This is a genomic window from Shewanella sp. 125m-1, from assembly GCF_052977065.1.
The window spans coordinates 1-57,671 of record NZ_JBRILT010000031.1 but is presented as its reverse complement, the minus strand read 5'-3'; the positions used below and the strand labels follow the sequence as shown (position 1 = coordinate 57,671).

The following is a 57,671-nucleotide window of genomic DNA, read 5'->3' as shown; positions in this document are numbered from 1 at the left end:
ATTTCGGTGAGCGTCTGTAAGTAACGCAAAAGAATCGCATTAGGTTGTGTTGATAATTTTTCTGCGGCTTCAACTAATTTTGCCGAGGCTTCCATCTCACCCGAGGCGTGGATCACCTTGGCTCGACGAGTACGCTCAGCTTCCGCTTGCTTGGCGATTGCTCGGATCATTGTTTCATTAAGATCGACATGCTTAATTTCGACATTTGATACTTTGATCCCCCAGCCGTCGGTTCGGTTATCGAGTATGGATTGAATATCCGTATTGAGCATATCTCTATTTGCCAGCATCTCATCGAGTTCATGTTGGCCTAACACCGAACGTAGGGTGGTTTGTGCCAGTTGCGACGTGGCCTGCAAAAAATCCTCAACGTTGATAATCGCTTTTTGAGCATCGATCACCCTAAAATAGATCACCGCATTGACTTGCACCGAAACATTATCGCGACTGATCACGTCCTGAGTGGGCACATCCATTACAACAGTACGTAAGTCGACCCTCACCATTTGTTGAATGATAGGGATCACTATGATCAACCCTGGCCCTTTTACTTGATAAAAACGACCTAATAGGAAGATCACGCCGCGCTCATACTCCCTTAAAATTTTAAACATGCTGACGAGTAAGGCGACAACAAGAAAGGTCAATACGCCTAAAAAGACACTGCCATTAGCGAAGATAGGGCCCATATTCAACTCCTTAGCTATTTAGCACTTGTTGATTAGTACTTGTTAACTATAACTTGTTAATTAGAGGTTGGAGGCAGTTCGACCTCCAGCGAAAGATCGTGACGCACGATGACAGTAACCTGTTGTGCTTTTTTAAGATTAGCGTGTGAACTTGCTGCCCAGACTTCACCTTGCAGCTGAACAAAGCCTTTATATTCAAGCTGACCATTGCCAACCGCGCTTGCATCAGGTGCGTTTATGTTGAATATACTTGGCGTAAAGTCATTAACCACTAGCGCAGTTTGGCCAACAATTTGGCCATCACCACTGACGATGGGGGATTTTCTGTTGCGCCAAAGTGTGCCTAACACCAACAGCGAGAGTAAGGTGACCGTTACCGAAACCGCCGCAATGAGTGGCAAGGAAAGAGCGTAGTGATCGGCCTCGGTATCGATTAGGAAGAGTGAGCCAACCGCAAAGGCGATGATGCCACCAATGCCAAACAAGCCAAAGCTTGGGGCAAATGACTCTATGGTGATAAGGGCTAACCCGAGTAATAACAGACCTAACCCGGCGTAGCTAACGGGCAGCATTTGAAAGGCATACATGGCAATCAGCAGACTAATGGCGCCCGTGATCCCGGCTATTCCAATCCCAGGGCTGTAGAACTCCAGCAAAATACCGTAAATACCAATCAGCATCAGAATATAAGCGACGTTGGGGTTGGTGATAGTGGCGATGATTTGATTACGCCAATCAGGGCGCTGCTCGTGTAGTTCGGCATTATCTAACGCTAACGTGAGCTGTTGATTGTCTATCTCAACTTGCCAGCCATCGAGCTGTGCAACCAAAGTCTGGGCGTCAGGACTGATGATGTTGATGACATTCATGTCTAGGGCTTCGTTGGCAGTGAGCGTCGCGGCTTCTTTTACGGCGAGCTCGGCCCACTCTTGATTTCGGCCTCGAAGCTGCGCCAATGCGCGGATATAGGCTATTGAATCATTGAGGACTTTCTTTTCCATGGCGCTAGGGCTTGGTGTGCTGTTGTTCGTTTCCTCGCCGGACTTAGCGTCTGAGCCTGAGCTAGAGTTGGGATCAGAGCCTGAATCTTTATTGGGGCTAGGTGCCGGAGTCGATCCCGGTCCAATACTGACTGGTGTCGCCGCACCTAAGGTTGTGGCCTCTGCCATTGCGGCGACGTGGCAGGCATAAAGCATATAGGTACCAGCACTTGCCGCCCTTGCACCTGGCGGTGCGACCAAACAAGCCACAGGTACTTTGGAGTTTAAAATACTTTGATTAATATCTCTTAGGCTAGAAACAAGGCCACCTGGGGTATCCATGACAATGACAACTAAATCAGCTTTGCGATCGGACGTCAGAGGCGGCCTACCGCCAGAGTTGGCAAGCTTAATTCCATGAGTTAAGTACTCACTTGTTGCTGGCCCTATCGGGCCTTCGAAGCGCAAAACTAATACTTGAGGCGTTAGGTTTGCGCTTTCTGCGGCTTCTGCTGTAGTAGGAGTGATAAGGGATGTGGTTGAGTCTTGTATGGGGCTTGCGTAGCAGAGACCGTAAAATAGCGATAACTGCAGTAGAGCTGCAATTAGTAGCAGTAAAAATAAATCGGCCAGTTTGTTTAAACTCAAGTTGACTGTCCATATTAAGCTTTACTATTAAGTTTAGTGTAGCAATGCCAAATTGGTGCTTAATTAGATCATTTATAGCGCAATTTTTTGCCTTTGCACTATGTCACATATGTCATCGCAAGGGGTTATATGCTGATGATTGTCAGTGAATCTGGGGGAGTACGGATTTGATGAGAATATATTGAGGTGCGCCAGTATTTTGAGCACTTTTGTCGCAGTGTGTTTTTTATTGTGTAATGTTACTAATTTTTGGTCGGTTAGCGATCGATGCGAGTCTTTTTTATTTTAATATTTTGCACCCAAGTTTGCTTTCAAGCTGTTGTTTTTAAATTGAATTTATTTTTATTGTTGGTTGTGTTCATGTTGTTGCTAGATTTGTGAGCTATTTTGTTTTTTTACGTATTAAAACAACATAAACACTTATTTCTAAAAATGTTTTTGAACCTGCGTCACGAAAAGCGCCTTCTTTGCGCTATTTTTTGTTGGTAACTTACAAGTTTGGCCGCAAAGTGTGAGCTCTAGCGCGGAATATTAGTTAACAAAGATTTACTATTGTGCATCCAAAATTTTAACGGTTGATTTTAGTGATGGCAGGTTACTCAAACCAAGTTATAACAGTCAAAAAGGGCTTAGATGTCCCGATAGCCGGTGAGCCTAAGCAAGTGATCCATGATGGTAAGCCATCATCGCATGTCGCTTTGCTTGGTGAAGAATACATAGGCTTGAAACCAACGATGTTGGTTGAAGTGGGGGACAGTGTTCAAAAAGGCCAAGCCCTTTTTGAAGATAAAAAAACCACTGGCGTCATTTATACCGCACCCGCCAGCGGTAAAGTCGTTGCGATTAACCGCGGCGAACGTCGACTTTTTCAATCAATCGTTATTGAATGCGATGGTAGCGAAGCTAAAACGTTCGCTCCATGTACCGATCTTAACTCGCTTAGCCGTGAAGAGGTTCAAGCTAAGCTAGTAGAAAGTGGCTTGTGGACAGCATTACGTACCCGCCCGTTTTCAAAAGTTCCTCAATTAGATAGCCGTCCTGCTGGCATTTTTGTAAGCGCAATGGATAGCAATCCATTGGCCGCTGAGCCTAGACTGGTTATCGCTGAACAAACAGAAGCCTTCGCTGCGGGTCTGCAGGTATTAAGTCATCTGACTGACGGCAAGGTACACCTATGCCAAGAGCAAGGTGACGCATTGCCTGGTCATGATCTACCAAAGGTCAGCAACCATTATTTTGCCGGCGTTCATCCAGCAGGCATTGTAGGCACCCATATTCATTTCGTCTTACCTGCAAGCCTTGACCGTCCTGTATGGCACCTTGGTTATCAAGACGTTATTGTCTACGGTAAGTTATTCCTAACCGGTGAAATTTATACAGATCGTATTGTGGCGCTGGCTGGCCCTGATGTGATTAATCCACGCCTTATTCGTATGCAAGCGGGTGGACAGCTGTCTGAAGTCATTGCTGGCGAACTTAAAAACGGTTTGTCTCGAGTCGTATCTGGCTCAGTATTGTCGGGCCACACTGCAAAAGGGCCGCATGACTTCCTTGGTCGTTTCCATAACCAAATCAGTGTACTGCAAGAAGATGGTAAGCGTCAGGTTATGCCTTGGGTACGTGGCGGCTCTAAAAAGTTTTCAATTACCCGCGCGGTCACCTCGCGTTTAAAAGATGCAAAACAGCTGTTTGACTTTACCACTCACACTGGTGGCTCTGCTCGCGCCATGATGGCATTTGGCCAGTTAGACCGCGTGATGCCACTGGATATCTTACCGACATTATTGGTCAGAGATCTGGTCGTGCGCGATACCGATGAGGCGCAGGCGCTGGGTGCATTAGAGCTCGATGAAGAAGATTTAGCATTATGTACATTTGTTTGCCCTGGCAAGTACGACTTTGGTAAAGAGCTTCGTGCTTGTTTAGAGATTATTGAGAGGGAAGGGTAATGAGTCAACAAGATAAAAAGCCTGATATCCAAGAAGATTACTACGCACCGGGTAACTCGGTTAAGGGTTACTTAAGCTCTTTACTGATTGCTCACGGTCGCAGTACTCAGGGCAAGGTGCATATTCGTGATGCCATTGATGTAAAACGTACCATGACGATTGTTGGCTTATGTTTACTACCTGCCATTTTGTTTGGTATGTACAACATAGGTTTGCAAGCGCAAATTGCGGTGGCGTCGGGTCTAGCGACTGCTGATGTTTGGCAGCTAGCGATTTTTAACTTTGTCTTTGGTGGCTTGAGTGAACAAACTGGTATTGCTGGCTTATTCGCTTATGGTTTGAGTTTTTATGCTCCTATCTATTTAACAGCATTAGCTGTGAGCCTATTTTGGGAGATGGTGTTTGCCAAAGTACGTGGTCAAGAGCTGCATGAAGGCTTCTTTGTTACCGCATTATTGTTCACCCTGATTTTACCTGTATCAACGCCGCTTTGGTTAGTGGCGATGGGTATTACTTTTGGCGTGATCATGGCCAAAGAAGTATTTGGTGGCATGGGCTACAACTTCTTAAACCCTGCACTTGCGGGCCTAGCCTTTATCTACTTTGCCTACCCATCACAAGTTACGGCGGTGAGCCAACTGGTTGCGGTTGACGGTTTCTCTGGCGCAACGACCTTAATGCAAACGGCTGCAGGCAAAATAAGCTTCGCCGATTACTCATGGTTTAATGCCTTTAGCGATCCGAACTGGTGGAATGCCTTCTTTGGCTTTACCGTTGGCGCAATTGGTGAAACGAGCACGCTAGCATTATTGATTGGTGGTGGTTTCCTTATCCTGACGCGTTTAGCTGATTGGCGTATTGTTGCCGGCGTACTGTTTGGCATGATCTTAACCGCCACGATGTTCAACTTGATTGGCTCAAGCAAAAACGAGCTATTTGCAATGCCGTGGACATGGCACTTGGTTACCGGTGGTTTTGCACTGGGTATGATGTTTATGGCCACTGATCCTGTAACGACCTCTTATACCCGTAAAGGTAAAGTGGCTTACGGTCTGCTTATCGGCTTTATGACTGTGCTTATTCGTGTGGTGAATCCAAAAATGCCTGAGGGCATTATGCTAGCCATCTTATTTGCCAACCTTTGGGCACCGATTTTCGATTACTTGGTGGCTAAAGCAAACATCAAGCGGAGGCTCAAGCGTCATGGTCTTTAAACGAAATACGATGCAACAAGGCGCGTCACCTGCTGCGGCGATGCCTATGATGTTAATTGCCAATATTTGGGAAGCGATATTTGAGTACATCATCTATCGGATGCCAAAGAGTGCGACTCGTAAAGTCAATACGGAGAATAAAGCGTAATGGCATTTAAGAAAGATTCTTTTGTGGGCACCATGATTTTCACCGTGACCCTCTGTTTACTGTGTTCATTTATGATCACCGGAACATCAGAACTGCTAAAAGAGCGCAAGTTAGTTAAGAAGCGCACTGAGCTGATGCGAAACGTATTGATTGCTGCAGATGTTGATATCAGTAGCGATACCGACGTGAAAGCGCTATTTGATAAAGACGTTAAGCCTTTATTGGTATCGCTCGATACGGGAGTAATCGATAGCGAGTCAAATGTAATGGACTTTGACGAGCGTATGGCGTCAATCAACCCCGAAACCTCAAGTAAGCCAAAGAAAGACACGGCTAAGATTAAAACCCGGGCTGACCAAGTTCGTGTATTTAAAGTGTTTGACGCTAATGGCAAGCTAAGCAGCATAGTCGTACCGATTTACGGTAAAGGCTTATGGTCGATGATTTACGGTTATGTGGCGCTAAAACCTGATCTAAATACCATCGAAAATATCGTGGTTTATGAGCATGGCGAAACACCGGGTATTGGTGATTTCCTTAACGATACAGCCTGGACATCGCAGTGGCATAACAAGCAGATCTTTGACGAGAAAGGCAACGTGGCTTTTAAAGTTGTTAAAGGTGGAGCTAAGGACGGCGACGTTCACGGTGTCGATGCCGTCAGTGGTGCAACGATGACAGGCCGCGGACTACAGCGAGCGGTACAGTTCTGGTTTGGTAGCGAAGGTTTCGAAACCTTCTTCCAAAAACTAAAAGCGTCGGAGGTATAAAAGGATGAGTACTCAATCTATTTCGACTCGTGACATTTTAACGGGGCCTATTTTCAGTAATAACCCGGTTGCGATGCAGGTCTTGGGTGTTTGTTCAGCGCTAGCGGTCAGTAACTCAATGCAAACCGCATTGGTGATGACGCTCGCTGTAACCTTCGTACTAGTGTTCTCAAACTTGATTATTTCAAGCATACGTTCACTTATTCCAAATAGCGTGCGTATCATTGCGCAAATGACCGTGATTGCCTCATTGGTCATTGTGGTTGATATGGTGCTGCAAGACGTGGCTTATGAGCTATCGCGTCAGCTATCAGTATTTGTTGGTTTGATTATCACTAACTGTATCATCATGGGCCGTGCTGAAGCGTTTGCCATGAAAAATCCACCGCATTTGGCGGTTGTCGATGCCGTGGGTAATGCCATGGGTTATGGCGTGATCTTGCTTGGCGTTGCCTTTGTACGTGAACTGTTAGGTAGTGGCACCTTGTTTGGCCATGAGATCTTAAAAACCGTTGAGAATGGTGGTTGGTATCTTGCTAACGAAATGTTCAAGTTACCTCCAAGTGCATTCTTCCTTATTGGCCTGATGATCTGGTCAATTAACGTCATTCAACGTAAGCGAGGTTAAGAGGTCAATATGGAACATTATATTAATCTGTTTATTCAAGCCGCGTTTATCGACAACATGGCGCTATCGTTCTTCATGGGTATGTGTACCTTCTTGGCAGTATCAAAAAAGGTTTCGACCTCTTTTGGCCTAGGTATCGCGGTTATTGTAGTGATGACCTTAGCTGTACCGCTTAACCAGATCATCTACGCTAACGTGCTTGCTCCAGGTGCCCTCGCTTGGGCTGGCTATCCAGCACTGGATTTAAGCTACTTACAGCTGATCACCTTTATTGGTGTGATTGCCGCATTGGTGCAGATCCTGGAGATGTTTTTAGATAAATACATTCCTGCGCTTTATGACTCGTTAGGTATTTTCCTACCGTTATTGACCGTGAACTGTGCCATTTTTGCTGGCGTTATCTTTATGGCAAACCGTGATTACAACCTAGCGGAGTCTGCCGTATTTGCGATGGGCTCAGGTTTTGGTTGGGCGATGGCGATTGTGATGTTGGCAGGTCTACGAGAGCGTATGAAATTCCATGCGATCCCAGAAGGTTTACAGGGCATTGGTATTGTCTTTATTACAACAGGCTTGATGGCGTTAGGCTTTATGGCTTTCTCCGGTATTTCTATTTAAGGGCGTTAAACGCGTTATTCCCCTTAATGAAAACGAATTAAACAAAAGGTAGATTCGATGGAAATGGCAATTGGTATCGGTATGTTCACCTTTGTGGTGAGTATATTGGTTATGGTGATTTTATTCGCCAAGAGCAAACTGGTCTCCACTGGTGACGTCAACATTCGTATTAACGATGATCCAACTAAAAGCATTTCGACCCAGGCGGGTGACAAGCTTTTAGGTGCATTAGCCAGTAAAAATATTTTTATCCCGTCAGCTTGTGGTGGCGGTGGTACATGTGGTCAGTGTCGCGTTACCGTTAAGTCTGGTGGCGGAGAAATTTTAGCAACTGAGCGTGACCACATTAATAAGAAAGAAGCGAAAGAAGGCTGCCGTCTGGCTTGTCAGGTATCGGTGAAAACCGATATGGAGCTTGAAGTTGAAGAAGAGATCTTCGGCGTTAAAAAGTGGCAGTGTGAGGTTATTTCTAACAATAACCAAGCGACCTTTATTAAAGAGTTATTGCTTAAACTGCCTGAAGGCGAAGACGTACTGTTTAAAGCGGGTGGTTATATTCAGATTGAAGCGCCTGCTCACGAAGTTAAGTATGCGGATTTTGATATCCCTGCTGAGTACCGTGATGACTGGGAAAAGTACGACCTATTCAAACTGGTTTCAAAAGTTGATGAGGATGTACTGCGTGCCTACTCGATGGCCAATTATCCAGATGAGAAAGGTCGTATTATGCTGAACGTGCGTATTGCGACGCCGCCAAGTGACAATGTACCGCCAGGTAAAATGTCTTCGTACATTTTTAACCTAAAAGCGGGTGACAAAGTCACTATCTCTGGCCCATTTGGTGAGTTCTTTGTGAAGGAAACTGACGCTGAAATGGTGTTTATTGGTGGTGGTGCGGGTATGGCGCCAATGCGTTCACATATCTTTAATCAGCTTAAGGGTGTAAAAACCAAGCGTAAGATGAGTTTCTGGTACGGCGCACGTTCAACACGTGAAGTGTTCTATCAAGAAGACTTTGATACGCTGGCTGCTGAAAATGACAACTTTGTTTGGCATGTGGCACTGTCTGATCCACTACCAGAAGATAACTGGACCGGTTACACAGGCTTTATTCATAACGTATTGTTTGAGAACTATCTACGCGATCATAAAGCACCTGAAGATTGTGAGTTCTACATGTGTGGACCTCCGATCATGAACTCTTCCGTTATCGCGATGCTTGAAAGCCTTGGTGTAGAGCCAGAGAACATCTTACTGGATGACTTTGGTGACTAGGGCTAAAGCTTAGTTAGCGAGTTGTTGAAAGTGTTCAATAAAGACGAGTAAAGAATAAACGCAGCCTAATCGCTGCGTTTTTTATGCCTAAATATCGAGAATACTAGCTACTCTGCGCCCGAGGCGGATAAATGTCACCCTCTGGAGGCTGTTGTCCACTTGCTTAATGATCGTTTTAGCTTCTCCAATGTACTTTGTTGGTTATCGTGTTTTATTTTGTGATTATTTGAGTTACTGTTTGCTCCGCTAGGAGAGCAACAGTGTTTATAGTGATTTAATCACTGAATTATATCAAGGACGCATAATACTCAAGTATGCCTGTCAATATATCAGCATGAAGCTGGATTGAGTTATAAAACGAATTCAGAAGAAATAAGTGATGGTATTTGGGATGTAAACTACCGTTACTATTTCAAGGGTGTCGATCAGAGTAAGGGCCCATATGCGTTAAATGGTTTTTTGGCACAAGAGTCAAATATTGGAGCCAGCTACACGAACTTTAATTCAATTGATCTTGATAGCACCGTCGTAGACGGTACATTTGTTTTTGATTCAAATTGGTTTATTGCAGCCAACTATCAAAGAGTCGACTATACATCCTCTGATTATAATGCCTATGGAGCGGAGGTAGGCTACTACTTCAATGAAACGTCTTCCGTTTCAGCATTTTATAATGATGGAAGTGATAACGTTGTTTCTACTTATGGTTTGAAAGCACGTAGCTATTATGCTTTACAATCTACAGCGGGTATCGATTTCAATGCAAGTTGGCTACATCACGACTTAGATGATGTGCTAAATGTCAGCGCAGACTGGTACGTTAACAACTCTTGGTCTGTAGGTGCGGGTTATACCAATAGCGACCTCGATGATGCATTTGATGTGCGGACTGCTTATTGGTTGCGCATTTCAGACAATTTTTCGGCAAACTTTCAAGTTTCAAAAGTCTTGGATTCTGACTACGATGGGGTTGGTCTAGGTCTAGGTCTAGGCTTGGTAGGACGTTTCTAAGCTATTTGCTTTTAGCGCCTCCAACAGAATCAAACGCAGCCTCATGGCTGCTTTTTTATTTTCAGCACGTAAGACTATTATCGTTAAATTGAGGAGGAGCGATATAAACGTTTTGATGGCAATCCTTGAAGGACCGATTATCGCGCTTATTGCCATCGTTATCGCGATGAGTTATCTGTCTATCTACCCCAAAGTGGCGGGAAGTCATATCAATCGATTGTTTTGGTGTGACATTGGGGTTTCAGCATTTGTGCTACTGCTGGTAGGACTCAAATATTGGGGCTCAGGCCATGAATTTAGCTTGCTAATGTTTGATACAAATTGGTTTTGGTTCACCTTGATACTGTACCTGGCAATCGAGGTGCCTGCCGCAATGTGGTATGGAAAAAAGCACAATATTTCAATGAATAATCATGATAACTAAAGCGTGATTTCTATAAGCTACGACTGACAGCTTAATCGATTGAAAGTTTCTCTATTTATTTACTAATTTTGAAACCGTGATCCTGCCATCAAAGTCGAAATATACTCGCTATAGTGTTAATTAGCTGACATTTTTTATTGTATTTGCTGATTATAATCCGCCTCAGTTTCCGATTCGCTGAGTATGATCTTTAAATGTCTAAACCCTCTTTACTTCTGTCGGCGTTAGCCTTGTCTCTTAGTCTTTGTAGCACACAGGCTTTTGCTTCAATTGATGGCATGAAGCCCATTCCTGTTGAAGGGGCTCCTCTTGGTTATATCATTCATAATCCTTATGAAAATGCGCCTCTCACCGCCTTGGTGACATTGGCGGGTCACGCTATTTCAGCCGTAGAGGTGACGGTTCATGCTAACGATGAAGATGGTGTGAGTCTAACTTATCAAGTCGATGATATGCGCGTGATGGATGAAGGCGGTGTGCCGATTTTTGGTCTTTACCCTGCATTTATGAATCGCTTTACCGTTAAGTGGTTGGAGAATGGTGAGCGTAAATCTCATGAGTATCAGATGCTGACGCCGGATATTGATATGGGCTTTTCAGAAAGTCAGTGGGCTAAAGCGCCAATTGTTGAAGTTGAGCATGTGGACGCTGACTTTAAGGACCGATTGTACTTTGTTAATTGGAGTAATCCAGACGGTAAATCCTCGCCGCTGATGCATAACAATGTTGAGGCGCCCGGGGCCTTTTCGTGGGATGGCAAACCTGGCTTCTTTATCATAGATACCGCAGGTGATATCCGTTGGTATATGAACCCTTATACTACTCATGATGCGAAAACCTACGATAACGCAGGTTACGCCATGGGGATGAACGTCACTAAAGATGGCAATATGGTGTGGGTGCAGGGCCGGGGCTGGAAGAAAATGTCGATTATGGGGCGGATGATTTCAGAGCATAATCTGCCGGGTAATTTTATTGATGCCTCCCATGAGGGGATTGAAGGCGCGAACGGTAACGTGTTTATCCGTGCTGCCGCGAAAGATTATCGCACTAGCGACGGCCGCTTAGTCAATACTATTCGCGATCAAATCGTAGAAGTGGATAACACGGGCAAGCTGGTCGATTATTGGGACCTCAATACGATTTTAGATCCAATGCGAGACGCGGCGCTGTTGTCACTCGATGCGGGCGCGGTGTGTCTTAATATCAATATTAAAGATGCGGGTCACCAAACCACTGAAGAAGACTTAGCCAATGCGCCTTATGGCGATATTCACGGTGTGGCAACCGGTCGCAATTGGATCCACGTTAACTCTATCGAGTACGATCCAACCGATGACAGCATTATTATCAGCTCACGTCATCAATCGGCGGTGATTAAAATTGGCCGCGATAAGCAAGTAAAGTGGATTTTAAGTGCCAGTAAGGGCTGGAGTGAAAAATACCAAGATAAGCTATTAAAGCCAATCACTGCAGAAGGTGAGCCTATTTGGTGCAACGAGAAGGGCGCTTGTCAGGACAAGGATTTTGACTTTAGCTGGACATCGCACACGGCTTATTTAGTCCCTGAAAAGGGTACCTTAACCGTATTTGACAACGGTGACGGCCGCGATTTAGGTCAGCCAATGTTTGCCAATGAAAAGTACTCTCGCTCTGTGGAGTATAAAATCGATGAGCAAAACATGACGGTGCAACAAGTTTGGCAGTATGGCAAGGATGAACTTGGCTACGCGGGATACTCGCCAATTACCTCTATCGTTAAATACCAAGCCGATAAAGACAGCATGATGAGTTACTTTGCTTCTGCGGGCTTATTCGGTTTAGGTGGCGGTTACGGTAACATGAAGATGGATGACACCACGGGTAAGGTAAAATCCATTTTGGTCGAACACCGTTATGGTGAAACAAAGCCTGCAGTGCGCATCAATATCGACAGCCACGATATGTTTGCCACTGGCTATCGCGCTCAAGTTATTCGTATTAACGAGATGCTAAAATAAGCTTATTGCTTGAGTTGCTTGAGTTGCTTGAGTTGCTTGAGTTGCTTGAGTTGCTTGAGTTGCTTGAGTTGCTTATTTAAGCTTATAGGCAAAGAGTCTACTAATAAAAATAGCGCCATTAAGGCGCTATTTTTTTGTTTGTAGTAATAGCAAATTAGCGAGCGGTTGCGGCTTTCATATTGCGAGTAAATTCAGCAAGGGCGCTAAGGAGCGCTGCCTCGTTGTCTTTATTCGCGTCAATGATTTTCACCACGGCAGAGCCTGAAATTGCGCCCGCTGCGCCAGCATCAATAGCTGCTTTTACCTGGCTCGGCTCGGCAATACCAAAGCCTAGCAAAGGCGGCGCGCCATTAAACTCTTTTAAACGGTTGAGGATATCGGTAATTGGCATACCGGCTTTGGATTCTGTTCCAGTGACACCTGCGCGCGAGAGTAGGTAGGTATAGCCTTGGCCTTTTTCACTCACAAGCTTGAGAGTGTCACTATCCGCATTGGGCGGCGCGATAAAAATTGGTGCAATACCGTGAGCTTTTGCAGACTCGATAAACGGGGGCGCTTCTTCAACTGGCACATCGGCAATCAATACTGAATCTACACCCGCGGCTTGGCATTTTGCGTAGAAGGTGTCGACACCGTTGGCAAAGACCAGGTTGGCATATAGAAGCAGGCCAATCGGCAGTTCAGGGTATTTAGCTCGAATACTGCTTAGCATCTCAAAGCACTGTGTTGGCGTAGTGCCTGCCGCTAATGAGCGTAGGTTGGCTCCTTGTATTACCGGACCGTCGGCTAATGGATCAGAAAATGGAAAGCCAAGTTCTAGTGCATCGGCACCATTTTTAACTAGGGTGTCGATAATTTTTAGTGATATCTCAGGTGACGGATCACCTAAGGTCACGAATGGCACAAATGCGCCTTGTTTTTTTTCATTTAGGGCGGCAAAGGCTGCCTGATAACGTTGACTCATTGCCACTCTCCTAGCTGTTTTGTGCTGCAGTTGTTTGGTTTTGTTCTGAGCGTTGCTGTTCAACTTTTTGTTGCTCAGCTTTTTTCTCTTCAACTTCCTGTTTCTCAAGAATGTCCGCAACGGTGAAGATATCTTTATCGCCGCGACCTGATAGGTTAACCACAAGCAGGGTTTCTTTGGTGGCTTCTTTTGCCAGTTTTACCGCATAAGCAATCGCGTGAGCAGACTCCAGTGCCGGAATAATGCCCTCTGAACGAGCGAGTAGCTGAAAGGCTTCAAGCGCTTCATCATCGGTCGCAGACTCATACGTAGCGCGCCCCGTGGCTGCAAGGTGCGCATGCTGTGGGCCAACCGATGGGAAATCAAGTCCTGCAGAAACAGAGTAAGACTCCTCAATTTGGCCTTCGCTGTCTTGCATTAATGGCGCTTTCATACCGAAGAAAATACCGGTTTTACCGTGCTTAAGTGGCGCGCCGTGCATTGGGGTATCGATGCCTTTTCCTGCTGGCTCTACACCAATCAGTGCCACTTCTTTCTCGTCGATAAAATCTGCAAACATACCAATCGCGTTTGAGCCACCGCCGACACAGGCGATAACGGCATCAGGCAAACGACCTTCACGTTCAAGGATCTGCGCTTTGGTTTCTTCGCCAATCATGCGTTGGAACTCACGTACAATTGTTGGGAATGGGTGTGGGCCCGCTGCTGTGCCAAGTAGATAGTGGGCTTTGTCATAGCTGCCAGACCAGTCACGCATCGCCTCGTTGCAAGCATCTTTCAACGTGGCAGAACCAGAGGTGACAGGAATAACTTCAGCGCCCATTAACTTCATTCTAAATACGTTAGGTGACTGACGCTCAACATCTTTAGCGCCCATATACACTTTACACTTAAGACCGAGTAAGGCGCAGGCAAGGGCGGTAGCAACGCCATGTTGGCCAGCGCCGGTTTCGGCGATGATCTCTTTCTTACCCATACGTTTAGCCAGTAGCGCCTGACCTAAAACCTGGTTGGTTTTATGGGCACCGCCATGCAGTAGATCTTCACGCTTTAGGTAAATTTTGGCTAACGGGTTAGGGCTTAAGTTACGGGTCAGTGTTAACGCTGTTGGGCGGCCCGCATAATTTTTCAATAATTCAGTGAACTCTTGTTGAAACGCCTCATCTTCTTGCGCTTCGATAAAGGCGGTTTCTAACTGCTTAAGGGCTGGCATTAAAATCTGTGGTACGTACATACCGCCGTATTCCCCAAAGTAGGGATTTAACTTGCTCATAATCTTGTCCTTTATCTTTTCAATTTGTTGCCACTGGCTGGTTGAGCCAATGGCATAATCTTGTTTAGGCTGTTGCTTTGAATCTATTTGGTACTTATTTTCAATTTAATTAGTACTGGCGCAGTCGCGCAAATGTTTCAGTAATTTTGTTGGCATCTTTAATTCCAGGGCTTTGCTCAAGACCAGAGTTAAAATCTAAGCCATAAAATCCTTGGTTTGCCGCTTGCACTGCGTTATCAGGGCTTAAACCGCCAGCCAGTAGCGCGAGCTCTTTACTCGGAAGAACCTTTTGCCAGTCAAAGCATTGACCGGTACCGCCAAATTGGCCGTCTGATTTACTATCAAATACTACGCGGTCGATACCTTCTGGAATTACAAGCTCATCACCGTTATTACCTTCAACATCAGTATTTACCGCAATGGCTTTCCAAATTTGTGTTTGGCAGTTCTGCTTGGCAAATATTGCTGTTAACTCAGCGATTTCAAGCTCGGTTTCTTTACCGTGTAACTGCACTGCAAATAGGCCTAAATCGATAGCCAGCTTAGCGATAACATCGACCGCTTCGTTCACAAATACCCCAACCAGGCTCAGCTTGATGTTAGTTTGCTTGAGCTGCTCGACTAAATCCTGTGCTTGCTGTGCAGTCACGGCACGCGGTGACTTTTTAGCAAAGATCAGGCCGCCATAGACTGCGCCAGCTTTAGCCACGGCAAGTATGTCTTCGATACGGGTTAACCCACATACTTTGTTGTGGCCAAGCGTGAGTTTTCGGCAGGCAAGGTCCAGATCGTCTTCTGCCATCAATGAGCTGCCAACCAAAAAGCCATCAACTAATGGGGCTAAACGGCGAACTTGTGCTTGGTTATAAATACCTGATTCACTGATCACTACTCTGTCTGCCGGAATATGCGGTGCAAGCTCTTCTGTGGTAGCAAGGTCGGTCGATAAGTCGCGAAGATTACGATTATTAATACCGATAATCGCAGCATTAAGATCAATGGCGCGAGTTAATTCAACCTGGTTGCTGACTTCAGTTAAAATATCGAGTTGGTATTTTTTCGCTTCTGCAGCAAGCGCTTGATAACGTTCGTCATCGAGCACCGACAACATGAGCAAGATGGCATCAGCGCCTTGGTGAGCGGCAAGTTTGACTTGATATTCGTCTACGAAAAAGTCTTTGCATAAAATGGGCTGACTAACGCGCGCGCGTACACGCGGGATATAGTCCATATCGCCTTGAAAGAACTGCTCATCCGTTAATACAGAAATACCAGCAGCGTAGTGGCTATAGACGTCGCTAATCGCATCGACATCGAATACATCACGAATCAAGCCTTTTGATGGACTGGCCTTTTTACACTCTAAAATAAAGCCAGCATTGGGGGCGTTTAACGCATCAAATAAGCTTCTATCAGAGGTTTTAGGCGTTAAGCTTGCTTCAGGAAAGCGTTGCTTTAATTCGATAATATGCGCCGCTTTTGTATCAACAATCTTAGTTAATACGTTGCTTTCTTTAGCTGCTGTTGGCTTTGTTAGATCCATGCTCACATTAGGCTCCTTTCGCAGCTTGGCTAGCGTTAGCCAGCTGGGTCAATAACTCGTAGGCTTTACCGCTTTTAATTGTCTCTAACGCTAAGGCAGTACCAGCTCTTACATCATCACACACACCTGCAACATACAGCGCGCAGCCAGCATTGATAGCAACGGCATTCATGTGGGCGCTTTGGCCTGCGCCTTGTAAAATAGCACGGGTGTGCTCTGCATTTTCTTCAGGCGCGCCGCCTTCTAAATCTGTTAGTTCAGCGTTTGGTACGCCTAACATGGCAGGCGTAATGCGGTACTCGCTGATCTCGCCATCTTTTAACTCATGTACTAAGGTATCGCCGTGTAGTGCCACTTCATCAAGGCCGCTACCATGAACCACCATAGCGCGCTTGATCCCAAGGGCTTTAACGACCTGGGCAATAGGCGCTACCAGTTCAGGGCTATACACGCCAAGCAGCATAAAGTTTGGGTGGGACGGGTTAATCAAAGGCCCCAATACGTTAAATAAAGTGCGGGTTTTTAGTGCTTGGCGCACAGGTACTGCGTGGGCGACACCGCCATGATAGTGTGGGGCAAACAAGAAGCATAAACCTAGCTCGTCTAAACAATCACGCGCAGTTTCTGGTGCCATGGTCAAATCGATGCCAAATTGCGCCAGTAAGTCTGAAGAGCCTGATTTACTCGACACACTACGGTTACCGTGTTTAGCTACATTGGCGCCCGCCGCTGCAGCGACAAAGGCGGCAGTGGTTGAGATATTGATAGTGTTATGGCCGTCGCCACCAGTGCCGACGATATCAAGGATACCTTTATTAACGGTTGTTTCACTTGGGGTCGGAAAGGCTTTCGCTGCCGCGCGCAGTGCATCTGCTGCACCGGATATTTCATCTATGGTTTCGCCGCGCATTTTCATAGCAACCAGCATACCACCCATGCTGACGGGGTCCATTTTGCCTTGAATGATTTGGCTAAAGAGCACCTTAGCTTCTTGTCGAGTTAGGCTCTCACCGCGATAAAGGGCTTCGATAAGAGCTTCAGTAGGCTTGATTTCAATTGGTTTAACTTGAGTTTGGCTCATAATCTTATCCTTTTACTTCTGTTGGGCTTAGGCTAGTTAGGTTCTGGTTTCCATCAGCTAAAGAGCGGGCAAGATAATCTAAGCTTTGCACTAATAATTGGCTGCCTAAGGTGGTTAAAATCGATTCAGGGTGAAACTGAAAACCCACCGCCTTGTCTTGTCTATGAATAATCGCCATTGGCATCTCTTCTGTGGTGGCGATAACCTCTAAGCAATCTGGCACTTGCGTTGCCACTAAGCTGTGATAACGAGCCACAGGAAGCGGTGATGGCAAACCTACAAAGATCCCTTGGCCGTTATGAAAGGTTGGGCTCGCTTTACCATGAACGACTTGTTTGGCGCGCTCAACTTTACCGCCGTAATGCTCAACTAATGCTTGGTGGCCAAGACAAATGCCCAGCATTGGGACTTTTCCCGCTACACTTTCAATTAATGCCATCAGCGAGCCAGCTTCATGGGGCGCGCCAGGCCCAGGTGATAATACTAGGGCCGCTGGCACGGTTTCGTTTAACAGTTTGTTGGCGATAAAGTTAGCGTCAACATCGTTACGGTAGATCACGACTTCATAACCAAGGCTTCTAAACTGATCCACTAGGTTGTAAGTGAACGAGTCGAAATTATCGAGTAGATAGATTTTCATCGTCCACCTCCCATCTTTATGGCTGAAATTACTGCTTGTGCTTTTTGGCGAGTCTCATCGGCTTCGGCTTGCGGATCGGAGTCAAACACTACGCCTGCACCTGCTTGAATATAGGCGGTGCCATCTTTTACAAAGGCTGAGCGGATCACAATACAGGTATCCATATCACCAAGGCCATTTAAGTAACCTACGGCGCCGCCGTAGCTGCCACGGCGTGTTTTTTCAGCGCCGCGAATAAGTTGGGCCGCGCTGACCTTCGGGGCACCTGTTAATGTACCCATGTTCATGCAAGCTTGATAAGCATGAAGGGCATCTAAGTCAGTTCTTAACTGACCTGTTACTCGGCTGACTAAATGCATCACGTGGGAGTATCTGTCTACCTTTAGTAGTTCAGGTACTTTACGGGTACCGCTTTGGCTAATACGGGCAATATCGTTGCGGGCTAAATCAACTAACATAATGTGTTCAGACAGCTCTTTTTTATCTAAGCGCAGTTCAAGCTCGTTGCGGCTATCTAGATCAAAGTCGATTTCGCCACTGGCGGTTTTACCCCGTTTACGAGTACCAGCAATCGGGTAGATCTCAACTTGATTGCTCTTAGCTTCATATTTGAGTGCACTTTCAGGTGATGCACCAAACAAAGTAAAGTCGTCACCGCGAAAATAAAACATGTAAGGGCTTGGATTCGTCAGCCTTAACGCGCGGTATGCACCTAATGTATTTGGGCAAGGTAAGCTAAAACTACGAGATGGCACCACTTGGAAAATATCGCCGGCAATAATGTGCTCTTTGAGAGCATTGACGGTACCTTTGAAGTCTTCATCACAAATATTGACTTGGGTTTGGGCGTCAACTGTTTGCAATTTTGCAATGGGAGCGAGTGAGTGACAGGCTTGCTGTAATTGGGCCATACGCTCATTGAGCTGTTGGCTTACGTGGCTTGAGGTAACGTGTGTGGGCTCAATAAATTGATGAGTAACAATTTCAGCGCTTTGCTGCTGATGATCCACAAGAATTAACGTTTCGGCGAGGTAAAACAGGTAGTCTGGGCAGGTGTTATCCCCCTCTGGCACACTTGGTAGCGGCTCTACGGTATCAATTAAGTCATAAGAGAGTACGCCGCCCAGAAACAGATCTTCAAACTCAGGGCTTTCATCACAGCGAATGTGTTTAACCAGCATTCTGAGACCATCGAGCGGGGAGGTCGACTTTAAGCGGGCATCTTCATCGAGTTGATTACGCTCTTTTTGTAGGGTAACAATGAGGCTCGATTCGGAAGTTACTTGGCATTGGCTACTTGGAAAAGCTTGCTGAAAGAATGTGCGGATAGGGGCTAGCAATGCCTTACCATTGTCAGTTAACGCTTGAAATTGTAGCTGGTAACCGTCGCAGCGGATCTTCATGGCTGAGTGTGTCAGGACGATACTCTTTAAGTGATCTTTGCTGTCAATTTCAGCCGATTCAAGCAACATGGTATGAGGGGCATCTTGAGTCACATGCTGGTATAAGCGAAGCGGGTCATCGTGATATGCCAACGCCTCTTTTTGAGTGACAACTTTAGCGATAGTATGCTGTGTCATGCTCCTGCTCCTGCCTTGTAGGGTAATGCATTATTCATTGTTTTATCTCACTTTATCTTATATCAATCACGATGCTTATTACACGTCATTGCTCATTGCCCGCTGCCTTGGCTTTCTTGTTTCTCGCTGTTTTATTATCGCTTAAATACAAGAAAGCCCGCAGAGTGTGCGGGCTTTCTTGTTGAATCTTGGCTCAGTTCTATGAGCACACAGTTTCACACCACCCGCTAAGTTGGGAAGTGCCACCACCAATTAATGTTTTGGAAAGTATTAAACTGTGTCATGTAAAATTCATCTTGTTTGTTTCAGTGACTATATAAAAACATTTGCGGGTGAAAGCTGTCAATTGAATATTTCTATTTTTGACTGATTTTCACTAATTAAGTGTATAAATTTGTCTAATTTTATTTTTATAGGGTGATTTTGGTGTTTTTTGAGTGGATTTTGCTAAAAACTGTCATTGTCGAATTTGATTGTTTGTAGCTTGTAAGCCGTTAAATGAACATTGCGCACAATAATGCATCAACAAAGAGACCTACAACCAGTATGTAAAAGCGCGGGCAATGATTTCTTGCTGGATCTCTTGATTTTTTTTGCTGCCTAACAGCTTAATTTTTGTTTCGATAGCCTCGATATTTGATCTAGCGCAAACTTGGTGTAACACCTGTTAAGTTTTTGTTGTGATCCGCGCTCGTTTTGGCACACTGAAAATGTGGCCCCAAAGGAGTGAATATGGCTTCAATCAATCAGCTGTTAAAGGCGTTGTTTAATAGTTTCAAAGATTTGATCCCTATTATTTTGGTGGTCTGCTTCTTTGAGATATTTGTCTTACAACAAGCACCCGATAACCTTTTTTCGATTTTAATCGGTCTTGTTTTCATTATCGTCGGGTTAACTTTCTTTGTATTTGGTCTAGAAATGGGACTGTTTCCCATCGGTGAATCGCTTGCGCAGGCACTGGCTCGCAAGGGCAGCGTGTTTTGGTTAGTGGTATTTTCTTTTTCGCTCGGCTTTGGCACCACATTGGCAGAGCCTGCGTTAACCGCTGTGGCTAATGAAGCGGCGGAGGTAGCAGCTGAGGTCGGGGCGATAAAGTCGAGTGAAGCGTCAATGGATAGCTACGCTATGGGGCTGAGATTAACCGTGGCCTTATCAGTGGGCCTGGCAATTTTGCTTGGTGTGGTCAGAATTTTAAAAGGCTGGCCTATCCATTACCTGATTATTTCAGGCTACATCATAGTGATGATTTTGACCTCATTTGCGCCTGAGAACATTATTGGGATCGCCTATGATTCTGGCGGGGTGACAACATCAACAATTACCGTGCCTTTAGTGACAGCTCTAGGTGTGGGGCTTGCCACAGTGATTAAGGGCCGAAACCCGATGTTAGATGGCTTTGGCCTGATTGCTTTTGCCAGTTTAATGCCAATGATCTTTGTGCTTATTTACGGAATGGTGGTGCTTTAATAGTGGTGCTTTAATGGGAGTGCTTTAATGGATATGTTGCACCAAGTGCTTGATACCTTACTGGTCACCATACGCGATGTGGTGCCGATAGCGATTATTCTTTTTGGTTTTCAGCTCGGCGTATTAAAAAGGCCTGTTGCCAATTGGCGACGAGTGGTTGCGGGGTTTGTGTATGTCATTTTAGGGCTAAGCTTTTTTTTAGTCGGTCTAGAGATGGCGCTGTTCCCCATTGGCGAGAGTATGGCCGAACAGCTTACCTCCCATGAGTTTATCCATGAAGGCGATTTACAAAATACAGTTAATGCTTGGCAGGACTATTATTGGGTTTACATTTTTGCCGCAGCAATTGGTTTTAGTACGACTATTGCTGAGCCTTCTTTGATTGCGGTGGCGATTAAAGCCAATCAGGTTTCCGGTGGCACTATCGGTATTCAAGGCTTACGTATTTCAGTGGCTATCGGCGTAGCCTTTGGTATTGCATTAGGGTGCTTTCGAATTGTCGTTGGGGATCCTATTCACTACTACATTATGGCGGGTTATGTGCTGGTGGTTATTCAAACCTTTTATGCACCTAAAATGATAGTACCACTGGCTTATGATTCTGGTGGTGTGACGACCTCTACGGTCACCGTTCCGTTAGTTGCTGCTTTAGGTTTAGGCTTAGCGACCAATGTTGAGGGACGTAATCCCCTTATTGATGGCTTTGGCCTTATTGCCTTTGCCAGCTTGTTTCCCATGATCACTGTGATGGGCTATGCCCAATTGGTGGAATTTAAGAATAGAACCCAAAAGGAGCGAGATAATGCGCTTTAAACTTATTCTGGTGTTTATTGATGATGCCTGTACAGACTCGGTTTTAGATGCGGCTCGTAGTAAAGGTGCGACAGGCGCTACAGTCATTAATCACGCTCGCGGTGAAGGTCTTAAGAAACAGAAAACCTTTATGGGCTTAACGTTAGATGTTCAGCGAGATGTGGTGTTGTTATTAGTTGAAGAGCATTTATGTCGAACCATTTTAGAAACCGTAAGTGAAGTGGGTGAGTTTGATAGCGATTCCGGTAAAGGTATCGCTATTCAAATCGATGTGGAAGATGCGGTAGGTGTTGCGCACCAAGTACAAAAATTAAGTCGTGATATTGAGGACCAAATATGAAGACCGAAAACCCTGTAAGAAATCATGATGTGATGAGTCAAGACTACGCCATGATTGATGGACTGCAAACCGTAGCAGAAGCTATTGAACATGCAGTTAACAATAAGGTGAACGTATTGTTTGTTAATAAACGTCACGATGATGATGAGTTTGGTATGGTGTTGATGAGTGACATCGCTAAAAAGGTTTTAGCACAAGATAGATCGCCAGAGCGAGTGAATGTGTATGAGATTATGGTTAAACCTGTGCTGACGGTACCTGGGCGGATGGATGTTCGCTATAGCGCACGTTTGTTTGACCGTTTCGGTATTACCAAGGCGCCAGTGATTGAGGATAACAAAATAGCAGGACTTGTGAGTTACCACGATATTGTGCTTAAAGGCATGATTAATCGTGGCTAATATGCGGCTGTTATCGTGGCTAATACAGTCTCACAGTCGCTAATACTGTCACTAAGATTAGCCGCGATTTATATATGAATTAAACAAACCTCACCACGAAGTGCTTCTCTTTAATGAAGGACTGTTATTGTCCAATAAATACCGGAGTGCTGCGGCCACATCATTATGTTAAGCATAGTTTTAAAGTTTATGAGGACATAGTGGCTGCTTGTTCGGTAGCGTGGGATCCGGTCACAGGGCTATTCCTCATCAATACTGGGATCTGCTACACTGGCTTTGGTTACTTTTTAATTTAAGTTCAATTTGTTATGCAGCGCCCACCATTACGTCAAGCCAAAACCATCGATAATGTTTTTAATAGTGCCTATTGGCATCTTAGTCAGCAGGATTTCACCATTAATGAAATTCGTACCAAGCTTGAGCGTAAAACCGAAAATCAAGAATGGATTGATACCGTACTCGCTAGGCTCATCGAGGGTGGGTATCTAAAAAGCGATTTTGACTTTGCACTGCGTTATTGCGAGCTAGCCTTTAGTCATGAACTCGGTGCTGGCGCGATTAGGCGTAAGTTACAGCTGCGCGGTGTATCAGTGGCTGACGTTGATAGTGCAATAGAACAAGTGATGCAAGAGCAAACAGTCGATAGCTATGCGATGGCAACCTCTAGGCTACTCAATAGGTATGATAATTTTTATGGTACTAATAAAGAGAAAGTCTATGCCATGATGACCACAAAAGGTTTTTCTCGGGTAGAAACTGATCACGCATTATCACAACACCCGATGCGTGAAACCCTACGCAGCAAATTGGCCGTAAAAGCGGACAAAGCCGACTTAACGACCGAAATAGTTAAGTTATATCACAAAGGTAAAGGTCAAATTCTTATTGAGCAGGAGCTTAAGCAGCGACTGTTAGATTTAAGTGATTTTGAAGACACCCTGTATCAATTAACGCTTATTGGTGATGTGGACTTTTATCAAAGCTGCAAAAATGAGCTGGCTAAAAAGCGCTATGATTTATCTGACTATAAAGAGAAGTCGAAAGCTTATGCGTATCTATCCCGTAAAGGTTTTAGCAGTGACGAAATAAAAGAAGCCATGAGCCCTGATGATGAGCTTTGAAGGCATCAGTATTACTGATTAACCAAGCAGCTATCGAATTTTAATTATATCTGTTGGCCCCCCGAAACTTAGATTAAAGGCAAGTCGACTTTTTTCGACTATGCTTATTTGATTGTGACGTAGAGATAAATCAAATCAAATCAAATCAAATCAATATAGGTAGGATATATGAGATTCAATAAAGTCTTGTTATTAGCTGCATGTAGTTTATTTGCACTTTCTAGTCAGGCGATAGAGTTAAAGAGTACAAATGTCACTGAAGGTCAGAGCCTTAAAAATGCCCAGCTATTTAATCAATGGGGCTGCAGTGGAGAAAATATCTCTCCAGAGCTCAGTTGGAGCGATGTTCCAGAAGGCACTAAAAGTTTTGCTGTGACAATGTACGACCCTGATGCACCTACTGGGAGCGGCTGGTGGCATTGGATGGTTGTTAATTTACCAGCAAGTACTCAGAGTTTGCCGGCTAACTCGGGTCTAAAGGGAGGGGCTAATCTCCCTAAAGGGGCAAGTATGGTTTCTAATGATTTTGGCTTCAAAGGATTTGGCGGTGGCTGTCCTCCTGAAGGTGCTGCGCCACATAATTACCAAATCACTGTTTATGCGCTAGATGTTGCTCATCTTGAATTACCAGAGAGTGGCACAGCTGCGCTGGCTGGGTATAATATTTATCAACATCTTCTGGGCAAGGCGGTGCTGACTGCACCGACAAATGCAAGGTAGTAGACTTAAGTAGTTGGTATTAGCAGGTATTAGTTACGGATAAATAATAGTAACCGGTACGTATTAGTAACTTGGGTTAAATTATCGTTTGAGTAACCGCTATGAAAAAGGCAGCATTGATATGCTGCCTTTTGTTTTATCTGGTTGCTTTTACTTATTTACAGCTCCTCCCGAAATACATCGACTTGAGTTAAGTTGACACTTTTAGGGCGAGAAAGCAGGCCTGCGGGTTAAGCAAATTTTTTATCGAGAAAGCCAATGATCTCTGAAGACTCATACATCCAAGTTGATTGACCATTTTCTACAATTTTCATGCAAGGAACCTGTAGCTTTCCACCTTCGTTTAGCAATGTGCTCTTATGTGGTTCTTGCTTGGCATCGAGAGTGACGATATTTAAGCCTTGGCGACGCAAAGAACGACGAACTTTAACGCAAAATGGGCACGCCTTATATTCGTAAATAGTCATATTGCTGGTTGCGTTGTCGATTTGTTGTTGTTCTTCTTGTGGACGCTTTAGTTTTTTAGGTGAAAAAACAAAGTTTAAAAACAGGATGATACGTCCTAATACCCAACGAATGATAAACATTAACTACCTCTGATGTATTGTTATTCGCGCAGATTTTAACTCAAGCGTTACAGGGTTGAAAGTAATGATTAAAGATCTGCTTTCATCTTTATGACTTTGACCAATGACAATGGCCTATCTCTTCTATCGCTCCAGAAATCATTACTAGGCTGGCATTGTCCGGACATAAACAGATCTGCTGACTAAATGCTGAAAGCTGTTGTTTAAATGACTTGCTTTCAAGCTGCACAGGGCTGATGTGGGGCGCAAACATAAAGTCCACTAAGTTGAGCGCTGTAAAATCTGTAAGCTGACAATGATTGATGTCGCCGCAAAGTGCAGCGCTTTCAATACTTGAGGTTATGAGCATCGCACCTGCGCTAACGCCAATGAGTGCACCACCATTGACTGCATATTGGCGCAAAATGGGTAATAGTTTTTGCTGTTGCATTGCTTTTAAGAAACGATAGGTATCACCGCCAGAGAGATGAATGGCATCGCAGTTTAACAGCGCCTCGAGACTGCTCGGTGAAAAGCCTGATTCTAACTCAAGATAAACAGATAGCGTTGCATCGAGTGTTTGATACATCTGCTGAGTTTGCAAAAAGTACTCTCTTTGAGGGTCGGGCTCAGAGGCGATATAGCCAATTGTTAGCTGGGGATGTTTGTTGGTTGTTGCTATGGATGTAAGCACTGCTTTAATTGCGGCTTGGCCATTTTCAGTATTAGGATCACTCAGTAGGGCGAGTTTCATCGGTTCTGTCCTTAGATGATGCCAGTGTATCAGCATTGCTATGATGTGGATTATGACTCGACTTTAGCCGATCTTACATTGAGTTTAAAGCCTACTAGCCAAGCACAAGCCAGCTAAATACAAGCGAGCTCAGCAGGAGACAGCCAAGCACAAGGCTGTCAAACAAAAGGTAGTCTAGTACAAGCCTGCTAAGTACAAGGCAGTTAATCACAAGGTTGATAAGTAATAGCTCTTTTCAATAGCTCTTTGATGGCGATGAATGATTTGCGATCAGCTGCCCAATAAAAAGCACGCAAAGATGCGTGCTTTTTATTGGGCAGGAGGTAATTGAATTGACGTTAATTCGCACCCAAGGTCAGTAAGGCCTGGCTTGAACCTGTATTGAGCTCCACTTGGCTATCGAGTAGGAATATTCTTTGTGGTTCAATTTTCTCTTGTTCAATTAAATAGGTTTTAACCGCAGTCGCACGTTGTTGTGCTAGATGCCCAAGTGCAGCCTCTGGGAGTCGTTGTGCACGCAGCAGAAAGTTATACAGTGCGATATGCCAGCGCTGTGTAAGCTGGAGAACGGTAAGTTTGTTCTCTCCTTGATGTTCTGCTTCGATTTTCTCTTTCACCTTTTTAGCTGGGCTAGCAAGCTCTGTTTCATAGAGCGTTATTAGCGCATCAGACAATGCACCAGTTGTTGGGTAACTGCTAGGTGATAAATCAACAGGCAGTGATGTGATATCCAGTTTGGCTGTTTGAGCGAGCTTAGCGTTAAGCTGTTGCTCTCTGAGCGCTTTGCTATCTTCTTGCATGTTAACACTGCCTTTAACGCTGAGGGTTAGCATGGGTCTATCAACTAAGCCCGTGGCCAGCTTGTTAAGTTTAGTTTGTTGGCTGTCATCGAGGCTCGCGATACCGGCTGCGAAACTGACTTTATCGAGTTGTTCTTCATCAGAACCAAGTAGCCCCGCAAGCAAAGTAAAGGGAGCGGTTACTGCTTTGGTGATCACATTAGTAAAGGCGGTCATGACGATGCTGCCAATACTAAAGCTTGGGTCGTCTACATCACCAGATACTTTAAGGCCTAAATCAATCACGCCGTGTCTATTTTGCAAGAGTGCAATGGCTAAAGTCACAGGCAAGGTGGTAGCAAGACTACTATCGCTAGGTTGTCCCAGCTTTAATTGGTCGATGACTAAATGGTTCTCCCCAATTAATTGGCTATTATCGAGTCGGTAGTTAAGCGCTAATGACAATAGCCCTTTATCAATGTAATAACCAGCGTAGGTACCAGCGTAGGGGCTTATCGAGGTAAGCTCGACATGTTTGAAGCTAAGGGCAAGATCTAAATAAGGCTGCTTAAGCAGTGGGTTGATATCTCCCTTTAAGCTAACGGGGGCGTAGCGATCAATCTTACCTTTAATATCTACGGTGGCTGTTTGCTCACTGTTTGAAGACAATTTGCTTATATTGCCATCTAAATATTCGATACTGGCAGCAAAATTAGGTGTCAACGAGTTATCGGCGAAAAAGGTAGAACCCTCTTTAAAGCTGATTTTGTTGATGGTCAAGGCCAGTGGCTTGCTAGCTGTTTCCTGTTGATGCTCTTGCTTAGTTACAACATTGGCTGTGACGGCTTTATGCTGAGTTGTGGTTTCAGTTGTGGTTTCAGTTGTGGTTTTAGGAGCTGCAGCCGTTGGTACTATAAACAGATCACCTATGTTGGTGCTCTTATCTTTAGCGATCATTATCCGGCCATAAGGCTGATTTAGCGCGACATGATCGATATTGATACTGTTGGCATTTTTATCGAATGCTAAGCGATTGACCTCTAAGTTTTTCCATTTTATTAAGTCTTTTTTCTGTAGCGTATCTTTAATCAGTAAGTCATTGACGCCTAAGCTGCCGGTATAGCTTAACTGTTGAGTTTGGGCATTAAAGGCAAAGTCTCCCTCAGTGCTAAAATCACCTTGCTTGAGCTCAATATTGACATAAGGTTTCAGGTAGTTTTGTATTTGTGGCAGTGCAAACTTGGTGACTGACACTTTGGCGTTCACTAATTGTTTTAATGCGTCGATATGACCGTTTGATGCCAATAGACCCTGTTGATTCACGTTGAGTGATAATTGGTAGTCAATTGGCGAGGCGAGATCGGCGTTTATGGCTCCAGTCGTCAGTTCAATATCCTCTATTTGCCATAAGGTATTTTGAGTGACTAATTGCTCGCTTAGATTCACTTGGTAATCTTTAAGGTTGATGCCTTTGAGTATTGCAGTCCAACTGCTCTTAGCGGTTTGAGCCTGATTGGCAGATATGACAGCCTTATCATTATTGGTTTTTACTGCTGAAGAGTCGTTTGGCGTTGTATTGATAGGGGTAAAGATTGTCGCCAGATTAATGCCATCTTTGTTCAATTTAGCATTGAGCACAAGCCCCTCGGTATCGAGCGTTTCTGCCGTTACCGATCTCTGCTTAAGGTTAAACTCGATACCTTTAAGAGCGATGATGGGGAGCTTTATAATTGATTGCTTTTGATAATCAAAGTTGATGTCAGCTAATTCTAGCATGCCCTGGTCGGTGGTAAACTGAAGTTTATTCTCTTGCATTTGCAGCTGATAATGACTCGATAAACTAAATTGTCCAGAGGTTAGTTGAGGGGCAAACTGCGCCGAGATAAAAGACCAAAATTGTGGCAGTTGGATATTGGTCAGTTGCACATCTCCAACAATATTCAAGGGTGATAATTGTACTAGCCCTTGAGTGGTAATTTCACCGCCGTTACGGCCGACAACATGAATTGCATAGTGGTTGGTTTTTTGTTCAAGTTCAAGATTGTTAAGTGACGATGTAATCGCATGATTAGAGTCAAAATACTTGATATTGAGGTTTAATGCTGGGTAGTGCAATTGGCTATGGGTAAGCTTATCTGTAAAGTTCAGATCAGCATTCACAATCGCTAAGTTTGTGACGATAAAGTGCGGGATCCCAGCTGACTTTGTCGGCTCCTCGTCGCTTTTATCTTTAGGGCGATTTGCTAATGTCTCAATAATATCTGAAAAATTAAAGCGTAATGTTTGCGGCGTATTGAGTCGCTCAACGTTGATTACTGGCGCTGTTAACGTGACATTAGCGATGCTGAAGGCGGTATTAACAACCGAGTCCCAAAATTGGTACTCAAAGTTTAATTGTGAAAAGCCAACAAAGGGTTTGCTATCTGTCTCTTGTAATTCGAATTTATCGATGGCGACTTCAAGAGTGAACGGGTTGACCTTGACGTTTTCAAGAGTAACCGGGCGCTGTAGCAACGAAGATAACTGCTCGGGTACTTGCTTAACCACAATATAGGGTACCAATAAGCCTAGTATTGCAGTAAAAGTAAAATAAATGGCGGTCACTATGATGAGTAAACGCTGATACTTTGGACGCTGACGGTAGCCATTCAGCACAGCTTGAAATGATGTTTTGATAAAAGACATACAGACCTTTGTCGATTTAATTTTGTGGCAGAGTGTTTATTTCACTAACAAAAATCATACGTAGCATAAGTTGTTAATGGTCGATACTCACACTACTAATTTTAGCTTCATTATCGTGTAAATGATTCTGGTATCATAATGTTTTTTTTAAAATGTAACGTTTTTATTAACGTACGAATAAATATGTTACAGGAGCCAGTTTCTGCGCTTTAGCTAGCAGTGCAACTTATGTTCATTGATGTTGCATGAGTCTTGACTATGGGCACGTGTATGGGAAGCAGATCAAATAAGCGTGATTAAACCTATTGCTTCAGGTCTTTCTTGGTTGATACCATAGCGCGTTTTTTATCTTGCTTTGGGGAATTAGCTTGAATAAGAGTGTTATCACCAATTTGATTGCAGCTATCTTTGTTGCTGTCGGCTATCTGTTTGCTTTACCGATTGTGTTAACAGTTGGCTTGTTTGCACTATCTGGTGCTGTGACCAATTGGTTAGCTATCCATATGTTGTTTGAGAAGGTACCTGGGTTATACGGCTCAGGGGTTATACCCTCGCGTTTTGAAGAATTTAAAGCTGCAATTGCACACTTAATGATGAATCAGTTTTTTACGATCGAAAATATCGATCGTTTTCTATCAGGTGAGGGCGGGATTGAAAAGCAACTAAATCTGCAACCTGTTATTGATAAAATTGATCTGTCTCCGGCATTTGATGCGTTGGTGAGTACTGTGGCGCAATCGTCTTTAGGCGGTATGCTAGCCATGTTTGGTGGTACAGATGCGATAACGCCGCTGCGTGAGCCTTTTATTGAGAAAATGAAAAGCTCGTTGAGTGATATTGCCCAAAGCGATGACTTTTACGCATTAGTAAAAGAAGAGTTAGAGCAGCCCGATATGATTGCGGATATGCGCGTCAAGGTGGAAGAGATTGTGACCCAAAGGCTCGATGAGTTAACGCCACAACTGGTTAAAGAGATCATACAAGAGATGATCCGTGAACACTTAGGTTGGTTAGTGGTGTGGGGCGGTGTATTTGGTGGCTTAATCGGTTTAGCCGCGGCGCTTATCCAGAGCTAAATAAGCTAACATCATTAGCAAAGCGTTAAATTGAATTTTAGATTAAAGCTCTAAATTAAAGCTCTAAATTAAAGCTCTAAAGTAGGGAGCTGATACTGATTGGTATTAGGCTCCCTTTTTTATGGGGTATTTGTAAGCGTGTATTGCTCGCTTTAGCTGCTGTGATTTTAACCAGAATATGCTTTAATCACTGAGGCGTTATTTGCTGAGTTAAGCTTTTATCTAGGAACGTGTTTATTAAAAAGTCTTTTGTTAGTAAGCACAGAGCGAGTCATCATGGGTTAAGCATTCACAGGAGTGGCATATGCAGCACCATAGTATTAACTATCTTGAGATCCCAGTAAAAGAGATCAATAAGACTAAGGCTTTCTTTAATCAAGTGTTCGGTTGGGAGTTTATTGATTACGGCCCCGAATATAGCTGTTTTGTCGATGCGGGTATCGCAGGCGGTTTTTTTGTCAGTGAGAAGGCATTCACTATCGCCTCCGGTTCACCTCTTATCGTGCTGTACTCCAATCAGCTTGAAGAATCACAAACTAAAGTCATTGATGCAGGTGGGCAAATAAGCCAGCAAGTTTTTACTTTTCCTGGCGGACGTCGTTTTCACTTTCTGGACACGAATGGCAATGAATATGCTGTTTGGTCTGAGTAAGGCTTTATCCCCTTATTCCCCATACCCTAAGAATAAAAAGAGCAGACTATGCCACATTGCACCATAGAGTATTCCGCACCATTAGCCGAAGTGCTATCCATTGACGCTTTAGTTGCCGCCAGTCATAGAGGTCTTACTGAGTCAGAGTTGTTTGAGCCAAAAGCGATTAAGACGCGGGCCTATGCTTGTGATTATTTCCAAATAGGCGAGGAAGAGCAGGGCAGTTTTATTCACCTCAACATTGCTATCATGCCGGGGCGCACCGATGAGCAGAAGGCTTTACTGATTGAGCGGGTTTATGATGCAATTGCACTCATTACTGCAACGGTGAGTAGTGTGACTTTAGAAGTGGTCGATATTAAGCAGCATTATTTTAAAGCGTTAAACTGATTTTAGCATGACTGATTAATCTAAAGTGCAAAGCAAAAAGCCACTCATATGAGTGGCTTTATTGTGTTGAGTAAAGCTTAGTAAGCGCTGTCGTGTACAGATTGCACTGCACGGCCTGACGGATCTATGATCCCTTGTAAGCTTTCGTCCCAAGCCAGCGCTTCAGGTGTTGAACAAGCAACAGACTTACCACCTGGCACTGTTTCTGCCGCACTTGGCAGTGGGAATAACTCTTCAAAGAAGGTGCGGTAGAAGTATGCCTCTTTGGTTTCAGGTGTGTTGTATGGGAATCTAAACTTGGCGTTTGCCAGTTGAAGATCGTCCACTTTGTCTGCAGCATGATCTTTAAGGCCATCAATCCATGAGTAACCTACACCATCACTGAACTGCTCTTTTTGACGCCAAGCGACTTCTTTCGGTAACTTGTGCTCAAAGGCTTCACGCAAAATGTGTTTTTCAATCTTACCGTTTTTCGACATTTTAGCATCAGGGTTAGTGCGCATTGCCACGTCCATAAACTCTTTGTCTAAGAAAGGCACGCGAGCCTCAAGACCCCAAGCTGCCATGGCTTTGTTAGCGCGAAGACAATCGAAGAGGTGTAACTTGTCCAGCTTACGTACTAGCTCTTCGTGGAATGCTTGTGCGTTAGGCGCTTTGTGGAAGTACAAGTAGCCACCAAACAATTCGTCAGCACCTTCACCCGACAATACCATTTTAATGCCCATGGCTTTAATCTTGCGCGCCATCAAGTACATTGGCGTTGCCGCGCGGATAGTGGTGACATCGTAGGTTTCTAAGTGGTAAATCACATCTTTCATTGCATCGATACCATCTTGAAAAGTAAAAGTGATTTCGTGGTGAATCGTGCCGATCGCATCGGCGACCTTCTTGGCTGCAATTAAATCGGGTGCACCTTCAAGCCCGACAGCGAACGAGTGCAGTTGTGGCCACCATGCGCTGCTTTCTCCGTCATCTTCAATACGGCGCTTAGCAAAGGTTTGGGTGATTGCTGAAATCACCGATGAATCAAGACCACCCGACAGTAATACGCCATAAGGCACATCTGACATTAATTGACGCTTTACGGCTGCTTCTAGGGCATCACGTACATCTTCTGCGCTGGCAGGGTTGTCTTGCACAGCGGCAAAATCACGCCAGTCACGCTGGTAATACTGAGTCAGCTCGCCTTGTTCACTTGAAAGGTAATGTCCTGGGCTAAAGGTTTCTACCGTTTTACACACTGGCATTAACGCTTTCATTTCTGAGGCAACATAAAAGTTACCTTCAGCATCGCGCCCAGTGTATAGCGGAATGATCCCCATATGATCACGACCTACTAGATAAGTGTCTTTAGTTTTGTCGTAAAGTACAAAAGCAAAAATACCGTTTAGCTTGTCTAAAAACTCAGTGCCGTATTCTTGGTATAATGCCAAAATGACTTCGCAATCGGAGTTGGTTTGGTAGCTATATTTATCGCCTAATTCAGCTTTCAATTCTTTGTGGTTGTAGATCTCACCGTTAACGGCTAATACGATTGACTCATCCTGACTAAGTAGTGGCTGCGCACCATGTTCGATGTCAACAATGGCTAAACGCTCATGGGCTAAAATGGCTTTATCACTGCTGTAAATGCCAGACCAGTCTGGACCACGATGACGCAATAATTTGGACATCTCTAGAGCGACTTGACGCAGTGGAGTCGCGTCGGATTGAATATCTAAAATTGCAAAAATTGAACACATAGGTCACTCCAAAAAATTTCGGTCTTAAACTCAATTGAGTATTAATCTGCCATTGAAAATTGAAGAATACAAATCTGCTTTTGAATAATCATCGTTAAAAGTGGCTTCTTAGCTATCTAAAGTCTTATTTTTAAATAGCTGAAATGATGAATCGATATTTTAAAGGCTTTTAGCTTGTGTTATCCGCAATTTGAATGGGGCATTGTTAAGCTTGATTGGATATACGGTAATGCCGTTTAAATTAAAGTGAATTGAGCAAATTAATTGGAAAATCCGGAATTTTTGGGGATTATCTGCTCAGTTTTAGCATGATGTGGTTAAAAGCTTAAATTTAGGTTTGATAAAAATCACTCCTAGGTAGGCAAAAAAAACCGACAAGTGGGTGGCAAGTCGGCTGGTTGAAAACCTTTAAATGGGTAGAATGTTAATTGGTACTGCCTTAATTAAAGTGATTAAAGATTTTGTGTCTAATCGCTCAATTCACTCAATCGATATTTAATTTATTTACTGGCTTGCTCTAAGGTATCGTTGGCTGGGCGCAGCGCATTAAATTCTGTGCCCTTAAAATACCCTGGCCAGTCATTGTTGTTGCCTAACTCAGTTGCTGCTTGGTAATAGATGGCTAAATCTTCGAGGGCGCCAGATAGATCCCAGTCTTCACGATATTCATCACAGACATTGTGATAACAGCCTTTCATTTTTAGTTTCATGGCCGCTTTATATTGTGCAGTGGCCTCATCTATTGGCTGACTGCCGCCGCCAGCGAATACAGCGGGTACCCCTTCTTTGGCAAAGCTGAAGTGATCTGAGCGGAAAAAACCGCCAGACTCCGGATATTTTTCTCTTATCGCAATCCGGTTTTGGGTTTTTAAGGCATCAACAAGATAGTTCTCTAACTCAGATTTCCCTTTGCCAATGATAGTGTAATCACTGGTACGGCCATAGATATTGGTGCTGTCTAGATTAAATACAGCAACGGTTTTATCGAGTGGATAAACGGGATTTGATGCGTAATATCGTGAACCGAGTAGACCTTGCTCTTCACCCGTTGTCGCCACAAATGTCACGGAGCGGGCAAGGGGGTTGCCGCTATTAGCTTGCTTGGCAAACTGCCGTGCAATTTCAAGGATCCCTGCCGTGCCAGAGGCGTTATCAAGTGCGCCGTTATAGATCTGGTCACCATCTTTGCTGGTATCGATACCAATATGATCCCAGTGAGCGCTAAACAAAATATGCTCATTTGGGCGGCTGTTACCCGGTAACGTTGCCACCACATTGTAACTATTGGCATATTGCGCTTTGTTTTCAAACGCAATTGATGCAGTTTGGTTAAGTGGCAGGTTAATAGGGCTTGCGGCTGCACGATCTGACACAGTGTTCAGTGACAACCCCGCGTTTTCAAATAATTGGCTGGCAACGCGATAGGTGATCCAGCCTTCAACCTTTATTCGTTGCTTTTGTTCTTGTTCACTACGAACAAGATCTTGCTGAGCTCCGGTCCAGCTATTTTCTACCACTGACCAAGGATAAGAGGCCGGTTTTGTATCATGGATGATGATAGCGCCTAACGCACCTTGGCGGCTCGCTTCTTCAAACTTGTAACTCCAGCGACCATAGTAGGTCATGGCCTTACCATTAAACAGATCTGAGTCTGGCAGAGCAAAGCCGGGATCATTAACTAAGATCACCGCAATTTTCCCGTTCATATCCAAATCTTGATAATCGTTCCATTGATATTCGGGAGCATGAATGCCATAGCCGACAAAAACCAGCGGCGCATTATTGATATCGATGTTTGCAACATCGTGACGGCTACCCAGTACAACGTCTTGTCGATACTTCAGTGGTAAGTCACCTAAACGAATGGATTGTTGCTCAGATGCTGTGTAGGTCACCATAGGCACGGCTTGTAGATAATCTTTTCCGTTAGGTTTTTTAAGCCCCATTTCAGCAAAGGCATCACTTAAGTAATCTAAAGTTAGCTGTTCACCTTTAGTGGTGGGCGCGCGACCTTCGAATTTATCGGAGGCGAGGGTTTTGATATCTTGGCGGAAACGGCTTTCGTCGAAAGTGACGTCGGCTGGATTATTGACGTTAGCTGGGTGTTGACTACAGGCACTGAGCATCGAGAGTGCGCAGACTGAGAAAATTGAACGCATGAAGTGGTCCTATTATTGTTGTTTTAGACTTTTTTCGTTATTGAGAGGCATGATGGAGGAAATTAGCCCTCAATGGCAAGAGGGCTAAGTGATAATCTATTCGCTAAAATGTTACTTAATATTGCGCTATAAACGCCGGTGTTATAAGTTGATTCAACTTTAGATTCAACTTTAGATTCAACTTTAGATTTAGCTTTAGATGAGTAGCGCGCTGGGCCGCTAAACCAGTCAAAACCGGTTAATCGCCCTGCGCTTAGGTGCTTACACAGTTAGATAACGTCGATGTCCCCAGCGCAATTAAAGATATGATTGGGTCTAAATGGTTCTTTATCGATATCGCTTAAAGAGCTAACACCACTTGTTACCAGGATGGTTTCAAGTCCCGCTTGAAAGCCTGCAAGTATATCGGTGCGCATATTGTCACCGATGATCACGGTGTTTTCTGAATGCCCACCTATATGGTTTAGTGCTGAGCGAATGATCCAAGAGCTGGGTTTACCAACATAAAATGGCTTTTTGCCGCTGATCCGCTCTATGGGGGCACATAATGCACCGCAAGCAGGACTAAAATCTGGGCCATGGGTATCGGGGTTCGTCGCAATAAAACGTGCGCCTTCGCTAACAAACTTAGCCGCCTTATGGATCATATCCCAGTTGTAGGAGCGCGTTTCGCCAACGATCACAAAGTCTGGATTGATGTCGGTGATGGTAAACCCTGCTTTATACAGCTCGTGGGTTAATGCCCCCTCGCCAATCACAAAGGCTTTAGTACCTTGTTGATGTTTGAGAAAGTCAGCGGTCGCCATGGCAGCGGTGTAAAAGCACTCTTCAGGTATTTGAATTCCTGCGGCGCCAAGGCGATTTTGCAGATCTTTACCTGTTTGTACTGGGTAGTTGGTCAGCACTACGAGAGGGTTACCTTGTTCGACTATGCGGTGAATAAACTTATCACTACCAGGAATAAGCTGATTGTTGTGCAGTAACACTCCATCGATATCGCAAATAACATTTTTCATTTGACTCTCTTACTTCATATTAGTTTGCCGAATAACTGAGCTTTATCTAATGCTAAATGGAGTTGAAAAACAATGCTTTTACCAAACTTTTAGTGAGCTTTGTAGGGTTTCACTGATTTATTGCGATTATATGCTTTGGTTTATTTGGCAGTAGCCGAAGAGCTTATGTCAGTAACGCACTGACATAAAAGAAACTAATGCTGCTTATGTTGACCAAATCTTGAACACATATTAGGCTGGTAGGTAAAGGAATATGATGACGTATAAATAAGGAAGCCAATGAAAGCGAGTAATATATTCAGGTCAGTCAAGGTGGCAGTGTCTATAGCGTTACTGCTAGGGGGGTCAACCCGTTTAGCTGCAGCAGAAACACCGACTCCGGGCTATAACCACAAGATCCCCCAAAGCATTATGACGCCTAACAAGGTCGAAACGAGCATAGGTACTTTAGAGTTTCATGATGGTGCACCGACAGTGGAAACTAGCCGTAAAGTCTATGATAATCTTAATACCATTCGCGCGACGGAAACATTTTTAAATGCGATCCCGATGGCTTCTCTAGAAGCGTTAAGAATTGGTCATATGGATCTTGGAATAACGCAATCTAATCAAGTATTACTGTTTAATAAGTTGATGGACTCAAACTCGCTTTTCTTAACGGGTAATACTGACACCGTTTATGCCTCTGCGTTTTTAGATCTTGAGCGCGATGGGCCGACTGTGGTGGAGGTTCCCGCAGGAATGGGGCCAACAACGGTCAATGACGCTTTTTTTAGGTACGTTACGGATATGGGGATTGTAGGTCCTGACAAAGGCAAAGGGGGAAAATACCTTATTTTACCACCAGGCTATAAAGGTGACGTGCCAAAGGGGTATTTTGTATCTGAGTCAAAGAGTTATACCAACTGGTTTATTGCGCGAGGCTTTCTAAAAGACGGCAAGACGGACTCTGCTGTTGAGTCATTTGAGCAGTACCTTAAAATTTATCCACTTGCTAAGAAAAACCAACCTCCAAAAATGGTTTTTAAATCAGGTAGTGGCCTGGTATTTAATACCATTCATGCTAACACTTTTCACTTTTTTAAAGAGATCCATCCTGTTTTAGAAAAGGAGCCAGTCTCGTTTATAGAGCCACAGCTACGAGGGTTGATGGCCAGTATTGGTATACAAAAAGGCAAGCCTTTTGCACCTGATGATCACATGACTGCGCTACTCACTGATGGTGTCGCCATCGGTAATGCAACAGCAAGAGCTTTGATGTTCCAGCCAAGGGATGAGGCAACTTATATTTACCCTAATAGACTTTGGAAAACTGCTTTTATTGGCGGTGATTATCGCTGGTTAATTGATGATGGAGAGGGGGGGCGTAATCTTGATGCGCGTACTTATTTCTTCTATATGGCGACAGTGAATACGCCTGCAATGGCATTAAAGTTGATTGGTAAAGGCTCACAATATGCCATGTTAGATAAGTCAAAAGATGCTGCATATTTACACGGCAGTAAGACTTATAAGTTAACCATTCCCGCGAATGTACCCGCGAAAAACTTCTGGTCGGTGGTGGCATACGATACTCAAACCCGCTCAGAATTACAGACTGGACAGCCATTTCCTAGTCGGAATAATCAGCGTGATAATTTAAAACAAAATGCAGATGGTTCGGTTGATATTTATTTTGCGCCAGAGGCTCCCAAAGGCCAAGAGAACAATTGGATCCAGACTGTACCGAATAAAGGTTGGTTTATCTTATTGCGCCTCTATGGCCCGCTGGAACCTTGGTTTGATAAAAGTTGGCAGCCTGGTGATATTGTTGAAGTTAAGTAACAGTATCAAAAAGGTTTTATAGACTCAATCAACGAGTAAGTAGCATATCAGCGTTGGGTAATCCCCCTAACGCGATATGTTACTTTTCAATATCGCCCCCAGCATAAAAGCGATTTGCTGCAGTTCATAGTTCATAGTTCATAGTTCATAGTTCATAGTTCATAGTCTAAAGTTATCGAAATAACATCTCACCTCATCTTTAGTTAGTTTTGGACCAGCCTGATACCTTTGTAAATATTGTGTAAGTTCGTTGTCATCTGTAATTAAATGTTAATAGTATTCATTCGCATTTAATTATGGAGAGACATGTGAAATTAAGTATTTTAGGGTTAGCAGTATTGAGTACTTTGGCAGCCACTTCGGTTTGGGCTGAGCAGAGTAAAGAGGGATCAAATCAATCTGAGGATATGGAGCATATTGTTGTAACCGCATCACCATTTGCACAAAAGTTAAGTGATACACCTAATTCTGTTTTTATTGTCACAGAGCAAGAGTTGGACATGCAGCGTGTTGTTGCGCGTAACCTGTCTGAAATGATCTCAAACCTCGTCCCAGGTTTTTCACCAAGCACAGAAACAATGTCGACTTTCGGCCAGAACTTTCGCGGGGGTAAAGCGATAGTGATGATTGACGGGGTGCTGATTTCAACGACATTGCGTGCAGGTGGTCGAGATCTACAATCAATTTCGGTTGACGTTATTGAAAGCATTGAGGTGATAAAAGGCGCAAGTGCCATGTACGGTAACGGTGAGGCTGGCGCGATAATCAATGTGATCACCAAAAAACCTACTTTGAATTTTGAGATGCAAACTCGTGTTGGGGTGGAGGCTTTTGCTGATGAATTATCTGATGCAGGTTATAGCATTTCACAACGCTTTTCGGGCACAACAGATTCAGATCTGGGCTACTTACTTAACCTATCAGGTAAAGATCGCGGTAATCTGTATGATGCTGATGGGGATCAATTACCCGGCGCACCTAATAGCCAAGGCGGCATGGGGGATGCAGATGAATATGATCTGTTATTTAAGCTTGAGCAAGAATTCGATTCAAGCCGTTTAGCCTTGTTGGCACATCATTATAATATCGAAAATAAGCTGCATTATAAACGCAGTGTAAATGATGAAAATGGCCTAGTAGAGATTGATAAAAGTGGCCCATATAGCGGTGCGAACCCAAAAACTAAACTTAGCACAGTGCAACTCACCTATGAGCATGATGATTTTCTAGATCAACAACTCAGTCTCTCTACTTATTACAGTAAGGTGAATGTTGGCTATGAATCCGCGTCTGAAATAGTGTCTAAGCGCAGTGGCTTTAAAGCGGCGATGCAGTGGACAATTAACGACAGAAGTCGTTTGGCCTACGGTATTGAATATGGCCGTGACAATACGGAGCAGGGCAGAGACCGTGATGTGATGACAGAGACCAATGTCGAAGGTAGTGTACTAATGCAATCACAATATGTTTGTTCCATTTGTGATTTAACCGAGACAAAACTAAGCCCATTTGCTCAGTACTGGCAGCAATTAACTGATGATGTCACCTTGCAGCTTGGTTTGCGTTACGAAAACTTTGAAATTGAAGTGCCAGATTATCAGCGTTACAAAAAAGGTGTGTTGTCAGATAAACAGGGCGACACCTTAACTTATGACAAGCCTCTGATTAATCTCGGTCTAGTCTATAGTATTGCCGATAGCACCGATATTTTTGCTAGTTTCTCGCAAGGTTATTCTCATGCCGATATGCGTATGCTTAGAGACATGCCGGTAGACAGTGTGGCCGAGTTTTCAGATGAAATTCCAGCAACGCAAACTAACTACTATGAAACCGGTTTACGTTATGACAGTGAACGCGTGCAAGGAAGTTTGTCATTTTTCTATTCAGATATAAAAGATGGATATGCGTATGATTATAATGTCGATGCACTAGCCGTTAAGCGAGTCGCGGCGGTGATTGTTGCCGATGAAAAAATTTGGGGCTTTGAAGCGACACTCGATCACCAAATTAACCAAGCAATTAAGCTTGGTACTACAGTGTCCATGTCTGAAGGTAAACGTACCAATAGTGAAACGGGCATTGATTACTGGATGAATGGCACCAGAATTACACCGATTAAGGCCTCGATTTATGGGGATTACCGTTTCAACGATATGGCATCAATGCGTTTACAGGCCAATTATGTCGGCGATAGGAACAAAAACAACCAAGAAAGTGATGCGGGATACAGTTACTACGAATCACCATACGAGGGATATACCTTGGTTGATTTTATTTCAACTCTTGATACTGACTTTGGGCGCTTTACCTTCGGTATTGATAACTTGCTCAATACCGACTACCAGCCGTTGGTTTCACAAATGAACAAAGAGGTTGTTTGGCAGCAGTACCGAAGTCAGTTTTCAGGTTACGGACGCCGCTTGGCGCTGGAGTACAGTATCAATTACTAAACGCTTGCTAAAGGTTATAAATGAGGTAAAGCCTAGCCCCCAGGATAGCACCCCAAGTTGAGCCTCTACTTGGGGTTTTTTAGTTATATGCTGTATTGATAACACAAAATAGTGAGGCTGAAACCTACAGTGGCGAGTCACAAACCTTACTGCTTAGCACAGTGCTATAAATCATTCTTAGAGGGTATACCGTGTGCAGAATTGAGTAACAGTTCTGCCAAATCATTATTATCCATCGCTTCACCATTTAGCATTCGCGCTAGTACTTCACTACCAAATAGTTGTGGTGACAGTAATACGTCTGGTTGAACTCTTTGAATTTTAGTTAGATTCTTACTGTCATTGACTATGATGACTGTTTTAGCTTTGGCGCTTAAGTCTTTCGCCGATAAAACGATAAAGGCATTGTCGGCATCATTATCCGTTAGGGCCAAAATGGCACGACATTGTTCTAACCCAGCTTGTTTAAGCACGGCTGTATCGCTGCTATCTCCAGAGATAATATCAAACTTACCTTCTAGGCTTTGCTCAATTATTTCAAACTCATCACTGGGTCTTACAGTGATAATGGTGACCGCCAAGCCTCGCTGATGCAGCTTAATAATGGTATTGGTCGCCATGGCGGAAGTGCCACATACAATAAAGTGATCCTCTCTTTTCATGGTGTGTTTTTTCCCTTGTATAAGTTTGTTTAAACCATTGCTAATGAAAGGGCCAAAAATCGTACTCACTGACGTTGCAAATACGGCAATCCCGGCAATAATCATCGAAATAGTAAAGAGTCGTGCGGTTTCCGTTACGGGTAAGATATCGCCATAACCTACAGTGGTCATGGTTACCATAGCAAAATAAAATGCCGTACTTAAGTCTGTTATTTTGGGCGAAAATCCATCACCAAAATACAAGCTACCGTAAGTCGAATAGATGATCAAAATGACAAAACTAATGACAGAGACAATACCTGCGGCGGTTGCACTACTGCGATTAAAATCCCGACTCAAGAGCAATAATAAGATTATGCTGAAGCAACAAAAAGCAATATTGAATTGGAGGTGAGAGTAGTAATGTAAAGTGAAAACTAAGGTTGTTAGTAGCAGTACAAGGCTCATTACCCAGGCGACGCGCGCGCGAAATAATAAACCAATAGAATTTAGCAGTAAAAACACCCCAAGCATAAACCAAGGTGCGTTAGTGAGTACTGTAAAGTTAATATCTGCAAGGTGTGAGATCTGCTGCGGGTTAAAGAGCTGATCTGACATGCCGTAAACAGTGCTAAATATTAACAAGCTATTAAGCAGTACAGTGATTGCACTGAGCTTATAACGCTGATGCTGCCATATCAGCAGACTTTTATGACGCCACTCATTGAATGTTATCAAAACGAACTCAGCCTAGGTTGTCTATATGATAGTGGTTTAATGTGTAAGCTATATGTAGGTGTAACATATAATTTTAACGAAATAACTTTGTGTAACGATTATAGATTAAATATCTGAATTTGTAGGTTTAGTTGCCTACCTTTATTGAGCGAACCAGAGTAACAGATGTTTGCGTCGTTTAAAATGGAACTGAAAAATTTTAGTGCGGCTAGTTCACGAGACAGAAAAGCTAGCAAGGCGGGTGAGTCAGATACCAATTCTATGATATTTGAGGGCATGTTGATGAACATATACATATTTGATTTAAGGTCGATGTAACCGAGGTGTGGAATGAGTTGGTGTAAAGGTGCTTGCAAAAGTCTCACTATCACTCTAGAGCGTGCTCGATATAGTGAGGGCATTAATAAGTTTGAGAAAAAACATTCTAAGACAAGACACAGTTAATAAAAAAGGCACCTCTCGGTACCTTTTTCTACGACGTTCAATTATCGATACTGACTAGTCGGCAGCGTAGCCGTTGATAGCTAATGTTTGACCATCAAGTTGCGCTGAGCCATCGACCATTGCGAGTCGGTTTTGACTGAACCATTTAACCACTAACGGGTAAATGGCATGCTCTTGTTCATGAACACGTTCAGCTAAAGTATCTGCTGTGTCGTCTTCGTAAACAGGCACTTTAGCTTGTAAGATCACAGGGCCAGCATCAAGCTCTGGCGTCACAAAGTGTACGCTAGCGCCGTGCTCTGAATCTTTAGCATCAATCGCACGTTGATGAGTGTGTAAACCTGTATATTTAGGCAGGAGAGAAGGGTGGATGTTAACCATCTTGCCTTCAAAACGCTGAACGAATTCATCACTTAAAATACGCATAAAGCCAGCCAACACGATGAGGTCGGGTTGGTACTTTTCAATCGCATTTAGTAGCCTTGCGTCATACTCTTGTCTTGTTTCGCCTGTGTGAGCTATCACGCAGCTGGTATCAATCTCATTTTGATGGGCGCGAACCAATCCATAGGCGTCGGGCTTATTACTGATCACACCAATCACGTCGGCTTGCAGATTATCATCACAGCCATCAATAATAGCTTGTAAATTACTGCCATTACCTGAAACTAATACTAAAACGCGACAACTCTGGGGCATTACAGGATCTCCACTTGCTCTTCTTCGCCGTTACGCTTGGCAATGTTTCCGATTAACCATGCGTTCTCGCCTTCTGCTTTTAGCAAATCTAAGGCTGAATCGACTTTATCTGCTGGTAGGGCGATAACCATACCAACGCCGCAGTTGAAGGTGCGGTACATTTCAAATTCAGAAATGTTGCCGTTTTCCATCAACCAGTTAAATACAACAGGCCACTGCCAAGAGTCGCTGTTAACCACTGCTTTACAGTCATCAGGCAATACGCGTGGGATATTTTCCCAGAATCCACCACCTGTAATGTGCGACATTGCATGAACATCATGTTGTTCAAGCAATTTAAGCAGTGATTTTACATAAATTTTAGTCGGCTCTAATAAATGGTCTATTAGTGGCTTACCAGCAAGTTCAAGTTCTGGATCAGCCTTGCTCACTTCTAATACCTTACGGATTAGTGAGAAACCATTTGAATGAGGACCGCTTGAAGCTAGCGCGATAAGAGCGTCACCGTCTTGCACCTTAGTGCCATCGATGATCTCTTCTTTCTCTACAACGCCAACGCAGAATCCTGCTAGGTCGTAGTCATCGCCTTCATACATGCCTGGCATTTCAGCAGTTTCACCGCCGATAAGTGCACAGCCTGATTGGACACAGCCTTCTGCAATACCTTTAACTACTGCTGTAGCAACTTCAACATCAAGTTTGCCCGTTGCATAGTAGTCAAGGAAAAACAGTGGCTCTGCACCTGAAACGATAAGATCGTTTGAACACATGGCGACTAAGTCGATACCGACGTTATCGTGCTTTTTAAAGTCGATAGCAAGACGTAACTTAGTGCCAACACCATCAGTACCAGAAACCAGTACTGGATGCTTATACTTAGTTGGTAGCTCACAAAGTGCACCAAAACCACCTAGATTGCCCATAACTTCTGGACGGCGGGTACGTTTTACTGCTGACTTGATGTTGTTAACTAGTGCATTTCCGGCATCAATATCAACGCCTGCATCTTTATAGCTTAGTGGGGTAGTAGGAGTGCTCACGGAGATCCTCTCGGGTACGGGTATCGATTATTATTGGATTTTACGCGGCGCTATTCTATCAGCTTGTGAGTAGCGTCGAAAGGTAAGTTTTTCAATTAACTTAGCGACAGAGGTCACGATTTACCGCCTTTTTGAAACTTTAAGTTTTCCTATATGAACAAATCTACTAGAATCGATAAAATTTACCGTGACAAATACGTTAGAAAATCAGGAGAACAAGATGAAAGTCGTTGAAGTTAAGCACCCTTTAGTCCGTCATAAAATTGGATTAATGCGCGAAGGTGATATTAGCACTAAGCGTTTTCGCGAATTAGCGGCAGAAGTAGGCAGTCTACTAACATATGAAGCAACGGCTGATTTTGAAACTGAAAAAGTAACGATTGATGGTTGGAATGGTCCAGTTGAAATTGATCAGATTAAAGGTAAGAAGGTTACTGTAGTACCTATTTTACGTGCTGGTCTTGGTATGATGGATGGCGTTCTTGAGCACGTACCAAGTGCACGTATTTCTGTTGTGGGTATTTACCGTGACGAAGAGACACTAGAGCCTGTGCCGTACTTTGAAAAGCTAGCTAGCGACATGCCTTCACGTATTGCGCTTGTTGTTGATCCAATGCTTGCAACTGGTGGCTCGATGATTTCAACAATCGACCTACTAAAAGAGCGCGGCTGTACAGCGATTAAAGCATTAGTTCTTGTTGCTGCGCCTGAAGGTATTGCAGCGCTTGAGAAAGCACATCCAGATATTGAGCTTTATACTGCCTCTATCGATGATTGCCTAAACGAGCAAGGTTATATCTTGCCAGGTCTTGGTGATGCGGGTGATAAGATTTTTGGTACTAAATAAGTATTAATATCGTCACCAGTTAAGATGGTCTGAGTATCACCTAACTAAATCAGCGAACAATAAAAAGGAGCCGAATGGCTCCTTTTTTGTTTTTATCTTTTACTGAGTGCTAAAGTTTTCGTTGAAATTACAGCACCATTGCCGCTACCCAGCCAAACACTAACAATGGAATGTTGTAATGAATAAAGGTTGGAATAACGCTGTCTTTCATATGGTCATGCTGACCATCGGCATTAAGACCTGCTGTTGGGCCTAAGGTTGACTCCGATGCTGGTGAGCCTGCATCACCAAGAGCAGCCGCTGTACCCACAAGGGCAATCGTTGCCTCAATAGAGAAACCAAAACTCATCGCTAAAGGCACATAGATAGCGGCAATAATAGGAATGGTTGAAAACGATGAACCAATTCCCATTGTAATAAGCAAACCAACCAGTAGCATTAGGAATGCAGCTAAGGCTTTATTATCACCAATCGCCGTATTCATAATCTCAACTAAACTAGCAACATCACCAGTCCCCTTAATCACAGCGGCAAAACCAGCAGCAGATATCATGATAAAGCCAATGTTGGCCATCATGCGTACGCCTTGATTGAAGATATCTTGATCTGCGACATGCTTAAGTGCACCAGAAAAACTAAACACGATAAAGCCGACCAAGGCACCAAAAATCATCGAACCTGTATATAGCTGCACAACTAAGGTTGATACAACAGCAATCACAGCAATCACTATATTGCGTTTATTTAGACCCTCTTCTGGTTCAGCAGCTAGAATTTGCTCTTCTTGATATTCGCGAGGCTTACGGTAGCTTATAAAGACGGCTACCAATAAACCAAACACCATTCCGAGTGCAGGAATAATCATGGCAGGAGCCACTTGCTCTCTCACCGCCAGCAGGTTATTGCTATTTAAGTTTGTGAGCAAAATATCGTAGAGAAAGATGCCGCCAAAGCCAACAGGTAATACCATGTAGGTTGTCACTAAACCGAAGGTGAGCACACAGGCTACTAAACGACGGTCCATTTTTAACTTAGACATTACATGCAGTAACGGCGGGATTAAAATAGGAATAAACGCGATGTGGATCGGCAAAATGTTCTGCGAGGCGATAGCCATCGATAGAATCGTTAATAGTAACACCCAACGAACTCGGTTGTTGTTGGTACTATTTTGCTCTTTGCCTAATAAACTAATGACCTTATTTGAAATTAACGTTGTAAGACCTGAATGCGACAAGGCAACGGCAAAAGCACCGAGCAGAGCATAGCTTAAGGCTATTTGTGCGCCTCCACCAAGACCAGTATTAAAAGCTGCGACCGTTTGATGAAGATCCATGCCCCCAACAAGTCCTGCAACGAGTGCTGAGATTGTGAGTGCAATGACGATATTAACTCTAGCTAAGCTGAGGCCTAACATTAGGCATACAGCGATGACAACAGCATTCATAATATGATTAATCTATTTCTTATATTTGAAGTTGCGTCCATTTTTGCCTGTTAACACGCATTATGTCCAGTATCTATGCCGGATATCTTGAATTCAAACGTAGTTGTGAATTAGCTGTAGCTTAATATGCAAACAAAGTGTGAATATCAGCGTTAAATATAAGGTTAAGATGACCGGATAGTACCGAGTTAACGGAATAATCATTTAAAAAAGTGATATTGCTCTCAAATAGCTTGTCTGCAGCAAAACACTGCCTATAATGCCTTTAGATTTAAAACGAAAAGCGTTTTTAGCAATCCATAGATGGAGAAATAAAATGAGCGTATTAGTCGGCCGTCCGGCCCCTGATTTTACTGCTGCTGCAGTACTAGGTAATGGTGAAATTGTTGATACCTTTAACCTATCTGAAGCAATTAAAGGAAAGACTGCCGTAGTATTCTTCTACCCACTAGATTTCACTTTCGTGTGCCCATCAGAGCTAATTGCTTTTGATCACCGCATGGATGAATTCAAGAAGCGTGGCGTTGAAGTAATCGGTGTTTCAATCGATTCTCAGTTCACTCACAACGCATGGCGTAACACGCCAGTAGACAAGGGTGGTATTGGCCAAGTTCAATACACGCTAGTTGCTGACGTTAAGCATGAGATCTGTAAAGCATACGATGTTGAGCATCCAGAAGCGGGTGTTGCATTCCGTGGTTCTTTCCTTATCGACAAAGAAGGTCAAGTTCGCCACCAAGTGGTTAACGATCTACCACTAGGTCGTAACGTTGATGAAATGATCCGTATGGTTGATGCACTTCACTTCCACGAAGAGCACGGTGACGTGTGTCCAGCGGGTTGGGAAAAGGGTGACAAAGGTATGGACGCAAGCCCTGCGGGCGTAGCTTCTTACCTAACAGACAATGCTGATTCACTATAACTTATAACGTTAATTTATAACGAAATTGTAAGTTGTTAAAGCATAAAAAAAGCTGTGATTATCGCAGCTTTTTTTATTTTATCAGAACCATGTTGAGTGGTACTCAGCGCTTCGTATAATGAAACCTTAAGGCTCAACTGTTTCCTGAGGTTCGGCTTCTACTTCTGTTTCATCAGCTATAAAAGGCCAACCACCCAAAGATTTCCAGCGGTTTACGATTAAGCAAAATAGTTCTGCAGTGCGCTCTGTATCATATAAAGCCGAGTGAGCTTCACGATTATCGAAAGCTATCCCTGCCATAGTGCAGGCTTTTGCTAGTACAGTGTGACCAATCGCTAACCCCGCAAGAGCTGCTGTATCAAACGTGGCAAATGGATGAAACGGAGTGCGTTTAAGCGCATTTCGCTCAATTGCTTGGGTTACAAACCCATGGTCGAAGGCTGCATTGTGAGCAACAATAATACTGCGATGGCAACCCGCAGCTTTTTGTGCTTTTTTAACTTCTTTAAAGATCTCTAAGAATGCTTCTTTTTCACTGACCGCACCACGCAGTGGGTTAGTTGGATCAATACCGGTAAATGCTAATGCCTCAGGCTCAAGGTTTGACCCTTCGAATGGCTCAATATTAAAATGTAATGTCTTATCAAGACTGAGAACACCTTCATCGTCCATCTTTAGCATACTGACTGCGATTTCTAATAGCGCATCAGTTTTTGCGTTAAAACCTGCGGTTTCAACATCAATGACCACTGGGAAATACCCTCGAAAGCGGTTTTTCAATAAATTAGGGTCGAAAGCGTCTGTCATTAAAATTTCCCAAAAATGTGCAAGTGGCTATTATGCTGCAAGTGAGGATCACTGTCATGTTCGTTTGCTTGTTTTATAGGCTAAAGAAAGATAAATCTTTGCCGATAGAGAATAGTGATACGAATTTAGAGAGTTAATTTATGCGGCTTTGGGTAATTTTGACATCATTATTGTTACTCCCTTTTTCTGCCAATGCAGATTTAAGGCAATATGTGGCTTCTTTAGAAGAGTCGCAGTGGCGTCTGAGCGGCAATAATCCGGTGATGTGTCGTCTTGAACACGATATCCCCTCTTATGGCAAAGCAGTATTTACCAGTTACGCTGGCAAAGATCATAACTTAAATTTCAGCCTCGATATGTGGGTTAAACCAGAACAAGTGACTCAGGCTAAATTAGTGAGTATGGCGCCAGCTTGGCGTCCTGGCGTATTGTCGAAAGAGATCACTGAGCTAACCTATCAAAAATACTTCAGTGGTGAAGTACCGCGCAATGCTGCTTGGTCAATGCTGGCCGAACTTGAAAGTGGCATGCAGCCGACATTTTACTATGCCGATTGGTATAACGAGTCAAACAAAATAGCGGTAGGACTATCAGCGGTGAATTTTAGACGTCAGTACTCAGAGTTTAAGTCGTGCTTATCTTCTTTATTACCTTATTCATTTGAAGATATTGCATTTACGGTATTAACCTATGAGTCAGGTGGCACCGAACTCACTCGTTATGCCAAGTCACAGATAGCTAGAGTGCAAGAGTATTTAGCTTATGATAAGAATGTAGACTTAGTACTGATTGATGCTTATACCGATAGTTATGGCGGACGCAGTGCTAACCAAAACGTGTCTGAGCAGCGTGCCGATTCTGTGAAAGAGTTGTTTGTCGCTAGCGGCATTCGACAAAGCCGGATCCATACAATGGGGCATGGTGAAAGAAGGCATGTAGCGTCGAATCAAACGATAGATGAACGTTCTCGCAATCGCCGGGTTGTGATTAGAATAAGTAAACCGCTATAACGTCATTGACGTTGGACAATAGCCTAGCTTAATTGCTGGGCTTTTTTATGGACAATATTTGAGGAACAAGGTTGTTTGCGCCAAATTTTGCATAAAAAAAAGCCCGCTTACATGTAAGCGGGCCGCAAAAATAAATCATTGCAATCAACAAATTGAAGGAAGGAAGTCAAGCATAAGAACCAGGGATATAACTTCCGTGGATAACCACCAAAGTTTAAGAGTTCTTTGTTTCCGAATCTGCTAGGCAGACACTTCCTGGAAACGAGACGAATTATAGAGCCAGATATGTAGAGTGACAAACTAGAATAATTAGAGTTACTCATTAGTTTTGCTAATGCTGGTGGTGTGTGCGATTGCTGCTAAAAGGTACGTATAGCAGCAATACTGAGTGATTGGTCACAATTTTCTGTCAGTTTCGCATGATATTTAATTCATCAATGTTGCTAAATTATTAACAATGGAATTGTTCGTGAGCGGTCAATAATGGTTAAACAAACTTTGCGATGTATTTTTTTAGTTTGTATAGTGCGCAGAGAAAAGGGCGTTAAGTAAAAAGATAAAGTCAGACTTTCTAATTAATCAGTCTATTAAAAATAGGCTAATTAAAAGCGAAGTAAAGAAAGCATAACGACAACAACAAAGTCTCATTTTAAAAGAGTCAGTTAATCAGGGATACAAAATGCGAATTCATTCAATTTTAACTAAAAAGCATTTGTTGGCTATAGGTTTAGGGATAGCCATCGTCGGTTGCCAGTCACAACCTACACCAGACAATACAGCTAGTGCCAATACTGCAAACCAAGACAGTGTTGTAGAAACGATCCATGGCGTTCAAGTTGCCGATCCTTATCGGTACTTAGAGGTTGAGTCTGACAGAACCACAAAGTGGGTGAGCGAGCAGCAACAAGCAGGTAAAGAATACCTAGCAAATATTGAAAATAAGCAAGCGATTGTAGATCGTATCACTGAGCTTTGGAATTATGAGAAAATTTCAGCGCCATTCGAAAAAGGCAGTAATACTTTTTATTACCGCAATGATGGATTACAGGCGCAGTCAGTGCTGTATGTCACTGATGCGAATGGTAAGTCTAAGGTTGCGCTCGATCCTAACGCTTTTTCTGACGACGGTACTATTGCATTGTCAGGCGTATCGGTAAGCGATGACGGTAAAACATTAGCCTACGGGGTATCTAAGTCAGGTTCTGATTGGCAGGCATGGCACTTTGTTGATGTTGCCACTGGAAAGAAGCTTACAGATGAGCTTGATTGGATAAAGTTCTCTAGTGCGGTGTGGGATCACGATAACACTGGAGTTTATTATGCACGCTATGATGCGCCTGCGGGCGGTAATGCACTGGCTGATGTGAATTTTAATCAGAAAGTGTACTTTCATAAAATTGGTACGCCGCAAAGTGAAGATACGCTAGTTTACGAAAGACCGCAGAATAAAGATTGGGGTTTTGGTATCGAAGTCTCTGAAAACGGCGATTACCTACTACTGTATATCTCACAAGGTACAGATAGCCGAAATCGCTTTTTCTATAAGTCACTGAAAGAACCTCAAGCGGAAGTTATTGAGCTTATTCCTGACTTAGAGGCTGAATATAGCTTTATCGGTAACGATAAGTCAGTGTTCTATTTCAAAACTGATTACAACGCTCCGAACGGTAAAGTGATTGCCATTGATGTGAATAATAGCGCTAAAGATAATTGGAAGACGATTATTCCTGAACTTAGCGACCCGATTAGCAACATCGCGATTATTAATGACCATATGGTGGTGAGTTACCTGCACGACGTGTTGGGCAAACTGACTATTTACAGCATGAATGGTGATAAGCGCCAAGATGTTATGCTACCGGGTAAAGGTAAAATCGCAGGCCCTTACGGCAAGCGTAGTAAAGATTACTTCTACTATGTTTTCAATAGTTACACCCAGCCTCAAACAACCTACAAGTTTGATTTTAACACTGGGGAGTCAACTGTTTACTCTAAGCCTCAAGTTTCTTTTAACCCGAGTGACTATACCTCTGAGCAGGTTTTTTACACCAGCAAAGACGGTACTAAAGTGCCGATGATGATCTCTTATAAGAACGGGTTGAAAAAAGATGGCCAAAACCCAACTCTGCTGTATGCCTATGGTGGGTTTGCTATCTCGTTGACGCCGCGCTTTAGTCCGGCCAATATTGCATGGATGGATATGGGCGGGGTTTATGCTGTGCCAAACTTGCGAGGTGGGGCAGAATACGGCGAAAGTTGGCACCAGGCGGGTATGTTCGATAAAAAGCAAAACGTATTTGATGACTACTACGCCGCTGCTGAGTACTTGATTGATCAAGATTATACTAATTCTTCTAAGCTAGGCGCTTATGGTCGCAGTAATGGAGGCTTATTGATGGGCGCAACCCTAACGCAGCGCCCAGAGCTATTTGCTGCTGTACTGCCAGCTGTCGGCGTTCTCGATATGCTGCGTTTCCAAAAATTCACCATTGGGTGGGCGTGGACCAGTGAATACGGAAGTGCTGATAATGCTGATCAGTTCCCGGCACTTTATGCTTATTCTCCATATCACAATCTTAAAGAGCAAGCTTATCCAGCCACTATGGTAATGACCGCCGATCATGACGATCGCGTAGTGCCACTTCATAGCTTTAAGTTTGGTGCCTTAATGCAGGACAAGCAGCAAGGCGATGCGCCAGTGATTATGCGCATTGAATCAAAGGCGGGTCATGGCGCAGGTAAACCGACCTCGATGAAGATTGATGAGTTCGCCGATATCTATAGTTTCCTTTGGCATAACTTTGGCCTTCAGGTTCCGGCGCAGATAGGCAAATAAGTCTTTTTATTGTCATTAAAAAGGAAGCTTCGGCTTCCTTTTTTTATTGGGTCACGCTTTGCTGCCTGTTCCGTGTACAGCCGGCTTGGGCGCTTATGCAACAATCGTTTAAGATGATTAACAAAATTTTATGAAGAAGCGCATCGCATATCACATATGGCGATTCACAATTGCATACTGGCTAGGTATAGTAGGCCTCTATTTTATCTCATTGATTGGCGATTATCGTTTATGTTTCGTTGGCCTATTTCGGTTTACTATGAAGATACTGACGCTGGTGGTGTTGTTTACCATTCAAATTACCTAAAGTTTTTTGAACGCGCCCGCACCGAATGGTTACGTGCGATGGGAGTGAAACAAACCGCTTTATTAGAAGATGACATTGCGTTTATCGTTAAACGTGCAGCATTAGATTTTTGTAAAGCCGCGCGTTTTGAACAGAACCTTATTGTAGAAACCAAGGTCATACAACTTAAGAAAGTCTCAATGGTATTTGAGCAACGCTTAATAGACGAGCAAGGTGAAGTATACTGCGAAGCAGAAATCTTAGTCGCTTGTATCGCGCTATCACGAATGAGACCTCGAGCTATTCCCCAAAATATTGCGCAGGAGTTTAAAGTTGGAAGCTGATATTTCTTTTATTGGATTATTTTTACAAGCAAGTCTACTGGTTAAATTTGTTATGTTGACTTTGCTTAGTCTCTCTATCGCCTCGTGGGCGGTCATTATTCAGCGCCGTAAATTACTTACCGCTGCCAAAAACAATGCGCTGAAGTTTGAAGATAAATTTTGGTCAGGTGTCGATCTCAACAAGCTTTATCAAGAGTTATCAGCAAGGCAAGACAGCAATACCGGTCTTGAAACATTGTTTGTTACCGGCTTTAAAGAATATGCTCGTTTAAATAAATTAAATGGTCGAGTGCCCGAAGCTGTGATGGATGGTAGCTACCGTGCGATGCGCGTGTCATTGTCACGAGAATTGGAAAAGCTTGAAACTCACTTACCTTTACTTGCAACCATAGGTTCAACGAGTCCTTATATCGGTCTGTTTGGTACCGTTTGGGGGATCATGAACTCCTTTATCGCACTGGGCGCAGTAGAAAATGCGACGCTTGCTATGGTGGCCCCAGGTATTGCAGAGGCCTTGATTGCTACTGCAATGGGTCTTTTTGCTGCGATTCCAGCCGTTATCGCTTATAACCGCTTCTCGACACAAGTTGAAAAGATTGAAATGTCTTATGCCAACTTTATGGAAGAATTCTCAAGTATTTTGCATCGCCAAGCATACAGTGAGAAGGAACAGGCATAATGCATCAAGGCTACCAAAGGAAGCGCCGTCGCCCTGTTGCTGAAATTAACGTGGTGCCTTATATCGATGTGATGTTGGTACTGTTGATCATCTTTATGGTTACCGCACCAATTGTTACCCAGGGGGTGAAAGTTGATTTACCTCAAGGGCAAGCCGAGTCTCTACCTGCAGACAGTAAACCGCCTGTGGTCGCATCCATTGATGCGATGGGCGAGTATTATTTAGATGTGGGCAGTTCTAGTACTAAAGAGGCGCTAGATTTGGATGAAGTCGCAGTGCGTGTTGGTGCGATTATTCAGCTAGAACCTGAGCGCCCCGTTGTTGTGAAAGCTGATCGTTCAATTCCTTATGAGAAAGTCATTCAATTAATGGTGACGCTACAAGGCGCAGGTGTGCCGTCAGTGGGTTTAATGACAGATTCGCCGGAGGATAAATAAGTGGCGGCAAAATCAGATTTAACCCTTCCAGTTGCTATTTCAGCTGGAATTCATATTGGCGTGATAATTATTCTCATTTTAGGCGTGGATTTTTCAGAAAAGCCTAAAGTGCAGCCTCAAGCGAGTGCGCCGGCGGTTCAGGCTGTGGTTATCGACCAGAAAAGGGTCGCTGAGCATGTTGAGAAGCTAAAAGCTGAAAAGCGTGAGGCCGAGCGTAAAGAAAAGGCGCGCCAAGATGAAGCCGATAGACGTGTGCGTGAAGCACGCAAAGAGCGTGAACGCGAGCAGGCACAAATTAAGCGACTTGAGCAAGAACGTAAGCAAAAAGAGATTGAAACTAAAAATGCAGCTGATGCGGCAAAAGCGGCACAGTTAAAGCAAAAGCAAGAGAATGAACGCGCAGCTAAAGCTGAAGCTGATCGCAAGCAAAAAGAAGCTGAGCGTAAAGCCTCTGAGGAAGCCGCAAAAAAAGCAGCGGATAAACGCAAAGCTGAAGAGGCCGCGGCTAAAAAAGCTGAGGATGAGCGCAAACGTAAAGCTGAAGCCGAGCGTAAGCGCAAAGCGGAAGAACAAGCTAGGCGCGAGCAAGAGCAAATGATGCAAGAAGCATTGGCTGCCGAGCAAGCGGCACTTTCTCAGACTCGTAATAAGCAAGTCATGACTGAGGTGCAGCGTTATACCTCGATGATTAAAGCAACTATTCAGCGCAATTTAGTGGTTGATGAGTCGATGCGAGGAAAGAGTTGCCGAGTCTTCATTCGCTTAGCAAATGATGGTTTTGTTACTGCAAGCCAAACACTCGATGGCGATAGCGTTGTTTGCCGCGCTGCAAAAGCCGCGATTAATAAAGCAGGCAGGTTGCCAGTATCGAATGAGCCTGACGTGTATAACAAGCTAAAAGAAATTAATTTAACAGTTCAACCTGAGTTCAATTAAAGGATCCATATGAAAAATTTGGGAAAATGGTTGCTGACAAGCTTGCTGATCTGCAGCATGCCTGTAAAGGCTGCATTAGATATTGTCATCACCGAAGGCGTTGATGTTGCGAGACCTATCGCCGTCATACCCTTTGTATGGCAGGGCACAGGTCCTATGCCATCACAGATCTCTGATGTTGTGATGTCTGACTTAGCTCGAAGTGGTACTTTCAGCCCAGCCGATGAGCTGAGCTTGCCGCAGCGTGGCATTAGTACTTTGGCACAATTTAATGTGTCAGCCTGGATGGCTCAACCTGCTGAAGCGGTTGTTATGGGGTCGATAAAGCCTTATGGCGCTGATAAGTACTTAGTGAGCTTTGAGTTAATTGACTTAGTAAAAGCGCAGCTTCAGTCAGATTCTATCTCTAAGCAGGATTTAGTGATTGATAGTCGTGAAACCATTATTACAGCGGCGCAGTTCCGTCAATATGGCCACCGAATTAGTGACGTTGTTTATGAAAAACTTACCGGTATTCGTGGTGCATTCTTAACTCGTATCGCCTATGTCGTTGTTAATCACGGAGAGAAGTCACCCTATAAGTTGATGATTAGTGACTATGACGGGTATAACGAACAGATGCTACTGCGCTCTCCAGAACCATTAATGTCACCTTCTTGGTCTCCAGATGGTCAACGTCTTGCGTATGTTAGCTTTGAAAACCGTAAAGCAGAGATCTATGTACAAAACATTTATACTCAGCAGCGGACTAAGGTGACCAGCTTTGATGGTATTAATGGCGCGCCCGTTTTTTCACCTGATGGTAAAAAATTAGCGGTTACGCTTTCAAAAGATGGTCAACCTGAAGTCTATGTGGTAGATATCGCCACTAAAGCCATTAAGCGTATTACTAACCATTATGCGATTGACACTGAGCCATCTTGGTTCCCTGATGGTAAGTCATTACTTATCACCTCTGAGCGAGGCGGTCGTCCTCAGCTATATCGTGTATTCTTAGACTCAGGTAAGATTTCCCGTTTGACCTTCGAAGGCGAGTGGAATCTTGGTGGTTCAATTTCACCTGATGGACGTAGCATTATTTTTGTTAATCGCACCAATGGTAAGTTCAATATTGCCCGTATGGATCTAGAAACTCGCTTTATGCAAGTGTTAACCAGCACGCGATTAGATGAATCACCAAGCGTGGCGCCAAATGGCACCATGGTTATTTACGGAACAACCTACCAAGGTAAGCAGGTATTAGCTGCGGTTTCTATGGACGGACGTTTTAAAGCAAGACTGCCAGTTGGGCAGGGTGAAGTTAAATCACCATCTTGGTCACCATTTCTCTAACTAAAAAGATTAAGGATTTAAAAAATGGATCTGAATAAGCTATTTAAAGCCATGTTAGTCGTACTTCCTATTATGGCTATCAGCGCGTGTAGCTCGACTTCTGAGTCTGAAACAGATGCAACGAGTTCAACAGAGTCATCTTCATCGAGTGAATATGCAAACAATGGTGTAGAAACTGGTGGTGTAGCGCCAGTATTGACTCCTGCAGAGCAGCAACGCCTTAAGTATCAAGAGTTGAGAAAAGAACACATTATCTATTTTGATTTTGACCGTAGTTCAGTTTCTCAGCAGTTTGCGGAAGTGTTAGAGGCTCACGGTGACTACTTGGTTGAACACCCAAATGTTCGAGTGATGATTGAAGGTCATGCAGATGAGCGCGGAACACCAGAATATAACATCGCACTTGGTGAGCGCCGAGCGAAAGCCGTTGCTAAGTACTTACAAGGCATGGGTGTACAACCTAGCCAAATGAGTATTGTAAGTTATGGTGAAGAGAAGCCAATGGATTTCACTCGTAGCGATGAAGGTTTTGCTAAAAACCGTCGCGCTGTGCTTGTTTATTAATATTACAGGCAAAAGGCTTACCCTATGAAACACGCCGTTTTATCAGCGGCAATATTCCTTGTAGTAGGTTCTGCATATGCAGCGCCTGCTCCTGTTGAGGATATTGCTGGTGGCTCTACAGATGATAGAGTAGCTCGTTTAGAACGAGTCATCAAAGCTAAGCAACAAAGCGAATTTCAAATGCAGCAGCGTTTAGAAACTTTGCAGCAGGAAGTATTGGATCTACGAGGTTTGAGTGAACAGCAGTCTTATCAAATAGAACAGATGCTACAAAGGCAGCGTCAGTTATATGAAGATATTGCTAATCTTTCTTCAAAACCCGCCGTGCCAGTTGCCGTTAATACTCCCAACTCTGCATCAACCGTTTCTTCAAGCCTTGGTGAAACAGCGAGCTATGAGCAAGCTGTAAACTTGGTATTGAAAGATAAAAAGTATGAGGCCGCTATTCCGGCTTTCGCTCAATTTATTGAAAGTTACCCAAATTCGAGCTATGCGCCTAATGCAAATTACTGGTTAGGGCAGCTTCTCTATAATAAGAGTGAGTTTGCTGGCGCTGCTAAAGCATTTACGACGGTTGTTGAAAAATACAAAGATTCGGGTAAGCGTGGCGAAAGTTTAGTCAAGCTTGGCATGATTGCAGAGAAAACTGGCGATAAGGCTAAAGCAAAGGCTTACTATCAAAAAGTTACTCAGGAATATGCTAATAGCGCAGCTGCAAGAATTGCTGTGCAGCAACTTTCATCACTTTGATGCTGATTTATTCAGAAAACAATCTCTTAGATTGTTTTTCATGCAAACAGGGTGAAATGGTAAAATTGCACTTGCATGCGAAGATGAAAAAGGTATTATAGGCGCCCTCAGAGCGACACAGTCGTTTGAGGGCATCTTTACCGAGTAAGTAAGTTATTCAAGCTAAGATGTTAGTTATACCAAGGGGGCTGTTAGCTCAGTCGGTAGAGCAGTTGGCTTTTAACCAATTGGTCGAAGGTTCGAATCCTTCACAGCCCACCACTTTTCTACAAGTGATTAAACAAGTAGAGGTAAGTTAGTGAGATATTAGCTCAGTCGATGCTTTTTAATAAGAGTACCGTTGGCTTTACTCTTAACTACCACATTGGTCGAAGGTTCGAATCCTTCACAGCCCACCACTTTTCTGAAAGTGGATTTGCTATAAAGCAGATGAATTCAGAGGCGAAATACCCAAGGGGGCTGTTAGCTCAGTCGGTAGAGCAGTTGGCTTTTAACCAATTGGTCGAAGGTTCGAATCCTTCA

51 protein-coding genes and 2 tRNA genes (1 of these 53 running past the window's edge) are annotated in these 57,671 nt (G+C 43.8%); 34 read left to right on the top strand and 19 right to left on the bottom strand.

Translation table 11 applies throughout. The features are described 5' to 3' along the window. Positions 1 to 689, bottom strand: partial view of a slipin family protein gene (locus tag ACVBIK_RS13930; RefSeq protein ID WP_447169922.1) — the 5' portion only. Its footprint begins 115 nt before the window's first position; only the first 689 of its 804 coding nucleotides appear in the window; it begins with the start codon at positions 687 to 689; its stop codon lies beyond the left edge, outside the window. 56 nt (positions 690 to 745) lie between these two features. Then, entirely contained in the window at positions 746 to 2,317 is a 1,572-nt protein-coding gene (locus ACVBIK_RS13925) for an NfeD family protein (protein ID WP_447169921.1), read from the bottom strand. A 587-nt stretch (positions 2,318 to 2,904) separates the two neighbouring features. Here ACVBIK_RS13925 and ACVBIK_RS13920 point away from each other — a divergent pair. The 10 genes from ACVBIK_RS13920 (at position 2,905) to ACVBIK_RS13875 (ending at position 12,354) form a co-directional block, all read left to right on the top strand. Further along, positions 2,905 to 4,266, top strand: a complete 1,362-nt coding sequence (locus tag ACVBIK_RS13920) for a Na(+)-translocating NADH-quinone reductase subunit A (protein WP_447163392.1) — start codon at positions 2,905 to 2,907, stop codon at positions 4,264 to 4,266. Next, a complete protein-coding gene (locus ACVBIK_RS13915) occupies positions 4,266 to 5,480 on the top strand; it encodes an NADH:ubiquinone reductase (Na(+)-transporting) subunit B (RefSeq protein ID WP_447162644.1) in 1,215 nt (404 codons plus the stop codon). Before ACVBIK_RS13920 ends, ACVBIK_RS13915 begins: the two co-directional genes overlap by 1 nt. Then, complete coding sequence (locus ACVBIK_RS13910) at positions 5,470 to 5,628, top strand: hypothetical protein (RefSeq protein ID WP_447162645.1); 159 nt, start codon at positions 5,470 to 5,472, stop codon at positions 5,626 to 5,628. Before ACVBIK_RS13915 ends, ACVBIK_RS13910 begins: the two co-directional genes overlap by 11 nt. Beyond that, positions 5,628 to 6,398 (top strand): Na(+)-translocating NADH-quinone reductase subunit C, encoded by a 771-nt coding sequence (locus ACVBIK_RS13905; protein ID WP_447163390.1) that lies wholly within the window; start codon positions 5,628 to 5,630, stop codon positions 6,396 to 6,398. Before ACVBIK_RS13910 ends, ACVBIK_RS13905 begins: the two co-directional genes overlap by 1 nt. Before the next feature lie 4 nt (positions 6,399 to 6,402). Next, positions 6,403 to 7,026, top strand: a complete 624-nt coding sequence (locus tag ACVBIK_RS13900; RefSeq protein ID WP_447162647.1) for an NADH:ubiquinone reductase (Na(+)-transporting) subunit D — start codon at positions 6,403 to 6,405, stop codon at positions 7,024 to 7,026. A 9-nt stretch (positions 7,027 to 7,035) separates the two neighbouring features. Then, positions 7,036 to 7,644, top strand: coding sequence for an NADH:ubiquinone reductase (Na(+)-transporting) subunit E (gene nqrE / locus ACVBIK_RS13895; protein WP_447162648.1), 609 nt, complete (start codon positions 7,036 to 7,038; stop codon positions 7,642 to 7,644). Positions 7,645 to 7,701: 57 nt separating this feature from the next. After that, positions 7,702 to 8,919 carry an NADH:ubiquinone reductase (Na(+)-transporting) subunit F gene (gene nqrF, locus ACVBIK_RS13890; RefSeq protein WP_447162649.1) on the top strand — a complete coding sequence of 406 codons (1,218 nt, stop codon included), beginning with the start codon at positions 7,702 to 7,704 and terminating at the stop codon, positions 8,917 to 8,919. Between the two features lie 285 nt (positions 8,920 to 9,204). Beyond that, on the top strand, positions 9,205 to 9,930 hold the full coding sequence (locus ACVBIK_RS13885; protein WP_447169924.1) for a putative porin: 726 nt from the start codon (positions 9,205 to 9,207) through the stop codon (positions 9,928 to 9,930). A 43-nt stretch (positions 9,931 to 9,973) separates the two neighbouring features. Continuing rightward, the gene (locus tag ACVBIK_RS13880; RefSeq protein WP_447163388.1) at positions 9,974 to 10,354 is read left to right on the top strand and encodes a hypothetical protein; all 381 of its coding nucleotides are present in this window, start codon (positions 9,974 to 9,976) and stop codon (positions 10,352 to 10,354) included. A 194-nt stretch (positions 10,355 to 10,548) separates the two neighbouring features. Beyond that, positions 10,549 to 12,354, top strand: a complete 1,806-nt coding sequence (locus tag ACVBIK_RS13875; protein ID WP_447169920.1) for an aryl-sulfate sulfotransferase — start codon at positions 10,549 to 10,551, stop codon at positions 12,352 to 12,354. A 154-nt stretch (positions 12,355 to 12,508) separates the two neighbouring features. On the opposite strand, the gene trpA is transcribed toward ACVBIK_RS13875, so the two are convergent. The 6 genes from trpA to ACVBIK_RS13845 all read right to left on the bottom strand — a co-directional run bounded on the left by trpA (position 12,509) and on the right by ACVBIK_RS13845 (position 19,435). After that, on the bottom strand, positions 12,509 to 13,318 hold the full coding sequence (gene trpA / locus ACVBIK_RS13870) for a tryptophan synthase subunit alpha (protein ID WP_447169919.1): 810 nt from the start codon (positions 13,316 to 13,318) through the stop codon (positions 12,509 to 12,511). Between the two features lie 10 nt (positions 13,319 to 13,328). Continuing rightward, positions 13,329 to 14,591, bottom strand: a complete 1,263-nt coding sequence (gene trpB / locus ACVBIK_RS13865; RefSeq protein ID WP_447169918.1) for a tryptophan synthase subunit beta — start codon at positions 14,589 to 14,591, stop codon at positions 13,329 to 13,331. A 109-nt stretch (positions 14,592 to 14,700) separates the two neighbouring features. After that, complete coding sequence (gene trpCF, locus ACVBIK_RS13860) at positions 14,701 to 16,134, bottom strand: bifunctional indole-3-glycerol-phosphate synthase TrpC/phosphoribosylanthranilate isomerase TrpF (protein ID WP_447169917.1); 1,434 nt, start codon at positions 16,132 to 16,134, stop codon at positions 14,701 to 14,703. 7 nt (positions 16,135 to 16,141) lie between these two features. Then, positions 16,142 to 17,191, bottom strand: a complete 1,050-nt coding sequence (gene trpD, locus ACVBIK_RS13855) for an anthranilate phosphoribosyltransferase (protein WP_447162461.1) — start codon at positions 17,189 to 17,191, stop codon at positions 16,142 to 16,144. A 28-nt stretch (positions 17,192 to 17,219) separates the two neighbouring features. Then, the gene (locus ACVBIK_RS13850; RefSeq protein WP_447169916.1) at positions 17,220 to 17,855 is read right to left on the bottom strand and encodes an aminodeoxychorismate/anthranilate synthase component II; all 636 of its coding nucleotides are present in this window, start codon (positions 17,853 to 17,855) and stop codon (positions 17,220 to 17,222) included. After that, positions 17,852 to 19,435 (bottom strand): anthranilate synthase component 1, encoded by a 1,584-nt coding sequence (locus ACVBIK_RS13845; protein WP_447162441.1) that lies wholly within the window; start codon positions 19,433 to 19,435, stop codon positions 17,852 to 17,854. The genes ACVBIK_RS13850 and ACVBIK_RS13845 overlap by 4 nt, the downstream gene beginning before the upstream one ends. Positions 19,436 to 20,167: 732 nt before the next feature. Here ACVBIK_RS13845 and ACVBIK_RS13840 point away from each other — a divergent pair. From ACVBIK_RS13840 to ACVBIK_RS13815, 6 genes are all read left to right on the top strand, one after another. Then, complete coding sequence (locus tag ACVBIK_RS13840) at positions 20,168 to 20,902, top strand: DUF1538 family protein (protein WP_447162442.1); 735 nt, start codon at positions 20,168 to 20,170, stop codon at positions 20,900 to 20,902. A 27-nt stretch (positions 20,903 to 20,929) separates the two neighbouring features. After that, a complete protein-coding gene (locus ACVBIK_RS13835) occupies positions 20,930 to 21,715 on the top strand; it encodes a DUF1538 domain-containing protein (protein ID WP_447162443.1) in 786 nt (261 codons plus the stop codon). Further along, the gene (locus ACVBIK_RS13830) at positions 21,705 to 22,055 is read left to right on the top strand and encodes a P-II family nitrogen regulator (RefSeq protein WP_447162444.1); all 351 of its coding nucleotides are present in this window, start codon (positions 21,705 to 21,707) and stop codon (positions 22,053 to 22,055) included. Before ACVBIK_RS13835 ends, ACVBIK_RS13830 begins: the two co-directional genes overlap by 11 nt. Then, positions 22,052 to 22,456: a CBS domain-containing protein gene (locus tag ACVBIK_RS13825; protein ID WP_447162445.1), complete on the top strand. Its 405-nt coding sequence runs from the start codon at positions 22,052 to 22,054 to the stop codon at positions 22,454 to 22,456. The genes ACVBIK_RS13830 and ACVBIK_RS13825 overlap by 4 nt, the downstream gene beginning before the upstream one ends. A 308-nt stretch (positions 22,457 to 22,764) precedes the next feature. Then, positions 22,765 to 23,577, top strand: coding sequence for a RecX family transcriptional regulator (locus tag ACVBIK_RS13820; protein ID WP_447169915.1), 813 nt, complete (start codon positions 22,765 to 22,767; stop codon positions 23,575 to 23,577). A gap of 168 nt (positions 23,578 to 23,745) precedes the next feature. Beyond that, positions 23,746 to 24,297: a YbhB/YbcL family Raf kinase inhibitor-like protein gene (locus tag ACVBIK_RS13815; protein WP_447162447.1), complete on the top strand. Its 552-nt coding sequence runs from the start codon at positions 23,746 to 23,748 to the stop codon at positions 24,295 to 24,297. A 230-nt stretch (positions 24,298 to 24,527) separates the two neighbouring features. On the opposite strand, the gene ACVBIK_RS13810 is transcribed toward ACVBIK_RS13815, so the two are convergent. The 3 genes from ACVBIK_RS13810 to ACVBIK_RS13800 form a co-directional block, all read right to left on the bottom strand. After that, positions 24,528 to 24,884: a glutathione S-transferase N-terminal domain-containing protein gene (locus ACVBIK_RS13810; RefSeq protein ID WP_447162448.1), complete on the bottom strand. Its 357-nt coding sequence runs from the start codon at positions 24,882 to 24,884 to the stop codon at positions 24,528 to 24,530. 88 nt (positions 24,885 to 24,972) lie between these two features. Further along, positions 24,973 to 25,617 carry a Type 1 glutamine amidotransferase-like domain-containing protein gene (locus tag ACVBIK_RS13805; RefSeq protein WP_447169914.1) on the bottom strand — a complete coding sequence of 215 codons (645 nt, stop codon included), beginning with the start codon at positions 25,615 to 25,617 and terminating at the stop codon, positions 24,973 to 24,975. Between the two features lie 338 nt (positions 25,618 to 25,955). Continuing rightward, complete coding sequence (locus tag ACVBIK_RS13800) at positions 25,956 to 29,081, bottom strand: DUF748 domain-containing protein (protein ID WP_447169913.1); 3,126 nt, start codon at positions 29,079 to 29,081, stop codon at positions 25,956 to 25,958. Between the two features lie 368 nt (positions 29,082 to 29,449). On the opposite strand from ACVBIK_RS13800, the gene ACVBIK_RS13795 reads away from it, so the two are divergent. The 3 genes from ACVBIK_RS13795 (at position 29,450) to ACVBIK_RS13785 (ending at position 31,199) form a co-directional block, all read left to right on the top strand. Then, entirely contained in the window at positions 29,450 to 30,157 is a 708-nt protein-coding gene (locus tag ACVBIK_RS13795; protein ID WP_447162451.1) for a DUF445 domain-containing protein, read from the top strand. A gap of 304 nt (positions 30,158 to 30,461) precedes the next feature. Then, a complete protein-coding gene (locus tag ACVBIK_RS13790; RefSeq protein WP_447162452.1) occupies positions 30,462 to 30,809 on the top strand; it encodes a VOC family protein in 348 nt (115 codons plus the stop codon). Between the two features lie 48 nt (positions 30,810 to 30,857). Then, positions 30,858 to 31,199, top strand: a complete 342-nt coding sequence (locus ACVBIK_RS13785) for a 5-carboxymethyl-2-hydroxymuconate Delta-isomerase (protein ID WP_447162453.1) — start codon at positions 30,858 to 30,860, stop codon at positions 31,197 to 31,199. 77 nt (positions 31,200 to 31,276) lie between these two features. On the opposite strand, the gene asnB is transcribed toward ACVBIK_RS13785, so the two are convergent. The 3 genes from asnB to ACVBIK_RS13770 all read right to left on the bottom strand — a co-directional run bounded on the left by asnB (position 31,277) and on the right by ACVBIK_RS13770 (position 36,116). After that, a complete protein-coding gene (gene asnB / locus ACVBIK_RS13780; protein ID WP_447169912.1) occupies positions 31,277 to 32,941 on the bottom strand; it encodes an asparagine synthase B in 1,665 nt (554 codons plus the stop codon). Between the two features lie 500 nt (positions 32,942 to 33,441). After that, entirely contained in the window at positions 33,442 to 35,100 is a 1,659-nt protein-coding gene (locus ACVBIK_RS13775; RefSeq protein ID WP_447163380.1) for a M28 family metallopeptidase, read from the bottom strand. Between the two features lie 269 nt (positions 35,101 to 35,369). Beyond that, a complete protein-coding gene (locus ACVBIK_RS13770) occupies positions 35,370 to 36,116 on the bottom strand; it encodes an HAD-IIA family hydrolase (RefSeq protein ID WP_447162456.1) in 747 nt (248 codons plus the stop codon). A 312-nt stretch (positions 36,117 to 36,428) separates the two neighbouring features. On the opposite strand from ACVBIK_RS13770, the gene ACVBIK_RS13765 reads away from it, so the two are divergent. Then, positions 36,429 to 37,940, top strand: a complete 1,512-nt coding sequence (locus ACVBIK_RS13765) for a DUF1254 domain-containing protein (RefSeq protein ID WP_447169911.1) — start codon at positions 36,429 to 36,431, stop codon at positions 37,938 to 37,940. A gap of 308 nt (positions 37,941 to 38,248) precedes the next feature. Continuing rightward, positions 38,249 to 40,390: a TonB-dependent receptor gene (locus tag ACVBIK_RS13760; RefSeq protein WP_447162458.1), complete on the top strand. Its 2,142-nt coding sequence runs from the start codon at positions 38,249 to 38,251 to the stop codon at positions 40,388 to 40,390. Between the two features lie 164 nt (positions 40,391 to 40,554). Here ACVBIK_RS13760 and kch read toward each other — a convergent pair whose 3' ends face one another. The 3 genes from kch to purM form a co-directional block, all read right to left on the bottom strand. Beyond that, positions 40,555 to 41,769 (bottom strand): voltage-gated potassium channel protein, encoded by a 1,215-nt coding sequence (gene kch, locus ACVBIK_RS13755; protein WP_447162459.1) that lies wholly within the window; start codon positions 41,767 to 41,769, stop codon positions 40,555 to 40,557. A gap of 498 nt (positions 41,770 to 42,267) precedes the next feature. Continuing rightward, positions 42,268 to 42,912 carry a phosphoribosylglycinamide formyltransferase gene (purN, locus tag ACVBIK_RS13750; RefSeq protein WP_447162618.1) on the bottom strand — a complete coding sequence of 215 codons (645 nt, stop codon included), beginning with the start codon at positions 42,910 to 42,912 and terminating at the stop codon, positions 42,268 to 42,270. Then, positions 42,912 to 43,952: a phosphoribosylformylglycinamidine cyclo-ligase gene (gene purM / locus ACVBIK_RS13745; protein ID WP_447162617.1), complete on the bottom strand. Its 1,041-nt coding sequence runs from the start codon at positions 43,950 to 43,952 to the stop codon at positions 42,912 to 42,914. Before purM ends, purN begins: the two co-directional genes overlap by 1 nt. A 220-nt stretch (positions 43,953 to 44,172) precedes the next feature. Between purM and upp the strand changes: the two genes are divergently transcribed. Continuing rightward, entirely contained in the window at positions 44,173 to 44,799 is a 627-nt protein-coding gene (upp, locus tag ACVBIK_RS13740; RefSeq protein WP_447162616.1) for a uracil phosphoribosyltransferase, read from the top strand. Between the two features lie 127 nt (positions 44,800 to 44,926). On the opposite strand, the gene ACVBIK_RS13735 is transcribed toward upp, so the two are convergent. Then, positions 44,927 to 46,246: a Na+/H+ antiporter family protein gene (locus ACVBIK_RS13735; RefSeq protein ID WP_447163375.1), complete on the bottom strand. Its 1,320-nt coding sequence runs from the start codon at positions 46,244 to 46,246 to the stop codon at positions 44,927 to 44,929. 316 nt (positions 46,247 to 46,562) lie between these two features. Between ACVBIK_RS13735 and ACVBIK_RS13730 the strand changes: the two genes are divergently transcribed. Continuing rightward, positions 46,563 to 47,168: a peroxiredoxin gene (locus ACVBIK_RS13730; RefSeq protein WP_012155800.1), complete on the top strand. Its 606-nt coding sequence runs from the start codon at positions 46,563 to 46,565 to the stop codon at positions 47,166 to 47,168. A 126-nt stretch (positions 47,169 to 47,294) separates the two neighbouring features. Here the strand turns inward: ACVBIK_RS13730 and rnt are convergent, their stop codons facing one another. Continuing rightward, positions 47,295 to 47,975, bottom strand: coding sequence for a ribonuclease T (gene rnt / locus ACVBIK_RS13725; RefSeq protein ID WP_447163374.1), 681 nt, complete (start codon positions 47,973 to 47,975; stop codon positions 47,295 to 47,297). A gap of 140 nt (positions 47,976 to 48,115) precedes the next feature. Between rnt and ACVBIK_RS13720 the strand changes: the two genes are divergently transcribed. The 11 genes from ACVBIK_RS13720 (at position 48,116) to ACVBIK_RS13670 (ending at position 57,671) form a co-directional block, all read left to right on the top strand. Beyond that, positions 48,116 to 48,985, top strand: coding sequence for a flagellar protein MotY (locus ACVBIK_RS13720; RefSeq protein ID WP_447169910.1), 870 nt, complete (start codon positions 48,116 to 48,118; stop codon positions 48,983 to 48,985). 679 nt (positions 48,986 to 49,664) lie between these two features. Further along, entirely contained in the window at positions 49,665 to 51,821 is a 2,157-nt protein-coding gene (locus ACVBIK_RS13715; RefSeq protein WP_447163373.1) for a prolyl oligopeptidase family serine peptidase, read from the top strand. A 231-nt stretch (positions 51,822 to 52,052) separates the two neighbouring features. Then, positions 52,053 to 52,451 (top strand): tol-pal system-associated acyl-CoA thioesterase, encoded by a 399-nt coding sequence (gene ybgC / locus ACVBIK_RS13710; RefSeq protein WP_447162611.1) that lies wholly within the window; start codon positions 52,053 to 52,055, stop codon positions 52,449 to 52,451. Next, complete coding sequence (gene tolQ / locus ACVBIK_RS13705; RefSeq protein ID WP_447162610.1) at positions 52,441 to 53,130, top strand: protein TolQ; 690 nt, start codon at positions 52,441 to 52,443, stop codon at positions 53,128 to 53,130. The genes ybgC and tolQ overlap by 11 nt, the downstream gene beginning before the upstream one ends. Further along, on the top strand, positions 53,130 to 53,567 hold the full coding sequence (gene tolR / locus ACVBIK_RS13700; protein WP_447162609.1) for a protein TolR: 438 nt from the start codon (positions 53,130 to 53,132) through the stop codon (positions 53,565 to 53,567). The genes tolQ and tolR overlap by 1 nt, the downstream gene beginning before the upstream one ends. Beyond that, positions 53,568 to 54,503, top strand: coding sequence for a cell envelope integrity protein TolA (gene tolA / locus ACVBIK_RS13695; protein WP_447163372.1), 936 nt, complete (start codon positions 53,568 to 53,570; stop codon positions 54,501 to 54,503). Between the two features lie 9 nt (positions 54,504 to 54,512). Then, complete coding sequence (gene tolB / locus ACVBIK_RS13690; RefSeq protein ID WP_447162607.1) at positions 54,513 to 55,835, top strand: Tol-Pal system beta propeller repeat protein TolB; 1,323 nt, start codon at positions 54,513 to 54,515, stop codon at positions 55,833 to 55,835. Positions 55,836 to 55,859: 24 nt separating this feature from the next. Next, positions 55,860 to 56,399, top strand: coding sequence for a peptidoglycan-associated lipoprotein Pal (gene pal, locus ACVBIK_RS13685; RefSeq protein ID WP_447162606.1), 540 nt, complete (start codon positions 55,860 to 55,862; stop codon positions 56,397 to 56,399). Between the two features lie 24 nt (positions 56,400 to 56,423). After that, complete coding sequence (ybgF, locus tag ACVBIK_RS13680) at positions 56,424 to 57,149, top strand: tol-pal system protein YbgF (RefSeq protein ID WP_447162605.1); 726 nt, start codon at positions 56,424 to 56,426, stop codon at positions 57,147 to 57,149. 185 nt (positions 57,150 to 57,334) lie between these two features. Then, positions 57,335 to 57,410 (top strand) — tRNA-Lys (locus tag ACVBIK_RS13675). 203 nt (positions 57,411 to 57,613) lie between these two features. After that, positions 57,614 to 57,671: transfer RNA gene (locus ACVBIK_RS13670), tRNA-Lys, on the top strand.

Bases quoted from the DNA above. Each gene is read 5' to 3' on its own strand.
- trpB (WP_447169918.1), bottom strand. From the start codon at position 14,591: ATGAGCAAGTTAAATCCCTACTTTGGGGAATACGGCGGTATGTACGTA.
- ACVBIK_RS13910 (WP_447162645.1), top strand. From the start codon at position 5,470: ATGGTCTTTAAACGAAATACGATGCAACAAGGCGCGTCACCTGCTGCG.
- asnB (WP_447169912.1), bottom strand. From the start codon at position 32,941: ATGTGTTCAATTTTTGCAATTTTAGATATTCAATCCGACGCGACTCCA.
- nqrE (WP_447162648.1), top strand. From the start codon at position 7,036: ATGGAACATTATATTAATCTGTTTATTCAAGCCGCGTTTATCGACAAC.
- rnt (WP_447163374.1), bottom strand. From the start codon at position 47,975: ATGACAGACGCTTTCGACCCTAATTTATTGAAAAACCGCTTTCGAGGG.
- ACVBIK_RS13730 (WP_012155800.1), top strand. From the start codon at position 46,563: ATGAGCGTATTAGTCGGCCGTCCGGCCCCTGATTTTACTGCTGCTGCA.
- ybgF (WP_447162605.1), top strand. From the start codon at position 56,424: ATGAAACACGCCGTTTTATCAGCGGCAATATTCCTTGTAGTAGGTTCT.
- ACVBIK_RS13785 (WP_447162453.1), top strand. From the start codon at position 30,858: ATGCCACATTGCACCATAGAGTATTCCGCACCATTAGCCGAAGTGCTA.
- ACVBIK_RS13905 (WP_447163390.1), top strand. From the start codon at position 5,628: ATGGCATTTAAGAAAGATTCTTTTGTGGGCACCATGATTTTCACCGTG.
- ACVBIK_RS13810 (WP_447162448.1), bottom strand. From the start codon at position 24,884: ATGTTTATCATTCGTTGGGTATTAGGACGTATCATCCTGTTTTTAAAC.
- ACVBIK_RS13875 (WP_447169920.1), top strand. From the start codon at position 10,549: ATGTCTAAACCCTCTTTACTTCTGTCGGCGTTAGCCTTGTCTCTTAGT.
- ACVBIK_RS13720 (WP_447169910.1), top strand. From the start codon at position 48,116: ATGCGGCTTTGGGTAATTTTGACATCATTATTGTTACTCCCTTTTTCT.
- purN (WP_447162618.1), bottom strand. From the start codon at position 42,912: ATGCCCCAGAGTTGTCGCGTTTTAGTATTAGTTTCAGGTAATGGCAGT.
- nqrF (WP_447162649.1), top strand. From the start codon at position 7,702: ATGGAAATGGCAATTGGTATCGGTATGTTCACCTTTGTGGTGAGTATA.
- ACVBIK_RS13820 (WP_447169915.1), top strand. From the start codon at position 22,765: ATGCAGCGCCCACCATTACGTCAAGCCAAAACCATCGATAATGTTTTT.
- ACVBIK_RS13840 (WP_447162442.1), top strand. From the start codon at position 20,168: ATGGCTTCAATCAATCAGCTGTTAAAGGCGTTGTTTAATAGTTTCAAA.
- tolR (WP_447162609.1), top strand. From the start codon at position 53,130: ATGCATCAAGGCTACCAAAGGAAGCGCCGTCGCCCTGTTGCTGAAATT.
- ACVBIK_RS13735 (WP_447163375.1), bottom strand. From the start codon at position 46,246: ATGAATGCTGTTGTCATCGCTGTATGCCTAATGTTAGGCCTCAGCTTA.
- ACVBIK_RS13845 (WP_447162441.1), bottom strand. From the start codon at position 19,435: ATGACACAGCATACTATCGCTAAAGTTGTCACTCAAAAAGAGGCGTTG.
- ACVBIK_RS13825 (WP_447162445.1), top strand. From the start codon at position 22,052: ATGAAGACCGAAAACCCTGTAAGAAATCATGATGTGATGAGTCAAGAC.
- ybgC (WP_447162611.1), top strand. From the start codon at position 52,053: ATGTTTCGTTGGCCTATTTCGGTTTACTATGAAGATACTGACGCTGGT.
- trpA (WP_447169919.1), bottom strand. From the start codon at position 13,318: ATGAGTCAACGTTATCAGGCAGCCTTTGCCGCCCTAAATGAAAAAAAA.
- tolB (WP_447162607.1), top strand. From the start codon at position 54,513: ATGAAAAATTTGGGAAAATGGTTGCTGACAAGCTTGCTGATCTGCAGC.
- ACVBIK_RS13805 (WP_447169914.1), bottom strand. From the start codon at position 25,617: ATGAAACTCGCCCTACTGAGTGATCCTAATACTGAAAATGGCCAAGCC.
- upp (WP_447162616.1), top strand. From the start codon at position 44,173: ATGAAAGTCGTTGAAGTTAAGCACCCTTTAGTCCGTCATAAAATTGGA.
- ACVBIK_RS13790 (WP_447162452.1), top strand. From the start codon at position 30,462: ATGCAGCACCATAGTATTAACTATCTTGAGATCCCAGTAAAAGAGATC.
- ACVBIK_RS13715 (WP_447163373.1), top strand. From the start codon at position 49,665: ATGCGAATTCATTCAATTTTAACTAAAAAGCATTTGTTGGCTATAGGT.
- ACVBIK_RS13915 (WP_447162644.1), top strand. From the start codon at position 4,266: ATGAGTCAACAAGATAAAAAGCCTGATATCCAAGAAGATTACTACGCA.
- ACVBIK_RS13900 (WP_447162647.1), top strand. From the start codon at position 6,403: ATGAGTACTCAATCTATTTCGACTCGTGACATTTTAACGGGGCCTATT.
- trpCF (WP_447169917.1), bottom strand. From the start codon at position 16,134: ATGGATCTAACAAAGCCAACAGCAGCTAAAGAAAGCAACGTATTAACT.
- ACVBIK_RS13770 (WP_447162456.1), bottom strand. From the start codon at position 36,116: ATGAAAAATGTTATTTGCGATATCGATGGAGTGTTACTGCACAACAAT.
- ACVBIK_RS13920 (WP_447163392.1), top strand. From the start codon at position 2,905: ATGGCAGGTTACTCAAACCAAGTTATAACAGTCAAAAAGGGCTTAGAT.
- ACVBIK_RS13835 (WP_447162443.1), top strand. From the start codon at position 20,930: ATGGATATGTTGCACCAAGTGCTTGATACCTTACTGGTCACCATACGC.
- ACVBIK_RS13880 (WP_447163388.1), top strand. From the start codon at position 9,974: ATGGCTGCTTTTTTATTTTCAGCACGTAAGACTATTATCGTTAAATTG.
- ACVBIK_RS13800 (WP_447169913.1), bottom strand. From the start codon at position 29,081: ATGTCTTTTATCAAAACATCATTTCAAGCTGTGCTGAATGGCTACCGT.
- ACVBIK_RS13815 (WP_447162447.1), top strand. From the start codon at position 23,746: ATGAGATTCAATAAAGTCTTGTTATTAGCTGCATGTAGTTTATTTGCA.
- ACVBIK_RS13850 (WP_447169916.1), bottom strand. From the start codon at position 17,855: ATGAAAATCTATCTACTCGATAATTTCGACTCGTTCACTTACAACCTA.
- ACVBIK_RS13830 (WP_447162444.1), top strand. From the start codon at position 21,705: ATGCGCTTTAAACTTATTCTGGTGTTTATTGATGATGCCTGTACAGAC.
- ACVBIK_RS13775 (WP_447163380.1), bottom strand. From the start codon at position 35,100: ATGCGTTCAATTTTCTCAGTCTGCGCACTCTCGATGCTCAGTGCCTGT.
- pal (WP_447162606.1), top strand. From the start codon at position 55,860: ATGGATCTGAATAAGCTATTTAAAGCCATGTTAGTCGTACTTCCTATT.